Origin of the sequence: Streptomyces adustus (assembly GCF_009377175.1) — a bacterium.
GTDB lineage: Bacteria > Actinomycetota > Actinomycetes > Streptomycetales > Streptomycetaceae > Streptomyces > Streptomyces adustus.
In genome coordinates this window covers 1-53,103 of sequence record NZ_VJZD01000035.1, presented here as the reverse complement: position 1 = coordinate 53,103, position 53,103 = coordinate 1, and the positions used below count along the sequence as shown (strand labels likewise).

The following is a 53,103-nucleotide window of genomic DNA, read 5'->3' as shown; positions in this document are numbered from 1 at the left end:
GCCCGCCACTCTCGATCGGAGCTCCACAGGCTCGGCACCTCGCTGTCATGCCTCACCCGCCAGAGCCGGCGGGACCGAGGACGGGAACCCTGCCGAGTGTCCCGGGGGCCGTCAGCCGGCCGACATGGTCATGGCACGGATCTCGCTGTACGGCGAGTAGTTGCCGGCCGCGTCATAGCTACGGGCCCGGTACTCGTACGTGTGTCCGTCGGTCGGCAGCGGGTCGCAGACGGTGGCCGTGGCGACGCCGAGTCGCGGGTTGTATCCCTGGTGCAGGACGACCGACCAGGTGTCCGTCCCCGCCTCGCCGCGCTCGATCTCGAAGCCGGTGAAGTCGCGGATCGGAGCAGGCGTGCTGTCGCTGACAGTCGCCTGGATGCCGCTCGCGCAGGAGCCCAGAGTCAGGTCGGGGGCGTAGGCGGGGGCGATGCCGTCGGGGATTTCGAGCCAGAGCTCATTGAGCGCGGCGGGCTGGAGCCAGGCGGGGTTGTAGGTGGTGGTGCCGCCGTCGTTGGTGACGAGGACGCGGTAGTGGCGGGTCTCACCGTCCGCGGTGACGGGGCCGGTGGTCCAGGTGTTGCCCTTGGTGGTGCCGAGCGGGACCCAGACGTAGGAGCCGTTCACCAGGTCGTTGCTCAGGACCGTGTAGTGGTCGAACTGCGGCTCGGTGTTGAGTGGCCACTTCAGGGTGACCTTGCCGGTCGCCTTGTCGTAGGTGCCGGTCAGGGAGGTGACGACGGGCAGGGGACGGACGATGGTGTCCGTGCTTCCCGACGAGGTGTTGCCCGCCTTGTCCTTGGCCCGGACCTCGTAGTAGTAGGGCGTGCGGTCGTCGGGGTTCACCAGGGGGTCGGTGTGGCTGCGGGCGGTGGTCGTCGTGACCGCCGTCCAGGTGCCGGAGTCGACGGGCCGCCGGTAGAGGGAGTAACTCGCCAGGTCCATCTCCTTGTTGGCGGACCAGGAGATGGTCGTCCTGCGGGTCGTGGTGTTGTAGGAGGTCCTCACACCGGTGGGAGCGAGTGGCTTCGTCCTGTCGTACGCGGCCGAGGTCCGGGGCGTGTACGTGTACTTGACCTTGGCGGCGCCGGTCCAGTTCACGTAGTCGACGCGGAGGGTGTGCTTACCGGAGGGGACGGTGAGGTTGACGCTCTTGGCGCGGGCGGTGTTCCCGGTGTTCTTCCACAGGTCGATCTTGCGGGCGCCGTCCAGGTAGACGCGGACGCCGTCGGTGGCGGAGGCGGCGAACGTGAAGGGGCCGCCGGAGCCGAAGTCGCGGGTCACCGACCAGCGGACGGCGAAGTTGTCGGACGGCACGCCGGAAGCCGGGCGGCCCGACCAGCTTTCGCTGATGGCGCTGTCGCAGTCGGTCCTCACCGGGGAACCGGAGAACGAGGTGTTCTTGTAGAACGTCCGCTTGTAGACGTTGGCCGAGCAGGTGACGTCGGCGGCTGCCGCCTGCGGAGCAGCGGCCAGCAGGCTGCCGAGGACGACGGCGGACATCGCACCACCGGTTCGGGCTGCGAGGAGACTCTTCTGGCGCACAGGAACCTTTCGCGCTGTGAATGCAAGACGTACAGCGGAGAGACTCGTGCGGTAGGACGAAGGTTGTACTGATCACGACGGACAGCAAAAAGGCCCGGGTCGATGACCTGGGCCTTCTCTATGGAGCGGGTGACGAGAATCGAACTCGCGCTCTCAGCTTGGGAAGCTCAGGGCGTCCAGGGCTTGATACGGTCCTGACCTGCGGCGGCGCAGCGCAGACGCGTGGTAGACGGTCGATTGGTTCCCCGTTGTTCCCCGTGGTTCTCCGCACGATCTGGCACGCGTCTGGCACGAGTCATTCGTCGTCGCACCGCTCCAAGACCAGGCCTACGGAGCCATCTTCGAGCCCGTTGTTCTCCTCCAGATGGAGATGAGCGCCGTCCGGTACGTCGTCCTGGGCGAGCGTGAAGAGGTGGCCAGCCAGGGTCTTCAACCCAGCAGCGTTTGCCTCGATGACGATCTCGCTGCCCAGGTTGCGGACCTCGATGCGTGCGCCTTCCTCCCACGTGAAAACTCTGGTGGTTCCGTCGGTCACTGCACTCAGGTGAGTGGTCAACGAAGGAGCAGCGCTGGGTTCAGGAGCCATACCCCAAGCATCGCGTACCCCGGGCCGGCCGCGACGACGAGAACGGTACAGCGAGACATGCGTGATGACCTCTTCGTCCCGAAGCAAGTTGTACGGGGGCGCCGCCCTGGGGTGGTGTGCTCCTCACCTGCGCCGATGGTCCGCAGGCGTCCGTGCTCGTCCGCCGGTGTCCGCCGGCGTTGTCACGCAGTCAGACACGCACTGCTCAACGGTCAATCACGTACAAGACCGTTATTAGTGCGCTGCGCTTGTGGTGGCGCTGCGGTGCGTGGGCGTAGGGTGCCGGCTACCCGTAATGATCAAGCTGCGCTTTGGAGTTCTTCGTGCGAATACGGCCATTGGCGGCCTTCACTGTCATTGCCCTGGCCGGTGGGACGGCCGTGTGCGTGCAGCCCGCCGTCGCGGCCCCGGACACCCTTTACGTGAACAACGCAACTCGGGCCAACTGCTCAGACGCCGGGTCTGGCACCCAGGATCAGCCCTACTGCACTCTGCAGACCGCCGCGGCGGCCGTACAGCCGGGACAGACCGTCGAGGTCACGGGCGGTACGTACAAGGGCGAGGTGGACATCACACGGTCGGGTACCCCGGATGCGCCGATCACCTTTACTGCGGCCAAGAGGGGGGCGGCGTTCGTCTATGGCGACCCTCACGCGTTTACGGTCTCAGGAGCACACGACGTTGTCATCCACGGCTTCTCCATCTCCAGCAGTGCCGAGAACGTAGTCGTCACCGATTCGAGCCGCATCACGATCGACCAGAACCGGGTCCCCAGTGTCAACATCCTGGGCACCGGGAGTCGAATCCCCGGCATCAGGATCACCGGTCAGAGCAGTGACGTGACGGTCAGCCGCAACCAGATGTACGGCTCCGCGGCGGAGGAGGTCCTTGTCGCGCCCGGCGTCACCGGTACGGTGATCACGACCAACTGGCTCAGCGGCTACGGGGGCAGCGCCGTACTTGCGATGGACGCGCCGGGCACTGTGGTGACCAGCAACAGCATCTCCGGCGACTGCACTCCCCAGATCGCACTGGTTGGCGCCTCGACAGGTTCCACCCTCGAGAACAACATCCTGGCGGATGGCATCGGCGACGACAAACAGTGTGCGTCGGCCCCCGCAGCACACGCGAAGATCTCGATTTCGTCGGACTCGGCTCCGCGGACCATCGGTGACTACAACCTGATCCAGCCGCCGGGGTCCGGCGCCGCACCGTACGACTGGGCCGGAGCCTCGTACGCCGACCCTGAATCGCTGCTGGCGGCGACCGGCCAAGGCGGCCACGACCTCGTGGCGCAGCCAGACTTGTCGTCGGACAGTAGTCCGGCCCGTGACTCGGCTGATGCCGACGCTCCCGGCGAGTTGCCCACCGACCTGTACGGATACACCTCTGTCGACGACCCGCTCCTGGCGGACACGGGGGCGGGAAGCGTCACTTTCCGGGATCGCGGCGCCGGCGAGTTCCAGGACCCGTACAACATCAGCTCGGTCACGGTCACCCCGGATCAGGGGCCGTACCCGCTGCCGGTCACGGTGACCGCCGTGGAGCTGAACCCGTGGTCCACGCCGGTGGAGTCCTACACCTTTGACTTCGGTGACGGCAGCGCACCGGTGGTCACCACTACGCCGAGCGCACAGCACACCTACACCGCGCGGCCTGCCAACGGCAGCTACTACACGGTGAGCGTGATTGCCACGACCGCCGCCCGGACGCTAGTGCCCCGGATCGGTTACGTCTTGGTCAACGAGCCCGCCCCGTTGGTACCGGCGCTGAAGCTGACCACACCTCCTTCTGCCATCGGCTGGCTGACCGTTACGGCGGACACCTCCGCCTCGACCGATGCGTGGGCCATCACCAACCGCAAGATCGACTTCGGTGACGGCAGCGCGCCCGTCGACGAGGGCACCGCCACCACGGACACCCACACCTATGCCAAGCCCGGCACCTACACGGTCAGGCTCACCGAGACGGACTGGGCCGGCAACACCGCGTCCACGACCACCTCGATGACCGTTCCGACGATCCGCTTCAGCACGGCCCTGTCGCTGACCACCAAGGCCTCCTCGTATGCGTACGGCGCGACGGCGACGGTCACTGCGCACCTCGGCCCGACGTACAGCAACCGCACCGTCTCGATCTACGCTCAGCCGTACGGCGGTACGAAGACGCTGGTCAAGACGGGCACGGTGGACAGCCACGGCAACCTGGTGGCCTCGTACAAGGTCACCCGGAACACCGTCTTCACCACCGCCTTCTCCGGCGACCTCGAGTACACCCCAGCGACGGCGTCCAGGACCGCCTACGGCTATGCGGGGGTGGCGGAGTCGCAGTCGGGCTACTACACCAGCACCTACTACGGCAGCACCCGCTACCGCGTCTACCACCACACCGCGAAGGCCCAGTTCAACGCCGCGGTCACGCCCAACAAGGCCGGCCAGTGCCTGATCTTCCGGCTGCAGAAGTACTACAGCGGCGCCTGGCACACCCAGTCCACCTCCTCCTGCCACACCCTGAGCTCCACAAGCACCGGATACCTGAAGCTGACCCTCACCAGCGGCGCGATCAACGGCAAATACCGGATGGCCGCCGAATACGCCCACAGCACCAAGGACAACACCAACCTCAACACCTGGAGCTCCTGGCAGTACTTCACCGTCAGGAAGTAAGCGAGGCAATCCCGGCTCTGCCGGCACCGGAACGACGTGAAGTCTGACTGGGCTGCCCGAACGAGAACGCAGGGTGGGGGCCGGACGGGAGACCGTCCGGCCCCCACCTTCATGTCAGGCTCAGAGCGAGCTGCACTCCACGCTTTCGAGGGTCTGCGATCGCTTCCTCCCAGAGACTGCCGCGATGCTAGCGACAGGTACGGACACCGGCTGGGTCGCCCACGCGGTCGGTGTAGCGACTTTGACCTGGAGTCAAGCGCCGCTGCCTGGGGCTTGGAGCACTAGTTTGGAAGCCTGGATCACCGAGTTAGGAGCGAGGTTTCTGGCACGGTCGTGGCACGTGCCGTGAGCTTGATCATGCGGCCGGTTGAGCCTTAGCCCTCTCGATGCGAACTATTGGGTGAGACGGTCCCTGGGGCCTGCTGGGTCTGGTTGCTGGACCTTGCTGCGCTACGGCGGGCGAGCGTGAGGTACAACTACGCCATGACGACTCGACCGACGCAGGCGATGTGGTGGGCTGAAATGGCGACCTTCCTTGCCGTAGCCGCCGCGACCTTCACTGCGCTCGTGGCCTTTCTCGGGGCCACGGTAGCCCGGGGTCGCCACGTCACGGTGGAGGGTGGCGCCTCCATCGTGCTGATTGCGCTGTCCGTCAGCGTCGGCATCTTCGTGAGTGGCCGGTTCAGGGCGTGGGGACTGCGCCGGCAAGCCGTGTCCGGCGCACGGTCTTGAAAACCGTCGTGGCGCGAGTCACCGTGGGTTCAAATCCCCCACCCACCGCCAGCAGAAACGGACCCTGACCAGGTAAATCGGTCAGGGTCCGTTCTCGTGGCCAGTGTCCACTAGTGCCCGTAACTCCCCGCTGTTTCCCGACCGAACGGGTACGAGAGGGGCACGTCGACTGGCGCCCTCTAGGCGTAGGCGGCCAGCAGCGCGACAAGTAGCCCAGCCCCCATAGCTGTGAAGACCCGCGGCTTCCTCCAGCCCGGTCCCGAAGCCTGGCGGTTCAGCTCCCACATGAGCACCAGACCGGCGCCAAGGCCCAGCGCGTCGCGCAGCAGGAAAATGGTGGTGTGCACGGGGAGCCTCCAGGGGCCTTCGAACGGCAGACGCTCATGTCAGTCAACGGAGATTGTGCAGTCTTTGGAAGGGATGCCAGCGAGTTCACATGCGGCCGCGTCTTCCTGACTCTCGGATGGGTGTTGCTGGAGATACGCCGCTGTCGCGCGCGTCCCGGCGTCGAAGCAGGTCGGATTCTGTCGCACGATCGTGCTGAGGATTTTCAGCCGTGCCGTGGCGATCTCGTACTGCCTGATGGTGTCTCCCCCCTTCGCGATCTGCTGCTGCTTCCGGAACTGGCCGGCCCGCGCCTCGAATTCCTGGTTCGCCTGCACGACCTGGCCGAAGCGGCTGGACAGGGCGGCTGGAAAGCCTGGGCCTACCCGATCTCGGTTGACCTGCTTCTGGTCGCCGCATGGCGCCGGATGCGTGAGCAGCAACGCACCGGGCTCCCGGCGGGTGGATCGCGGCTGTGGTTTCTCGTCGCGCTTGCCGCGTCCCTCGGAGCGAACATCGCCACCGCCGGACTCCTCGACCTGGACGACGTTCCCGCGCTGCTCCGCGTGATCGTGGCGGGCTGGCCGGCCGTCGCGTTCTTCGGGGGCACCTTGCTCGCGCACACCCCCCGAAATCCGGAATCCCCAGCCCGTCCGGCACCGGTGCACGACGACTCAGACGCCCCGGCGGCGTCCCTTGCACCGAACTCGGCACCTCGTCGCGGGAGGTGCCGCCGCCGTCCTGGTCGTCGGGGCCGTCCTGGTCTCGATGCTCCTTGCCGTCGCCGCCATCACGGCCGTGTCCGTCGCCGTCTGCGCCGTCGTCGTCCGCTCGCTTCTCAAGAGAAGGGCTGCCTGATGGCCAACGACAAGGGCAGGCGCCGCCGGTTCGGAGCGATCAGGCGGCTCCCCTCGGGCCGGTATCAGGCGTGCTATCTGGGGCCGGACGGTGTGATGCGTCCGGCGCCCTTCACCTTCGCCACGATCGCGGACGCCGACGACTGGCTTGCCGAGAAGCAGACCGAGATTCGTCGGGGGGAGTGGCGGGACCCCGATGCCGGGGCGGTTGGCTTCCGGGCCTACGCCGACAAGTGGGTGGAGGAACGGGAGCTGGCGCCGCTGACGCGGGACCTCTACCGCTACCTCCTCGACAAGCACCTGACCGCCTTCGCGGACCTGGACCTGGACGAGATCACCGCGCCCCGCGTGCGCGAATGGCGTGCCGAACGGCTGCGGGTGACCGGGGCCAAGACGATCACCGCCAAGGCGTACCGTCTGCTCAAGGGCATCATGGAGACGGCCGTCGACGACGAGTTGATCCAGCGCAATCCCTGCCGGATCAAGGGCGGCGGCAAGGAGAAGGCCGCCGAGCGGCGTATCGCCACCGTCGCCCAGGTCGACGCCCTTGCCGCAGCGGTGGGGATGCGGTGGCGGCTCATGGTCTATCTCGGCGCTTACGGGCCCTTGAGGCCGGAGGAGCTGGCCGGCCTGCGTCGCCGGGATGTCGACCTCGACCCCCTCCGTGTCCGTGTTCGTCTCGCGGAGCCGGAGCGGATGAACGGACGACGGGTCCAGGGCGACACCAAGTCGGAGGCGGGAACGCGGACTGTGATTCTTCCCGCGTTCCTTCACCGGGAGCTCCGTTGGCATCTGGAGAGCTACGCCGAACTGGGTCCGGACGGGCTCCTGTTCGTCGGTGAGAAGGGAGCTCCCTTCCGGCGCAGCACCTTCGGGCGGAGGTGGCGCAGGGCCCGAGAGGTCGTCGGGATGCCCGAGGGCTTCCGCTTCTACGATCTCCGCCACACCGTTCACACGTTGTCCACCCGTTCCGGCGCGACTCTCAAGGACACGATGGTGCGGGCCGGGCAGTCCTCCGAGAAGGCGGCGCTGATCTATCAGCACTCCGACGACGAGCGACAGGAAGAGGTCGCCGCCGGCCTCGACGCGACCGTCCGCAAGGCTCGCCAGAAGGCTGCCGCCGTGCCAGTGGAAGACACCGGTGATCCAGACGATCAGCGTTCTGGCACGGATCTGGCACGCGACAACTGATCACAACGCAAAGCAAAAAGGCCCGGGTCGGTGACCTGGGCCTTCTCCGTGGAGCGGGTGACGAGAATCGAACTCGCGCTCTCAGCTTGGGAAGCTGATGTTCTACCATTAAACTACACCCGCGTAAGACGCCGGTTGATCCGGTGCCCGAATGCTCGCTCACTGTACCTCATGCCAGGCCCCCGGCGCTGAAGCCGTGGGGCCTGTGTGCGTCTTCGGGGAGTGGCGGGACTGTGGGCAACGGGAGTTGGGGCGTACCGTGGAGGGACGGGAGAGGGCCCCGGCGGGTGCGGAGTGCCGCCTGGAGTGCCATCCCTTTCGTCCCGTAATGTGGCTTTCGCCGTCAGGCAGCCCAGCCAGTCACGGCTCTTTGTGGAAGGACTCCAGGACTTGATGGAGCGCACCGTCGTCCGTTGTGCCGATGGGCACGTGTTCAACACCACTTCGTTCCCGATGCAGCAGACCGGGCGACTCGGTCCCGGGCGGCTCGTCCGGTGTCCGCGCTGCGCGCGGCTGCGCAGTTCGGTGCTCGTCAGCCTCGGGCAGCAGCGGCAGTAGCGGACCGTGGTGGCAGGCGCGCGGGGACGCCACGATGGTGGTGGGTCCGCGCGCCTTGCGTATCCTCGGGACGTGCTTCTCTCAGACAAGGACATCCGGGCCGAGATCGACGCCGGGCGGGTGCGGATCGATCCCTACGACGAATCCATGGTGCAGCCGTCCAGCATCGACGTACGCCTCGACCGGTTCTTCCGGGTTTTCGAGAACCATCGGTACCCCCACATCGACCCCTCCGTCGAGCAGGCCGACCTGACCCGGCTGGTGGAGCCCGAGGGCGACGAGCCGTTCATCCTCCACCCCGGGGAGTTCGTGCTCGCCAGCACGTACGAGGTCATCACGCTGCCCGATGATCTCGCCTCCCGGCTCGAGGGGAAGAGCTCGCTGGGGCGGCTCGGGCTCGTCACCCACTCCACCGCGGGGTTCATCGACCCCGGGTTCTCCGGGCACGTGACGCTGGAGCTGTCGAACCTCGCGACCCTTCCCATCAAGCTGTGGCCGGGCATGAAGATCGGGCAGCTGTGCATGTTCCGGCTCAGCTCGCCCGCCGAGTCCCCGTACGGCAGTGAGCGGTACGGCTCGCGGTACCAGGGGCAGCGCGGTCCGACCGCCTCCCGCTCCTTCATCGACTTCCACCGGACGCAGGTGTGAGCGCCGCGGACGAGCGGGAGAACCTGACCTACGAGCAGTTCGGCGTCGCCGTCCGCGAGCTCGCGCAGACGATCGCCGACGACGGGTTCGAGCCGGACATCGTGCTCTCCATCGCCCGCGGGGGCGTCTTCGTGGCCGGCGGGCTCGCCTACGCCCTCGACTGCAAGAACCTCCACCTCGTGAACGTGGAGTTCTACACGGGTGTGGGCGAGACGCTGGAGATGCCGGTCATGCTGGCGCCCGTCCCGAACGCGATCGACTTCACCGACAAGAAGGTGCTGATCGCCGACGACGTCGCCGACACCGGCAAGACCCTCAAGCTCGTGCACGACTTCTGCGTCGAGCACGTCGCCGAGGTGCGCTCCGCGGTGATCTACGAGAAGCCGCACTCCCTCGTCAGGTGCGAGTACGTGTGGAAGCGCACGGACGCGTGGATCAACTTCCCGTGGAGCGTCCTGCCGCCCGTCCACAAGTCGGGAGAGGCCGCCCGGCCCAACCGGGAAGCACTCTGACCCGAGCCGCCGGCGCGGGACGACCGAAACGGAAGAAGGGGCTCGTCGTCCGTGTGGACGGTGAGCCCCTTCTTGCCGGTGCCGGTGGGGCCGATCGCTAGAACGTGCCCAGCTTCACGATCGACAGCAGCGCGATCAGCTGGATCGCCGACGCGCCCAGCGCCTTGGGCCAGGGCAGGTCGTGGGAGCGGCGGACCATCATGGTCAGCAGCACCCCGGCGGCCACCCAGGTCGCCCAGCCCACGGCCTGGACGAAGGTCGCGTTGCCGCCGAAGAACATGGCGAGCAGCAGTCGCGGCGCGTCCGTGAGGGACATGATCAGCATCGACAGGCCCACGGTGGGCTGCCAGGCGCCGTCGCCGCCGAGCTGGCGGGCCAGGGTGTGGGTGACCACGCCGAGGACGAAGGCGCTGAGCACCATCGCGACCGACGTCATCAGGACGATCGGGACGGCGTTGGAGAGGGTGGCGTTGATGGCGTCCGCGCGGGCGCCGTCGAAGCCGAAGACCGCGAGCAGGCCGTAGAGGAACGTCACGATCAGGGCCGGGGCCCACATCGTGTAGTCGCGCATCCGCAGGAAGGTCTGGTCGGGGGCGGCCACGATGCCCCGCAGCAGCGCCTTCCAGTGCAGCGGCGGGCCGACCGGGGCCGACGGGGGCGTGGCGCCCGCGTGGTAGGTGCCGCCCTGGGTGTAGGAGGCGTGCTCGTCGATCGAGAACGCCTGGGTGTGCCCCGCCTGGTTCGCCGCGTACGGGTCGTGCGGGGCGCCGCCCGGCTGGCCGTACGGGTCGGCCGCGCCGAAGTACTCCGGCTCGTCGCCGCCCTGGCCGCCGTAGCCGCCCGCGTTGCCCCGCGGCCACTGGGCCCCGCCCGAGCCGCCGTGCGGCGGCTGCTGGCCGCCCCGGTACTGCGGTTGCTGCGGGTACGGCTGCGGAGCCGACGGGTAGCCGTAGGACGGCGGCCCCTGGGGCGCCTGCTGCCCGTACGGAGGGTTGTGCGGTCGCGCTTGCGGGGCGCGGTCGTCCCGGCCGCCGCGTCCGATCCTGAATCCAGCCACGCCTTCGAACGTACCTGGTCCTGGAGGGTGAGGGGCCGGGACGGGGGTTCCGGGCCGGGCTTTGCTGCCGAGCTGTGACATCCCCTAAGGGGGGTAACTGGGGCTTTCCCGGGGGTCGGAGGGTTTCGCGCACGGCGGGTGGGAACGGCGGTTACTTCACCGGCTCCGGCTCCGACTCGGTCTCCGACTGCGACTCGCCCGCCGGGGGCTCGTCCGCGACCGGCGTCCTGACGGAGTCCAGGAGCAGCTGGGCGACGTCCACGACCTGGACGGACTCCTTGGCCTTGCCCTCGTTCTTCTTGCCGTTGACCGAGTCGGTCAGCATGACGAGGCAGAACGGGCAGGCGGTGGAGACGATGTCCGGGTTCAGCGACAGGGCCTCGTCGACGCGCTCGTTGTTGATGCGCTTGCCGATCCGCTCCTCCATCCACATCCGCGCGCCGCCGGCGCCGCAGCAGAAGCCGCGCTCCTTGTGGCGGTGCATCTCCTGCTGGCGCAGGCCCGGGACGGCGGTCATGATCTCGCGCGGCGGCGTGTAGATCTTGTTGTGGCGGCCCAGGTAGCAGGGGTCGTGGTACGTGATCAGACCCTCGACCGGGGTCACCGGGAGCAGCTTGCCCTCGTCGATGAGGTGCTGGAGCAGCTGGGTGTGGTGGATGACCTCGTAGTCGCCGCCGAGCTGCGGGTACTCGTTGCCGATCGTGTTGAGGCAGTGCGGGCAGGTCGCGACGATCTTCTTGGCCGACTTGGGCTTCTTCGTCGACTCGTCCTCGTCGTCCTCGCCGAACGCCATGTTCAGCGCGGCGACGTTCTCCATGCCGAGCTCCTGGAAGAGGGGCTCGTTGCCGAGGCGGCGGGCGGAGTCACCGGTGCACTTCTCGTCGCCGCCCATGATCGCGAACTTGACGCCCGCGATGTTGAGGAGTTCGGCGAACGCCTTCGTGGTCTTCTTGGCCCGGTCCTCCAGCGCACCCGCGCAGCCGACCCAGTACAGGTACTCGACCTCGGTGAGGTCCTCGATGTCGCGGCCGACGACCGGCACCTCGAAGTCGAGTTCCTTCGTCCACTCCAGGCGCTGCTTCTTGGCCAGGCCCCAGGGGTTGCCCTTCTTCTCCAGGTTCTTGAGCATCGTGCCCGCCTCGGAGGGGAAGCTGGACTCGATCATGACCTGGTAGCGGCGCATGTCGACGATGTGGTCGACGTGCTCGATGTCCACCGGGCACTGCTCGACGCAGGCGCCGCAGGTGGTGCAGGACCACAGGACGTCCGGGTCGATGACGCCGTTCTCCTCGGCGGTGCCGATGAGCGGGCGCTCGGCCTCGGCGAGGGCCGCGGCGGGCACGCCCGCCAGCTGCTCCTCGGACGCCTTCTCCTCGCCCTCCATCGTCTTGCCGCCGCCGGCCAGCAGGTAGGGGGCCTTGGCGTGCGCGTGGTCGCGCAGCGACATGATCAGCAGCTTCGGGGAGAGCGGCTTGCCGGTGTTCCAGGCGGGGCACTGCGACTGGCAGCGGCCGCACTCGGTGCAGGTGGAGAAGTCGAGCAGGCCCTTCCAGGAGAACTGCTCGACCTGGGAGACGCCGAAGACGTCGTCGTCACCGGGGTCGGTGAAGTCGATCGGCTTGCCGCCGGAGGTCATCGGCTGGAGGGCGCCGAGGGCCGTGCCGCCGGTCGCGTTGCGCTTGAACCAGATGTTCGGGAAGCCCAGGAAGCGGTGCCAGGCGACGCCCATGTTGGTGTTCAGCGACACCACGATCATCCAGATGAAGGAGACGCTGATCTTGATCATGGCGACCAGGTAGACCAGGTTCTGGAGGGTGGCGACGCTCAGGCCCTTGAAGGCCAGCACCAGCGGGTACGAGGCGAAGTAGCCGGCCTCGTAGCCGTCGACGTGGTGGATGGCGCCCTCGAGGCCGCGCAGGGTGTAGATGGCCAGGCCGATGGTGAGGATGACGTACTCGACGAAGTACGCCTGGCCGGACTTGGAGCCCGCGAAGCGGGACTTGCGGCCCGGTCGCGAGGGCAGGTTCAGCAGCCGGATCGCCATCAGGACGACGATGCCGAGGATGGTCATCACACCGATGAACTCGGTGTACATCTCGAACGGCAGGAAGTCGCCGATGATCGGCAGCGTCCAGTCGGCCTGGAAGAGCTGCCCGAAGGCCTGCGCCAGGGTCGGCGGCAGCGTCAGGAAGCCGACGGCCACGAACCAGTGGGCGAAGCCCACGATGCCCCACCGGTTCATCCGGGTGTGGCCGAGGAACTCCCGGACCAGCGTCACGCTGCGCTGGTAGGGGTTGTCCGTCCGGCTCCCGGCGGGCACGGGCTGTCCCAGCTTGAAGTACCGGACGAACTGGCCGACGGCGCGTGCGAGCAGCGCCACGCCGACCACGGTCAGGACCAGCGACACGATGATCGCGGCGAGTTGCATTTCGGGGCTCCTCGGGCCTGCGAGGGATTCTCGATCGAGATTACTAAGCGGTAACTTATGCAGTCCGTCTGAGACTACCCGCATCCTCCGCCGCACTGTAGTCAGCCGCTCGGTGATCTGTGTCGCTGAGGCTTGCCTCATGATCCGGGTCGCGAGGCTGGTCCGGGGTGGTCCGGGGTGGTCCGGGGTGGTCCGGGCCGGTCGGGAGCGGTCGGGAGCGGTCGGGATCTGATCGTGTTATTCGTACCAAATCAGTACATTTACCTCTAACTTATATCCGTGCTCTACGGGATCACCGCCGCCACCGCCGCCCTCCTTCTCGCCGCCGTCCTCGCGGCGCTGCTCCGGTCGCCCGCCCGCCGGCTCGGGGTGGTCGACCGGCGGCGGCAGCGGCCGCTGCCGCTGTTCGGGGGGGTGGCCGTGACGGTGGCCACCTGCGCCGTCGCGGCGGTGGGCGACTGGACGGGGGTCGCGCCGCTCGGCACCGGGATCGGGCAGCTGCTCGGCGCGGGCGCCGCGCTCGCCGCGCTCGGGCTGGCCGCCGACGTGTGGCGGCTGAAGACCCGGTTCCTCGTCGTCGGCACGGCCGTGGCGGCGGCCTGCGTCGTGCCGTACACGGAGACGGGTGTGGCCGCCGGGCTGCCGGCCGTGGGCTGGATCGTGTGCGTGACGGTCGCCTTCAAGGGGCTCGACCACGCCGACGGGCTCGTGGGCACCGTCGGGGTCGTCACCGCCTTCGGGGCGGGCGCCTGCGCCGCCGCCGAGGTCATGGACGGGCTCGCGGTGCTGCTCAGCGTGCTGGCCGCCGCGCTGACCGGCTTCCTCATGCACAACTGGCATCCCGCGCGGGTCGGCCTCGGCGCCTGCGGGTCGCTGTTCACCGGTTTCGTGCTCGCCTCGTCCGCCGTGCAGGTCCGCGCCGGGTACGGGTTCGGTTCCAGCGTGGGCGTGCTGTTCGCGCTCACCGCGGTCGCCGGCGCCGACGCCGTCCTCGTGGTCGTGGCGCGGCGGATCGCCGGGCGCCCGCTGCTGCGCCGCGGGCCCGACCACCTCGGACACCGGCTGCGCCGGCTCGGGCTCACCCCGCAGGGGGCGACCGTGGTGCTCGGCGCCGCGGCGTTCCCGGCGGTGCTCGTCGCGGTGCTGATGCATACCGGGTGGCTCGGCGCGCAGGCCGCGTTCTGGGTGGCGCTGGTGGTGCTGATCGCCCTGTGGGGGGTACTTCGATTTCCGGTGAACGGTTCGCGACGGCCCGCATCCACGCAGGTCAGGGCTCAGTTGCGTGTAAGGAACGGATAAGAGTTGAGTCGCTGTGGCTCAGCTCTGTTGACCGCGGGGTGGCGGTCGTGCACACTTGAGTCCGTTCCACTCAAGTCAGCTGGAGGAAATCACCATGGCACGTGCGGTCGGCATCGACCTGGGCACGACTAACTCCGTCGTCAGCGTTCTGGAGGGCGGCGAGCCCACCGTCATCACCAACGCCGAGGGTGCCAGGACCACGCCGTCCGTCGTCGCCTTCGCGAAGAACGGTGAGGTGCTGGTCGGCGAGGTCGCCAAGCGCCAGGCGGTCACGAACGTGGACCGGACCATCCGCTCGGTGAAGCGCCACATGGGCACCGACTGGAAGATCGAGCTCGACGGGAAGCACTTCAACCCGCAGCAGATGAGCGCGTTCATCCTGCAGAAGCTGAAGCGCGACGCCGAGGCGTACCTGGGCGAGAAGGTGGCCGACGCGGTCATCACCGTCCCGGCGTACTTCAACGACTCCGAGCGCCAGGCGACGAAGGAAGCCGGTGAGATCGCCGGTCTCAACGTCCTTCGTATCGTCAACGAGCCCACCGCGGCCGCGCTCGCCTACGGCCTCGACAAGGACGACCAGACGATCCTCGTCTTCGACCTCGGTGGCGGCACCTTCGACGTGTCCCTCCTGGAGATCGGCGACGGCGTCGTCGAGGTGAAGGCCACCAACGGTGACAACCACCTCGGTGGTGACGACTGGGACCAGCGCGTCGTCGACTACCTGGTGCAGCAGTTCCGCTCCGGTCACGGTGTGGACCTCGCCAAGGACAAGATGGCCCTCCAGCGTCTGCGTGAGGCTGCCGAGAAGGCCAAGATCGAGCTGTCCTCGTCCACCGAGACCTCGATCAACCTGCCCTACATCACGGCCTCCGCCGAGGGCCCGCTGCACCTGGACGAGAAGCTCACGCGCGCCCAGTTCCAGCAGCTGACGGCCGACCTGCTGGAGCGCTGCAAGACGCCGTTCCACAACGTCATCAAGGACGCCGGCATCCAGCTGTCCGAGATCGACCACGTCGTCCTCGTCGGCGGCTCGACCCGTATGCCCGCCGTCGCCGAGCTCGTCAAGGAGCTGACCGGCGGCAACGAGGCCAACAAGGGTGTGAACCCGGACGAGGTCGTCGCCATCGGCGCCGCGCTCCAGGCCGGTGTCCTCAAGGGTGAGGTCAAGGACGTCCTGCTCCTCGACGTGACCCCGCTGTCCCTCGGCATCGAGACCAAGGGCGGCATCATGACCAAGCTCATCGAGCGGAACACGACGATCCCGACCAAGCGGTCCGAGATCTTCACCACCGCCGAGGACAACCAGCCCTCCGTGCAGATCCAGGTCTACCAGGGCGAGCGCGAGATCGCGGCGTACAACAAGAAGCTCGGCATGTTCGAGCTGACCGGTCTGCCGCCGGCCCCGCGCAGCGTGCCGCAGATCGAGGTCGCCTTCGACATCGACGCCAACGGCATCATGCACGTCACGGCCAAGGACCTCGGCACCGGCAAGGAGCAGAAGATGACCGTCACCGGCGGCTCCTCGCTGCCGAAGGACGAGGTCGACCGCATGCGCCAGGAGGCCGAGAAGTACGCGGAGGAGGACCACGCCCGCCGTGAGGCGGCCGAGGCCCGCAACCAGGGCGAGCAGCTCGTCTACCAGACCGAGAAGTTCCTCAAGGACAACGAGGACAAGGTCCCGGGCGAGATCAAGACCGAGGTCGAGGCCTCCGTCGAGGAGCTGAAGGCCGCGCTCAAGGGCGAGGACTCCGCCCAGATCCGCACCGCCACGGAGAAGGTCGCCGCCGTCTCGCAGAAGCTGGGCCAGGCCATGTACGCCGACGCCCAGGCAGCGCAGGCCGCCGGTGGCGCGTCCGCCGGTGCCGGTGAGGCCCGCGCCGACGACGACGTCGTGGACGCCGAGATCGTCGACGACGAGCGCCGGGACGGTGTCGCGTGACGGAGGAGACCCCGGGCTTTGACGAGAAGCCCGACGTCCCCTCCGGCGCCACCTCTGACGACGCCGAGCCGACGGCCGCCGCCTCCTCCGCGGAGGAGGCGGCGGCCCCGGCCGGGGACGCGCACCAGACCGCGGCCCTGGTGGCCCAGCTGGACCAGGTGCGTACCGCGCTCGGTGAGCGCACCGCGGACCTCCAGCGGCTCCAGGCCGAGTACCAGAACTACCGTCGCCGGGTCGAGCGGGACCGGATCGCGGTCCGGGAGATCGCCATCGCGAACCTCCTGACCGAGCTCCTGCCCGTGCTCGACGACATCGGGCGCGCACGCGATCACGGCGAGCTGGTCGGCGGGTTCAAGTCCGTCGCGGAGTCGCTGGAGACCGTCGCGGCGAAGATGGGCCTCCAGCAGTTCGGCAAGGAGGGCGAGCCCTTCGACCCGACGATCCACGAGGCGCTGATGCACAGCTACGCGCCGGACGTCACCGAGACGACCTGCGTGGCGATTCTGCAGCCCGGGTATCGGTTCGGCGAGCGCACCATCCGCCCCGCGCGGGTGGCGGTGGCCGAGCCCCAGCCGGGGGCGCAGACGGTCAAGGCCGAGGACTCGGCCGAGACGGGTGACGACAAGGAGAGCGGTGGCCCGGACGAGGGCTGACGCTCAGACACGGAAGCGGAAGGAGGGGCGTCGGGGATGAGCACCAAGGACTTCATCGAGAAGGACTACTACAAGGTCCTCGGCGTCCCCAAGGACGCGACCGAGGCCGAGATCAAGAAGGCGTACCGGAAGCTCGCCCGCGAGTTCCACCCGGACGCCAACAAGGGCAACGACAAGGCCGAGGAGCGGTTCAAGGAGATCTCCGAGGCGAACGACGTCCTCGGCGACCCCAAGAAGCGCAAGGAGTACGACGAGGCCCGCGCCCTCTTCGGTGCCGGCGGGTTCCGCCCGGGACCGGGCGCGGGCGGCGGCAACTTCAACTTCGACCTGGGCGACCTCTTCGGCGGCGGCCCCCAGGGCGGCGGCGGTGGCGCCGGCGGCTTCGGCGGCGGCATCGGTGACGTCTTCGGGGGCCTGTTCAACCGGGGCGGCGCGGGCACCGGCACGCGCACCCAGCCCCGGCGCGGCCAGGACATCGACACCGAGGTCACCCTCAGCTTCACCGAGGCGATCGAGGGCGCGACGGTCCCGTTGCGGATGACCTCGCAGCAGGCGTGCAAGGCCTGTTCCGGCACCGGCGACAAGAACGGCACCCCGCGGGTGTGCCCGACCTGCGTCGGCACCGGACAGGTGGCGCGGGGCTCCGGCGGCGGCTTCTCGCTGACGGACCCCTGCCCGGACTGCAAGGGCCGCGGCCTGATCGCCGAGCACCCCTGCATGGAGTGCAAGGGCAGCGGCCGTGCCAAGTCCTCGCGCACCATGCAGGTCCGCATCCCGGCGGGTGTCACCGACGGGCAGCGGATCCGGCTGCGCGGCAAGGGCGCGCCCGGCGAGCGGGGCGGACCGGCGGGCGACCTCTATGTCGTCGTGCACGTCGACGCGCACCCGGTGTTCGGCCGCAAGGACGACAACCTCACCGTCACCGTCCCGGTGACGTTCACGGAGGCGGCACTCGGCGGCGAGGTGCGGGTCCCGACCCTCGGCGGTCCGCCGGTGACGCTGAAGCTCCCCCCGGGCACCCCCAACGGCCGCACCATGCGCGCCCGTGGCAGGGGCGCGGTCCGCAAGGACGGCACCCGCGGCGACCTGCTGGTCACCGTCGAGGTGAGTGTTCCGAAGGATCTGTCGGGGAATGCTCGTGACGCACTGGAGGCGTATCGCGAGGCGACCGCGGGGGAGGACCCGCGGGCGGAGCTGTTCGAGGCCGCGAAGGGAGCTTGAGCGTGATGGACGGCCGTCGGCGCAACCCGTACGAACTGAACGAGGAGACCCCGGTCTACGTCATCTCGGTGGCGGCCCAGCTCTCCGGTCTGCATCCGCAGACGCTGCGTCAGTACGACCGCCTGGGTCTGGTCTCCCCCGACCGCACCGCCGGACGGGGTCGGCGCTACTCGGCCCGCGACATCGAACTGCTGCGCACCGTCCAGCAGTTGTCGCAGGACGAGGGCATCAACCTGGCCGGCATCAAGCGGATCATCGAACTGGAGAACCAGGTCGCCGCGCTCCAGTCCCGCGTCGCGGAGATGGAGGCGGCGCTGGAGGGCGCGGCGGCCACGATGCGACAGCGCGAGGCCGCGGTGCACGCCTCCTACCGGCGGGACCTGGTCCCGTACCAGGAGGTCCAGCAGACCAGCGCGCTGGTGGTGTGGCGGCCGAAGCGGCCGGGGTCCTCGGACTGAGGGCCGCGACGCGGCGGTACGACGCGACGGCATGTGTGCGAAGGGGCCCGGGAGATCTCCCGGGCCCCTTTCGCGTGCGCTCGGCGGCGGGCCTCGCCGGGCGTCGGCACCCTTCGTGATCATGGATCGTCGAGCCGTAATCGACTGTGTGAAACTTTACTTTCCTATGAACTTCCGTTGAGTGAAGGGACCGTAAAAGGGCGTTTGGCGAAGAATCTCCTGGGCCTTCACGACCGACTGTGAGCGAAGCGGAGCATGATGTTGCTATCTCGTTAAGTGGTTCGGCTTGACGCCGACCGTTGTTGACGCGTTGGCTTTTCAGACACCTGGGTCACCATGCCGTACCCATGTCCGGATCGCACTTGAAGTGAGCCCCCGAATGCGTCGTATCGCCATATCCGTGGCCGCGTCCACCATGACCCTCTCGTTGGCAGGCTGCGGCATGCTCGGCGCGTCGGGGAACGCTGCCGAAGCGACCCCGACGAAGGGCAACGACGTCACCGTGGGCATCCTGATGCCGGAGAAGACGAACACGCGCTACGCGGACTTCGACTACCCCATCATCAAGGCGAAGGTCGCCTCCCTGACCAACAACCAGGGCCGGACCGCCTACGCCAACGCCGGTTCCGACGCGGACGTGCAGGCGACCCAGATGCAGAAGATGATCGACGACAAGGTCGACATCATCCTGCTGGACGCCGTCGACTCGCACGCCATCGCGGGCATGGTGAAGAAGGCCAAGGACGCGGGCATCCCGGTCATCGCCTACGACCGCCTGTCCGAGGGTCCGATCGACGCCTACATCTCCTTCGACAACGAGCTCGTCGGCGAGGTGCAGGGCCGCACCCTGGCCGAGCAGGTGGACAACAGCTCCGGCAAGATCGTCATGGTCAACGGCTCGCCCACCGACCCGAACGCCAAGCAGTTCAAGGCGGGCGCGCTCTCCGAGCTCGACGGCAAGGTCGTCATCGCCGACAAGTGGGACACCAAGGACTGGAACCCCGACGTGGCCCAGGCCAAGATGACCAAGGCGATCGAGCGGATCGGCAAGAACAACATCGCCGGCGTCTACGCGGCCAACGACGGTATGGCCGGCGGTGTCATCAAGGCCTTCCAGGCCGCGGGTGTCACCAACATGCCGCCGATCACCGGTCAGGACGCGGAGCTGGCGGGTGTTCAGCGGATCGTCGCCGGCCAGCAGTACATGAGCGTCTACAAGTCGTACCCGGAGGAGGCCGAGGCCGCCGCGCAGATGGCCGTCGCCAAGATCCAGGGCCACGACATCCAGTTCGACGCCCTGACCCGCGACAAGGTCGACAGCCCCACGAACAAGAACATCCCCTCGCTGCTGGTGAGCGTGGTCGCGCTGACCAAGGACAACATCAAGGACACCGTCATCGCGGACGGCATCTACAAGGCGTCCGACATCTGCACGGCCGACTACAAGGCGGCCTGCTCCGCGCTCGGCCTCAAGTAGGGCCGAGCGCCGCACGGGCCGACCGACGGCCCTCGGGCCGACCGTCTCGGCGGCCCACGGACGCCTCACCAGCCCACGAGTGGCTTCATCGGGATGAGCACGCCCTCCGGGGCGTGCTCCACCGGACTGCTGTCCATGAAACCGGCCCGGTCCCGGTCGCCCGAGACGCGCACGCCCGTCACCTTCGCGTCGCGCGGCACGTCGTACCAGATCTCGACCTCGACGAGATCGTGTCCGCCGATCTCCACCTGGTCGTGCTGACGCCGTACCGCCATGGCGAAGGTGTCCGCCCGGCCGCGCCGGCCGGCGACGCCCTCCAGCCGCTGCCGCGCGACGACGTACGTGTGGAACTCGGGGTCCTTGTTCTCCACCCGCAGCCGGACCGCGCAGAACTGACCGTCCGGCTGAGCCTCACTATGCGATCCCGAGACAGCCGTGAGGCCACAACGCAGGGACAGCAAGGTGAACGTGAGGTGTCCATCCTTGTAGGCCCTGGAGGGCCGCTGTACGGCCGCGGAGGGCGACGGGGCGGCCGGACCCCCACCGCCCGCGTCGCAGCCCGCGACGGGCAGCGTCAGCGCGGCCAGCGTCGTCCACATCAGTGCCCTCGGCAGGCGCCCTTTCGGCATACGGGAAGTGTCGGGCCGTCGGGGCCGAAAAGGGAGAGGGCGGACACGACGGGAACGCGTGGGCGGCCGTCACCCGGGGGAATGGATTCCGCTCTGTGCCGGCCGGGTACGGAACACCACCGTCAGCTTGTGGCGATGCGATGGGCGGCGGTAGGCGGAAAGCGGGGCGAACCAGCTGTTTCCCACGGTCGGACCGGGGGAAGCCGTGTTGCGGAGCAGGTAGGGTCCGCGCATAGTGGCGCCTGCGGAAGAGGCTGGAACCGGGGGTGGGACGGGCGATGGCCGGGCACGGGACGGAGCAGCATCCACACGGTGCCGACCGACTGTGCGAGACCGGGGATCGGGTGTATTCCCGGGCCGTACGGCGCGGGCGGGTGCGCCGTCGTGACGCCGACCCGGTGCCCTGCCTCCTGGAACTGGCCCTGCTGCACCCGGACCCCGACGACATGGACTGGCTGGTGCCGACCGCACCGCAGGAGGTCATGACCCGGCTGCTGCGCGCGGTGCACGACGAGGTCAGCGCGAGCCGGCACCGGGTGGGCGCGGCGGTCGCGGCCGTCGAGTGGTACGCGGGCCTGGGCGGCCGGTTGCCGTCCTCCGGCACCGAGGGCAGCTCGATCAGGGTCCTGGAGGGCCTCTCCCGGATCCAGACGGCGATGGACGAGGCGACCGAGGCCTGCACGACGGAGGTCCTGACGGTCCAGCCGGGCGGCATCCGCCGCGAGGCCGAGCTGTCCGAGGGGCTGCACCGGGCGCTGACGCTGCGCGGGCGCGGGGTGCGGATGCGGGACCTGTACAACCATGTGGCCCGGCACGGCCAGGGCCTGCTCAACTACCTGGAGCTGATGGGCGACACGGTCGAGGCGCGCACCCTCGACGAGGTCGTCGACCGGCTCATCCTGTTCGACCGCACGGTCGCCTTCATCCCCGCCAACGCCGATCACACGATGGCCCTGGAGCTCAGACATCCGGCCCTGGTCGGCTACTTCGCCACGGTCTTCGAACGCTTCTGGCGCCTGGCGATCCCGCTCACCGCCCCGCTGCCCGACACCGGCATCGAGGGCATCTCGCACCGCGAGCAGTCCATCGCGGCGCTGCTCGCGGAGGGCCACCAGGACGCGGTGATCGCGGAGCGGCTCGGCATCAGCGTCCGCACCTGCCGGGCGCACATCGCGCGGCTGTCGGAGACGCTGGGCGCGGCGAGCCGTACCCAACTGGGCGTCAGGATCGCCCAGGTCGGCCTGGACAGCGCCGCGCCCACCCCCGGTGCGCCGCAGGTCGCCCTGCCCGATCAGGGGTCCCCGACCGCCCTGTGAGGGGGCCGGGCGAGGGCGCCCCGGGTCACGCCCCGCCGTCGTCCGCCGCGCCGGGGTGGTCCTGGTTGAGGATCCCCGACTGCGCTATCAGATAGCCGAGTTGGGCACGGCTGCCGCTGCCCAGGGCGGTGGCCAGTTTGGCTATGTGAGCTCGGCAGGTGCGCACGTTCATGCCCAGCCGGCGCGCGATGGCCTCGTCCACGTGGCCCTCCACGAGGAGCTTGGCGATGGAGTGCTGGATGTCGGTGATGCCGTCCGGGGCGGTTTCGTAGGGGGCTCCGGCGCTCAGCGGCACCGCGCGGTTCCACATGAACTCGAACACCTTGACCAGATAGCTGACCAGGCCGGGGTGGCGCAGTTCCAGGGCGACCTGGCGGTCCTCGCGGACCGGGATGAAGGCCACGGTCTCGTCGCAGATGATCAGCCGTTCGACGAGTTCGTCGATGGTGCGGTACTCCGCCTTGCCGTCGGCGAACTGGTCGACGTAGGCGAGTCGTTCGGGGCTGTAGCGCGCGGTGTGCTGGTACAGGGTGCGGATGCGCACCCCGCGTTCGATCAGCGGCCGGTCGCGCTCCAGCCCCTCGATGAGTCTGCGTTCCGGGTGACGGGCGCTCGGCTGGACCGTGAGCACCTCGTGCTGGCACTGGGCGGTGGCCAGGTCGAGCGCCGCGTTGATCCGGTCGAGTCCCTCCAGCACCCGGACGGAGTCCGTGGCCGCCGTCACCTGGGCGCTCAGCGCCATGAACGGCTCGAAGGCCCCGGCCAGGTCGGTGGACAGCCGTCGCCGCTCACTGATCTCGCGCTCTATGGCGTTGAGGCGCTGGGCCAGGACGACCGAGGGGGGTACCGGGAGCAGCCAGTCCGTCTCGTCCGGGTCGGGGTGCAGCAGGGCGAACTCCATCAGACACGGAGCGGCCTCCACCTCGGCGCGGGCGATACGCCCCGTGCGCAGGGCATTCGCGTAGAGCCGTTCGCCGTCCTCGCACCATTCCGTCAAGGCGTGGGGATGCGTCTCGTTAGTCCGATTCGTTGCCAAATCTCCACCCCCCAGGGTCCTGAACATGCAGGAACATGATGCATTGATTGTGTGGCCATGACGTGCCCGAATGAGCCATCGTCTTACTCGACGGGGGAAGAGGGGACCTTCAAGTGAGGACGAAGCCGACTATGCGTAAGAGAATGCTTCGCTCGGTGCTTGTCGCCGCCTTCTCCGCCGTTGTGGCCTTCGGAACGCTGAGTGGCCTCTCTGGTGCGAAGGGTGACGCACGGGCGGACACCGTCTGGTCAGTGCCGGGCGCCAACGCCGCGGCCGGCGACGGCGACACCGTCGTCACACCGAATGACACCGTGTGGAGTTGACGTGACCACCCCACCCGACGACCGCTCCTTCCGACGCGAGATGGCCACCGCCTACCGCTCCGGCTGGCACTTCATCGACCTGGTCACCGCCATCCCCCACAGCGGCGACTCGCTGATGGTGACCGTCTTCGGTGAGCCGGTCGTCGTCACACGGGACGAGGACGAGGACGTACGGGCGTACCGGTGCCTGCGACGGCCTCGCGGTGCGCCGCAGCCCGTGCGGTGCGCCATCCGGTACGGAATGATCTTTGTGAACCTGGATCGGCGGGACCACCGGCTTGCGGAGCCGGACGTTCCTGACATCAGGACCATCTCGGCCACCCCCCGCAGTGCCTGACGCGATTCCCCCGTCGTAAAAGATCGCGCAGGTACTTCCCCCCGCAGCGGCGTCACCGTGACCTGAACACGGTGACGCCGCTGCAGTTTTACGGGACATTTCCGGGAATGGGGGCGTTCCACGGGTGACCGAAAAGGATCGTCCGCCGGTGTTCCCCCGAGGTCCGCCCGCATCCTCAGCCCCGCCCCATCGCCCGGGTCAGCTCGATCTCGATCACGACGCGGGACGGGTTGGGCGCGGGCACCCGCTCGTAGCGCTCGGCGTAGCGCCGTTCCGCCTCCGCGATCCGCTCCGGGTCGGTGCGCACGAAGGCCCGGCCCTCCAGCGTGGCCCAGCGGCGGCCGTCGACCTGGCACACCGCGACGGGCGCGCCCGCCGCCCCCGCGGCGCCCACGTGCGCCACCTTCGCGCTCGCCTTGTTCGTGATCACCCGAGCCAATCGCGCCTCGGGGTCGTATGTCACTCCGACGGGTACGACGTGCGGGGTGCCGTCCTGGCGGATCGTCGTCAGCGTGCACAGGTGCCGTTCCCGCCAGAAGGCGAGATACGGCTGGTCCGGGCTGCCCGGGTGCTGCGGATATGCGGCCATGCCCGGGAATTTAGTCCCCCGCCGGACTCCCGGCCTCTTCTTGAGCGGAATAGACTCAACTTTGTGTACGTTGGTTGAGTCAGGACCGGGAGACGTGGGCAGTACGCCGACGCTGGGAGGAGAAAGCGAACGTGGACGCCGAGCTGACCAACAGGAGCCGGGACGCGATCAACGCGGCCGGCAGCCGGGCCGTGTCCGAGGGCCATCCGGACCTCACCCCCGCCCATCTGCTGCTCGCGCTGCTCGCGGGGCAGGACAACGAGAACATCATCGACCTGCTGGCCGCCGTCGGCGCGGACCAGGCCACCGTGCGCGCCGACGCCGAACGGGCGCTGGCCCAGCTGCCCAGCGTGACCGGGTCCACCGTCGCGCCCCCGCAGCCCAACCGCGAACTGCTCGCCGTCCTCGCCGACGCCCAGCGGCGCGCCAAGGACCTCGGCGACGACTACGTCTCCACCGAGCACCTGCTGATCGGCACCGCCGCGAAGGGCGGCGCGGCCGGCGAGGTGCTCTCCCGGCGCGGTGCCGGGGCGGAGCAGCTCCAGGAGGCCTTCCGCAAGTCGAGGGGCGGGCGCCGGGTGACCACCGCGGACCCCGAGGGGCAGTACAAGGCGCTGGAGAAGTTCGGCACCGACTTCACCGCCGCCGCGCGGGAGGGCAGGCTCGACCCCGTCATCGGACGCGACCACGAGATCCGGCGGGTCGTGCAGGTGCTGTCCCGCCGCACCAAGAACAACCCGGTGCTCATCGGCGAGCCCGGCGTGGGCAAGACCGCCGTCGTGGAGGGGCTCGCGCAGCGGATCGTGAAGGGGGACGTGCCCGAGTCCCTGAGGAACAAGCGGCTGGTCGCGCTGGACCTCGGCGCCATGGTGGCCGGAGCGAAGTACCGGGGCGAGTTCGAGGAGCGGCTGAAGACCGTCCTCGCCGAGATCAAGAACTCCGACGGGCAGGTCATCACCTTCATCGACGAGCTGCACACCGTCGTGGGCGCGGGCGCCGGCGGCGACTCGGCGATGGACGCGGGCAACATGCTCAAGCCCATGCTCGCGCGCGGTGAACTGCGCATGGTGGGCGCCACCACGCTGGACGAGTACCGGGAGCGGATCGAGAAGGACCCGGCCCTGGAGCGGCGGTTCCAGCAGGTGCTGGTGGCCGAGCCGACCGTCGAGGACACCATCGCCATCCTGCGCGGGCTCAAGGGGCGCTACGAGGCCCACCACAAGGTCCAGATCGCCGACAGCGCGCTGGTCGCGGCGGCCACCCTGTCCGACCGGTACATCACCTCCCGCTTCCTGCCCGACAAGGCCATCGACCTGGTCGACGAGGCGGCCTCCCGGCTGCGCATGGAGATCGACTCCTCGCCGGTCGAGATCGACGAGCTCCAGCGGGTCGTGGACCGGCTGAAGATGGAGGAGCTGGCGATCGGCAAGGAGACCGACGCCGCCAGCCGGGAACGGCTGGAGAAGCTGCGCCGCGACCTCGCCGACAAGGAGGAGGAGCTGCGTGGTCTCACCGCCCGCTGGGAGAAGGAGAAGCAGTCCCTCAACCGGGTCGGCGAGCTGAAGGAGCGCCTCGACGGCCTGCGCGGCCAGGCCGAACGGGCCCAGCGCGACGGCGACTTCGACACCGCCTCCAAGCTGCTGTACGGCGAGATCCCGACCCTGGAGCGCGACCTGGAGGCCGCGTCCGAGGCCGAGGAGGAGGCCTCCCGGGACACCATGGTGAAGGAGGAGGTCGGCTCCGACGACATCGCTGACGTGGTCGCCGCCTGGACCGGGATCCCGGCGGGCCGCCTGCTGGAGGGCGAGACGCAGAAGCTGCTGCGCATGGAGGACGAGCTCGGCAAGCGGCTCATCGGCCAGTCCGAGGCCGTACGGGCCGTCTCCGACGCGGTGCGGCGCAGCCGCGCGGGCATCTCCGACCCGGACCGGCCCACCGGCTCCTTCCTCTTCCTCGGTCCGACCGGTGTCGGCAAGACCGAGCTGGCCAAGGCGCTCGCGGACTTCCTCTTCGACGACGAGCGGGCGATGATCCGCATCGACATGTCGGAGTACGGCGAGAAGCACAGCGTGGCCCGGCTGGTCGGTGCCCCGCCCGGCTACGTCGGCTACGAGGAGGGCGGCCAGCTCACCGAGGCGGTCCGCCGCCGCCCGTACAGCGTCGTGCTGCTGGACGAGGTGGAGAAGGCGCACCCCGAGGTCTTCGACGTCCTGCTCCAGGTGCTGGACGACGGCCGGCTGACCGACGGCCAGGGCCGGACGGTCGACTTCCGCAACGTCATCCTGGTGCTCACCTCCAACCTGGGCAGCCAGTTCCTGGTCGACCCGACCGTGGGCGAGGCGGAGAAGAAGCAGCAGGTGCTGGAGGTGGTCCGGGCGTCCTTCAAGCCGGAGTTCCTCAACCGGCTCGACGACCTGGTCGTCTTCTCGGCCCTGTCCAAGGAGGAGCTGGGCCGGATCGCCCGCCTCCAGATCGACCGGCTCGCCCGGCGGCTGGCCGAGCGGCGGCTCACCCTGGAGATCACCGACGAGGCCCTGGCCTGGCTCGCCGACGAGGGCAACGACCCCGCCTACGGCGCCCGGCCGCTGCGCCGGCTGGTCCAGACGGCCATCGGCGACCGGCTGGCCAGGGAGATCCTGTCCGGCGAGGTCAAGGACGGCGACACGGTCCGGGTCGACGCGTTCGGCGACGGCCTGATCGTGGGTCCGGCGACCGGCAAGACGCTGTGACGCACGGGCGGCACCGCGCCCGACGCGGTGCCGCCCGGTACGGCGGCGGACGGACCGCCGCGACAGGCCCGCCCGGGGTTGCCACTCCCCGTGCCGGATGGGAGAGGATGGCAGCATCCGTACGAAGGGAAATTCACGGTGACCATCGACCCGTCCTCGATTCCGAACTTCGGGGGCCAGCCCGAGCCACAGCCGCAGGGACCGGCGGGCCCCGTTATCCCGGATCAGGACCTCGTGAAGCAGCTCCTCGACCAGATGGAGCTGAAGTACGTCGTGGACGAGGAGGGCGACCTCGCGGCGCCCTGGGAGCAGTTCCGCACGTACTTCATGTTCCGTGGCGAGGCCGACCAGCAGGTGTTCTCGGTGCGGACCTTCTACGACCGTCCGCACAAGATCGACGAGAAGCCGCAGCTGCTGGAGTCCATCGACGACTGGAACCGTCGCACGCTGTGGCCCAAGGTCTACACGCACACGCACGACGACGGCACCGTCCGCCTCATCGGCGAGGCGCAGATGCTGATCGGCACCGGCGTCGCCCTTGAGCACTTCGTGTCGTCGACGGTCAGCTGGGTGCGGGCCGCCATCGAGTTCGACAAGTGGCTCGTGGAGCAGCTCGGCCTGGAGCAGGACGTCAACGACTCGGAGGAGCCCGAGGAGGGCGAAGGCGAGAAGTAGTCCGCCTCCGGGTCCCAGGGCGGGGCAGCCCGTCCCCGGGTCCTACAACGGCGCGTGCGCGATCGCTACCAGGTACGCGCCGTAGACGAACGAGAGCCCGGCCAGGGCGCCGACCACCACGGTCGCGTGCCAGGGCCGGGCTCTCGCCGTGCGCACCAGCGCCCGCGCGGGCGGCAGCAGCAGCGGGAAGGCGGGCAGCAGGAAGCGCGGCTTGCACTCGAAGAAGCCGGCGCCGCCGAGGGCGACCAGCATCAGGACGCTGGTGTAGACGACCAGCGGGAGCGGCGGGCGGTCCAGGAGCAGCAGGACGTACAGGAGCACCGCCGCCGCGACGATCACCAGCGACATCGGGAAGACGAACCGGGCCTTGTACAGCAGGAGGATCCGGGTGAACCGGAGCGCGTCGTGGCCGAGGTCGAAGCGGGAGCCCCAGCCCGCCTGCACCCTGAAGTAGCCGCCGAACAGGTCCCCGGTCCGCCGGCCCACCCACAGCAGGTACGCGCTCCAGCCGAGCGGGGCGAGCACCGCGCCCGCCCACAGCCCCGGGGGGACCCGGCCGAGCTGCCTGCGCTGGTGCCAGGCCTCGCAGGCGGCCGCCGCGACGACGGCCGCCGCCACCGCGAAGCCGTTGGGGCGGGACAGTCCCGCGAGCGCGGCCAGCGCGCCGGCCCACAGCCAGTGGCGGGTGAGGACCGCGTACAGCGACCAGGCGGCGAACGCCGTGAGCAGCGGCTCGGTGTACGCCATCGACAGCACGACCGAGTGCGGGAGCAGCCCCCACAGCAGCACCAGCGCGCAGGCGACGGCCCGGCCGTGCAGCAGGGTGCCGCACCGGTAGATCCCGCAGGCCGCGGCCACGGCCGCCAGCCACGACACCAGCAGGCCCGCCCCGCCCCCGCCGAGCGGGCTGAGCGCCGTCACCCCGCGTACGAGTGCCGGGTAGAGCGGGAAGAACGCCAGGTCGCTCTGGACGACGCCCGGGCCCGGATGCTGGACGCGGCCGTAGCCGTGCGCGGCGATGCCCAGGTACCACAGGGAGTCCCAGGACCGTCCGAGCAGGGCGAGCGGCTGCTTGTCGACGGTCCAGGCGGTCGTGGCGAGCACGGCGGCACCGGCCAGCCGCGCGGCCACGAACAGGCCCACGGCGGTGCCCACCCCCGGCGGCGGGAGCGTCCGCGGGTCGGGCAGCCGGGGGCGCGGCCGCCGCGGACGGGCCCGGCCCCGTCGTTCGGGCTCCGGCACCGCGAGGCGGAGCGTGGTGGCGCTGGTGAGGGTCACACCCGCACCTTGCAAGAGCGCCGCGGGGGTGCGCGAGCAGGGCGGGGCCGGACGGGTGCGCTCGCCCGCCGCCCGGCGCGGCGGCGTGACCCCGGGGTCCACCCGTGCTGCCGCCCGGCCCGCCGACGCCTCGTCGGGCGGACCGGCGACCTCCGGCAGGCGCGCGGGGCGTCAGACCGGCAGGGACTTCAGGCGCCGCACCGCCTCCTCCAGCACCTCGGTCCGCTTGCAGAACGCGAAGCGGACGAAGGGGGCGCCGGCCTCGCGGTGGTCGTAGAAGACCGCGTTCGGGATGGCGACCACGCCGGCCCGCTCCGGCAGGGCGCGGCAGAAGGCGAAGCCGTCGCTCTCGCCGAGCGGGCGGATGTCGGTGGTGACGAAGTAGGTGCCGGCCGGCCGGAAGACCTCGAAGCCCGCCTCGGCGAGACCGGACGCCAGCAGGTCGCGCTTGGCCAGCAGGTCCGCGCGCAGGGCGTCGAAGTAGGAGTCGGGCAGCGACAGCGCCTCGGCGACCGCGTACTGGAACGGTCCGGCCGACACGTACGTCAGGAACTGCTTCGCCGAGCGCACCGCCGTGACCAGGCCGGGCGGCGCGGTGATCCAGCCGACCTTCCAGCCGGTGAAGGAGAAGGTCTTGCCGGCCGAGCCGATCGTGACCGTGCGCTCGCGCATCCCGGGGAAGCCGGCGAGCGGCAGGTGCTCGGCCGCGTCGAAGACGAGGTGCTCGTACACCTCGTCGGTGACCACCAGCAGATCGCGCTCCACGGCCAGCTCCGCGATCGCCGTCAGCTCCTCGCGGGTGAGGACCGTGCCGGTCGGGTTGTGCGGGGTGTTGACCAGCAGCAGACGGGTGCGGTCGGTGACCGCGGCGCGCAGCTCGTCGAGGTCCAGGCGGAACGCGCCGTCGTGCGGGCGCAGGGTGACCGGCACCCGGGTGCCGCCCGCCATCGCGATGCAGGCCGCGTAGGAGTCGTAGTAGGGCTCCAGGGCGATCACCTCGTCGCCCGGCTCCAGCAGGGCGAGCAGGGCCGCCGCGATGGCCTCCGTGGCGCCGGCCGTGACCAGGACCTCGGTGTCGGGGTCGTAGGACAGGCCGTAGCGGCGCTGCTGGTGCGCGGCGACGGCGGTGCGCAGCTCGGGGATGCCGGGGCCCGGCGGGTACTGGTTGCCGAGGCCGTCGCGCAGCGCGCGCACCGCGGCCTCCCTGATCTCCTCGGGTCCGTCCGTGTCGGGGAAGCCCTGGCCCAGGTTGATCGCCCCGGTCCGGACGGCCAGCGCCGACATCTCGGCGAAGATCGTCGTCCCGAACTCGGCGAGCCGGCGGTTGAGGAAGGGGCGTGCGCTGGAGGTCATGCCGGCCATCCTGCGCCGAAGCTCCGGAGTTGTTCAACCCACCTTGGCCGAAGGTCTCCTGTGTCGGCGGACGGCCTGCTGTCACGTGCCTGTGACACAAGCCCGACGGGTCCGGCACGAGTGATCTTTAGTGTTGTTCTCGCCGGTCGGAGAGGTCGGCACGGCCGAAGCAACCTCGCCAGGAGCAGCCATGCGCACCGCACTCCGCACCACCCTCGCCGCCCTCGCCCTCGTCGGGACGGCCACCGCCTCCGTCGTCTCGGCCGGTGCGGCCGCCAGTGCCGCCACCCCGGTCGCGCCGTCGGCGGGCAGCGCCTGCGTCGCGGCGAAGACCATCCCCTCCGTCTTTGCCGGGATGAAGGTCAAGCTGGTCAACAGCGCGCACAGCGGCGCGTCCGCCAAGCTCCTGAACGACAGGGGCGTCGTCGTCGCGACCGTCGACCAGAGCAAGCCCACCGACCTGGCCGACGGCTTGCGGATCACCGGAGTGCTCAGTGCCAAGCCCGTCTTCGGGCAGCGCAGCGAGGGCGGGCCGACCCCCTGGCGCAGCACCGCCTTCCCGGCGCTGTCCGCCGACTGCACCCTGAGCGGCAAGCTCGTGCGCACCCTGCGCCTCGACTCCCGTACGACCGCGCAGGTCTTCAAGGTCTCCGCCGGCCACTACCAGGCCCGCGTCTTCCGGGACGGCAGGCTGGTGCGTTTCCTCGACGCCCACGGCCGCTCCGGCGCCGCCCTGTACGGCAGCCGCACGCTGGTGCTGAACCCGGACGGCACGACCGTCACCTGGACCGGGTCCGAGACCGCGCCCGCGCCCCGGCTCGGCCGCTACAAGCTGGTCAACGGCGCGACCGTGAAGCTCGTCGAGCGCGACGGCGTGTACGGGGCGCGGCTGACCACCGGCCACGGCACGTTCCCCGTCTCGTGGGCCAAGGGCCGCCCGGTCGTCCTCCAGGACGACGTCACCCTGGTCGTCCTGGGCCCCGACGGCACCCTCAGCAGCCACATCTACGGCCGGTCCGTCCAGAAGGCTCCCGCCTACCTGGGCGCCTGACGGCCCCTGAGGTAAGAACGGCCCCCGATCTGCGCTTCGGTGCAGGTCAGGGGCCTTTTTCTCGGTCGGACCCTCAGAAGTTGCTCAACTCTGCTTTGGCTGTGGAGGCGACCGGGCATCCCCAGTCCACGCAAGGAACGAGGCGCCCACGGGGGGCCGCTTCGGGGGAATCGGAAGGAGGGTGACGCCATGACCTTCGGCATCATCCTGGTCGTCGCCGCGGTCCTGTTCGCGGGCGCCGTCGCGTCCTCGGCGCGCAGGAACGGCAAGGCGCGGATGTACGGCGTCAGCCGTCGGCGCGGCGGCAGCGACAGCAGCTGGTGGGCCGGCGGGGGAGACAGCACCGGCTCGTCCTCGGGCGGCCACTCCGGTGGTCATTCGGGCGGGCATTCGGGTGGTCACTCGTGCGGCGGTGGTCACTCGTGCGGGGGCGGGTCGTCCTGCGGAGGAGGGTCGTCCTGCGGCGGCGGGGGCGGATGTGGCGGAGGCAGCTGACACGGGGCAGCCGAGCTCCGGCAGGGGGAGCCGTATCCGAGGGACGGACGGGGTCCGGACATTCGTTCGGGCCCCGTCACGCGCGGGTGTGCGCCGTGGGGCTCCGGCGCACGCCGTGGTTGAACAGTTGAGCTGTCGGGCCCTCTGAGGGATGGAAACCCCACGAAGTTGGGTAAAAACGCTGTGGCAGCACCACAGTTCATGATTCCCTCTAAACCACCGTCGCAGCCCCTCGGACGTCTTGCACGGACACCCCTCCCGACTGGGCTGACCGGGCCGAATCCCCGCCGTCGACCGGAGTCGACCGGAGTCGACCGGGGTGCGCCGGACCAACACCCCCTTTTTCTTTGCGTGCTTGCGGAGCCGATCCATGCTCACGACCCTGAACACCTCCTACACCGACACGCGCGCGGCAGACCTCGCCTGGGCCCTGGGGCGCGAGCCGCTCCCCGCCCTGGCCACACTCGACCTCGAACTGGACGGCGCCAACCTCCAGTTGAGACTGCTCGGCGCGTCCCACCAGGTCCTGGTGGAGCAGGAGCAGGGCCGTTGCTCGGAGACGGTGGCCTGCATCCCCGGCAGCAGCACACCCCTCCCGCTCGGCGTCGCCAAACGGGTGGACGACTGGGAGTACGAGTTCGCCGCGCGCGTCGAGGTCCTCTCGCCGGGCTCGTTCGAGGGCCGCGCGCAGGAACTGCTGGCCCTCGTCTGCGACCACCCGAACGGCCTCGCGGGCGTCTTCCCCGGCAGCCCGCACGCCTTCACGGCCATGCTCGCCCAGCGCCACGACGGCCATGTGCACTGGCGCACCTGGCACGCCTACCCGCAGGACGGCCAGTTGGTGGCGACCCGGACCCGGGTCGGGACGCGGGTTCCCGCGGGCCGGTGCGGCCGGCTCAGCCGGTCCGGGGTCTGACGCCGGTAAACCCAAGGCACCCGAACAGCGCGGATTTCCACACGTGTGGGTGACGAAGCGTACCGGGTTCGTCACGTAACGTCGCAGTCGTGATCGAGTCGCCCGCCCCCGCCCCGCCCGGCACCTCGCCGTCCTGGGGCGGCCCCGCGCGGCCGCCGGTCCGGCCGGGCATCGGACGGTTCCTGGTCCTCGCGGGCGTCTTCGTCTGCGCCGCCTGCGGGCTGGTGTACGAGCTCGAACTCGTCGCCCTGGCCTCGTACTTGATCGGCGACTCGGTCACCCAGGCCTCGGTCGTGCTGTCGGTCATGGTCTTCGCGATGGGCATCGGCTCCCTCGCCGCGAAACGGCTGCGCGGGCACGCGGCCGCCGGTTTCTGCGCGGTCGAGGCGGTGCTCGCCCTCGTCGGCGGCAGCAGCGCCATGGCCCTGTACGCGGTGTTCGCCTGGACCGGCGACTGGGGCGGCCTGTGGGTCGACGGCCCGCGCTGTCTGCTGGTCGTGTTCTCCCTCGTCATCGGCCTGCTGATCGGCGCCGAGGTGCCGCTGCTGATGGAGCTGATCCAGCGCATCCACCGGCAGGACGCGGGCGGCGCCGTGGCCGACCTGTTCGCGGCCGACTACGTCGGCGCCCTCGTCGGCGGCCTCGCCTTTCCCTTCCTGCTGCTGCCCGTCCTGGGCCAGCTGACCGGCGTCCTGTGCACCGGCACGGTGAACGTGCTGGCCGGCGGCGCCCTCGTGCTCGGGCTGTTCCGCCGGGACCTGACCCGCCGCGCCCGCTGGGTGCTGCTGGTCGCCAACCTCGTCGTGCTCGGCGTCCTCGGCACGGCCGCCGTACTCGTCGGCGACTTCGAACAGGCGGCACGGCGCGCGGTGTACGGCGACGACGTGCGGGTGGCGGTGCGGACCGAGGGGCAGGAGGTGGTGCTCACCGGCGGGGTCCACGGCCGTCCCGTCAGCCTCTTCCTCGACGGCCGGCTGCGGGTCGGCGGCCGTGGCGAGCGGCGCTACCACGAAGCCCTGGTCCACCCCGCGATGAACGGCCCGCACGCGCGCGTGCTCATTCTCGGCGGCGGCGACGGACTCGCCGCCCGCGAGGTGCTGCGCCACCCCGGGGTGCGCCGGGTCGACATCGTCGAACTCGACGCGGACGTCGTGCGGTTGGCGCGCTCCGACCCGGCGCTGTCCGCGCTGAACGGCCATGTGTACGGCGACCCGCGCGTGCACGTGACGACGACCGACCCCTTCCGCTGGCTGCGCCGGGCCCCGCGCGGGGCGTACGACGTCGTCGTCTCGGATCTGCCGGACCCGGCCGTCACCGCCGACACGAAGCTGTACTCGCTGGAGTTCTACGGGCTGACCCGGCGCGTCCTGGCGGGCGGCGGCCGGCTGGTGGTGCACGCCGGGCAGGTCTCGTGCCGTCGGCGCGCCTTCTGGACGGTGGACGCCACCGTGCGGGCCGCGGGTCTGCGCACCGCCCCCTACCGCGTGGCCGATCGCGACGACGGCTCCGGGGCGGACCCCGGCCGGTCCGCCTCCGCCACCCGCGCGCCACGCGACTGGGGCTTCGTCCTGGCACGGACCGACGCCCGTCCGGTCCTGGGTCTGGACCGGGACGAGCGCCCGCCCCGCACCCTGACGGCGGCGGGCCTCGCGGCGGACGCGCTGGCCGCGGACCGGACCCGGATCCGGGGGCTGCCGGCCTCGACACTGGTCCATCCGCGCTACTGAACCGCCCCGGTACACGCGAGCGACTCCGGCCGAGCGGGAGGTATTCGGGGCGGCCCCTGGGTAGGCTCCGACGACATGGAGCATGAGGTTTTCGTTCCGGTTCCCGCCGAGCGGCTCAGGGCGACGCTGGCCGACCCCGCGCGGGTCGCCCGCGCGGTCCCGGGGCTCCAACAGGACGTCGGCGGCGAGCCCGGCAGCGGACGGCTGAAGGTCCGCATCGCAAGCCACAGCATCACCTACCGGGGTTCCGTCCGGGTCTCGGCGCGCGAGGACGGTTCGTACGCCGTCGAGGGCGAGGCGACCGAGGCGCGCGGCTCGGGGGTGGTGACGTTCGCCCTGGTCCTGCGCGTGGCCGACACGGAGGGCGGCGCCACCCTGGCCTTCGCCGGCACGGCCACGGCGGACGGCCGGGTCGCCGAACTGCCCAGGACGGCGGTCGACGCGGCCGTGACCCGACTGCTGAACCGTTTCGCTGAGGGCCTGGGAGCGGACGGGGCAGCCGAGGCGGAGCCCGACGCCGTGGCACCACAGAAGCCGACCCCCGAGCCGGTCGAACCGACTGCCGAGCCGGTGGAGCCGACGCACCCCGTGGAGTCCGCGGAACCCTTGGGGACCCCGGAAACCAAGAAGCCCGCGGAGTCCGACGAGGCCGTGGGGAGCCCGGAACCCGAGGAGCTCACGGAGCCCGACGAGGTCGCGGAGCCCGCGGAGCCCGAAGAGGCCGTGGCGCCCCTGGAGCCCGTGACGCCCATGGACTCCCTGGAGCCGCCCGCCGAGGCCGCGCACGCCCGGCGGACGATGATCGGGCGGAGTGCGGAGGAGGTGGACCACGCGCCGCCGCGCGGGCGGTACGCGCCCGTGCCCGCGCCGCAGACCATCGCGCCGAACTCCACCCTGCGCTGGGCCGCGCCCGCCGCGGCCCTGGTGGTGGCCTCCGCCATCGTGGTCGGCCGGGCCCTGCGCAAGCGACGCTGAGCACCGGGCGGGCGGGTGCCCGAGGGCCCCGCACCCCGGCGGCCCCCTTGATCCGCCCAGTAGGGTCGTTCCGTGAGTAACGAAGACATCACGTTGACCGCGGGAGACGCGGAAGTCGTAGTACAGCCGGGCAACGGCGGCCGGATCGGCGGGCTGCGGATCGGCGGCGTCGAGCTGCTCCGGCAGGGCGAGCGGTTCGGCTGCTTCCCGATGGTCCCCTGGTGCGGGCGGATCCGCGGCGGAGCGTTCCGGGACGGAGGCACCCTCCACCAGATGCCGCTCAACTCCCCGCCGCACGCCATCCACGGCACCGCCCGCGACGGCGCCTGGCGGGTGGCGCGCAAGGCGGCGGACGAGGCCGTCATCACGTACGACCTGGTCGAGCCCTGGCCCTTCACCGGCCGGGTCACCCAGGCGGTCGCCCTCACCCCGGACGCCCTCACGCTCACCATGTCGGTGGAGACGTACGCGTCCTCCTTCCCGGCGCAGATCGGCTGGCACCCCTGGTTCCACCGCAACCTCGGCGGCCAGGACGTCCGGATCGCCTTCGAACCGGCCTGGCAGGAGGAGCGCGGCGAGGACCATCTGCCGACCGGGAACCGCGTCGAGCCCCGGCCGGGCCCCTGGGACGACTGCTTCGGCATGCCCGGCGGGGTCGACGTCACCCTCACCTGGCCGGAGCGGCTGGAGCTGAAGGTGACCAGCCCCGAGGCGTGGGTGGTTGTCTACGACGAGCAGGAGGCCGCGGTGTGCGTCGAGCCGCAGACCGGTCCGCCGAACGGGCTCAACACCCTCCCGCGCCTGGTCACCCCGCTGGAGCCGCTGGAGGCCACCACCACCTGGAGCTGGCGCCGCATCTAAGCTGGCTGGCATGACGGATGTACGTGGCGAGCTGCTGCAGCAGATCAAGGACAAGGCCGTGGTGCACGGCAAGGTGACCCTCTCCTCGGGTCTGGAGGCCGACTACTACGTCGACCTGCGCCGCATCACCCTCGACGGAGCGGCCGCCCCGCTGGTCGGCCAGGTGCTGCTGGACCTGACGGCGGACCTCGACTTCGACGCCGTCGGCGGCCTGACCATGGGCGCCGATCCCGTGGCCGCGGCCATGCTGCACGCGGCCGCCGCGCGCGGACGCAAGCTGGACGCCTTCGTCGTCCGCAAGGCCGCGAAGGCGCACGGTCTGCAACGGCAGGTCGAGGGTCCGGAGATCGCCGGGCGGCGCGTGCTGGTCGTCGAGGACACCTCCACCACCGGCGGCTCCCCGCTCACCGCGGTCGAGGCCGTGCGCGCGGCCGGTGCCGAGGTGGTCGCCGTGGCGACCATCGTCGACCGGGCGACCGGCGCCGCCGAGAAGATCGAGGCGGGCGCGGGCGTGCCCTACCGTTTCGCGTTCTCCAAGGACGAGTTGGGCCTGGACTGAGCCTTGGCCTTCCGTTCGACCGTCGTACGGGGTTGCCCGGGGTGTTCGGCGGTCGGACGGAAGTTGTCCACAGGGCGGGACGCGCTGCACCCAGCATCGGCCGAGGTCTGGAAAGATGTCGCCGACGACGACGTCACACTCAAGGTCTAGGTCAGGGCCGTAAACGCAGAACCCCACCCGCACATACAAGGAGCGGACAGATGCCCATCGCAACCCCCGAGGTCTACAACGAGATGCTCGACCGGGCGAAGGCAGGCAAGTTCGCCTACCCGGCCATCAACGTCACCTCGAGCCAGACCCTGAACGCGGCTCTGCGCGGCTTCGCCGAGGCGGAGAGCGACGGCATCATCCAGATCTCGACCGGCGGTGCCGAGTTCCTCGGCGGCCAGTACAGCAAGGACATGGTCACCGGCGCGGTGGCCCTGGCCGAATACGCGCACATCCTCGCCGAGAAGTACCCGGTCACGGTCGCGCTGCACACCGACCACTGCCCGAAGGACAAGCTCGACGGGTACGTGCGTCCGCTGATCGACGTCTCCGCGGAGCGCGTCAAGGCCGGCCGCAACCCGCTGTTCCAGTCCCACATGTGGGACGGTTCGGCGGAGACCCTCGCCGACAACCTGGCCATCGCCCAGGAGCTGCTGGAGAAGGCCCGCGCCGCGAACATCATCCTCGAGGTCGAGATCACCCCAACCGGCGGCGAGGAGGACGGCGTCTCCCACGAGATCAACGACTCCCTCTACACCACCGTCGAGGACGCGATCCGCACGGTCGAGGCGCTGGGCCTGGGCGAGAAGGGCCGCTACCTGCTGGCCGCGTCCTTCGGCAACGTCCACGGTGTGTACAAGCCGGGCAACGTCGTCCTGCGCCCGGAGCTCCTCAAGGAGCTGAACGACGGCGTGGCCGCCAAGTTCGGCAAGGCGTCCCCGTTCGACTTCGTCTTCCACGGCGGTTCCGGCTCCTCCGAGGAGGAGATCGCCACCGCGCTGGAGAACGGCGTCGTGAAGATGAACATCGACACGGACACGCAGTACGCGTTCACCCGCCCCGTGGTCGACCACATGTTCCGCAACTACGACGGTGTGCTGAAGGTCGACGGCGAGGTCGGCTCCAAGTCCACCTACGACCCGCGCACCTGGGGCAAGCTGGCCGAGGCGTCGATGGCCAAGCGAGTCGTCGAGGCCACGCAGAACCTGCGCTCCGCGGGCACCCGGATCAAGTAGCCGGCGTTCCCGGCGGACCCGCGGGTCCGCCGGGGGCTGGCCCGGGGACAGCCGTGGAGGGATGATCTCTCCATGGCTGTCCCCGCACAGCACGTCCCCGCCGTCAGGATCTCCAGCCCCACCGGCCGCTGGATCCTGCTCACCACGGTCCTCGGATCCAGCATGGCCATGCTGGACTCGACCGTCGTCAACGTCGCGCTGCCCACCATCGGCCGCGACCTGAACGCCGACCTCGCCGCCCTCCAGTGGACCGTCAACGCGTACATGGTGACGCTGGCCGGGCTGATCCTGCTCGGCGGCTCCCTCGGCGACCACTACGGCCGGCGCAAGGTCTTCGTCCTCGGCGTGATCTGGTTCGCCGCCGCGTCGCTCCTGTGCGGCCTCGCCCCGAACAGCGGCGTCCTCATCACCGCCCGCGCCCTCCAGGGGATCGGCGGCGCCCTGCTCACCCCGGGCTCGCTCGCCCTGATCCAGGCGTCCTTCCACCCCGACGACCGGGGCCGGGCGGTCGGTCTGTGGTCCGGCTTCGGCGGCATCGGCGCGGCCGTCGGCCCGTTCCTGGGCGGCTGGCTGGTGGACGGGCCGGGCTGGCGCTGGGTGTTCCTCCTCAACGTCCCCCTGGCACTGATCTGCGCCCCCGTCGCCGTGCGCCATGTCCCCGAGTCCTCCGACGGGCGCGCGCACGGCCGCTTCGACGTGCCCGGCGCGGTGCTCGGCGCCCTCGCGCTCGCCCTGGTGACGTACGCCCTGGTCGAGGCGAGCAGCGGCTCCCTCGTCGTGGTGCTCAGCGCGGTCCTGGGCGTGCTCGCCGCGGTCGCCTTCGTGTACGTCGAGAAGCGCAGCCCCGACCCGATGCTGCCGCCGGACATCTTCGCGTCCCGCCAGTTCACGGCCGTCAACGTGGTCACGCTGTGCGTGTACGCGGCCTTCGGCGGCTTCTTCTTCCTCACCGCGCTCCAGCTCCAGGTCGTGGTCGGCTACTCGGCCCTCGGCGCCGGTACGGCGCTGCTGCCGACCACCGCCCTGATGCTGCTGCTGTCCGCCCGCTCGGGCGAGCTGGGCGAGCGGATCGGCCCGCGCATCCCGCTCACCGTCGGCCCGCTGCTGTGCGCGGCGGGAATGCTGCTGATGCTGCGCGTCGGACCGGGCGCCTCGTACGTCCCGGACGTGCTGCCCGCGCTGCTCGTCCTCGGCCTCGGCATGGTCGCGCTGGTCGCGCCGCTGACCGCCACCGTGCTCGCCTCCGTGGAGACCTCGCGGGCGGGCCTGGCCAGCGGGGTCAACAACGCGGCGGCCCGCGCGGCCGGGCTCGTCGCGGTGGCCGCGCTGCCGCTGCTGGCCGGGATGGGGCCGGAGGCCTACCGCTCGGCGGCCGCCTTCGACGCTGCGTTCCGGCGGGCGATGCCGCTGTGCGCGGCGGTGCTGGTGGTCGGGGCGGCGATCGCGTTCACGACCGTGCGCCGCCCGGCCCCGGACTGCCGCCGCCCCGAGTGCCGTACACACGGCTGTGTGACCTCGCCACCGGTGGAACCCGGCCGCGCCCGGACGGGCACGGCCGGGCCGGGCAGGCCCTAGGACTTCCCGCGCTGGTCCCGCCGGACGTCGACATCGCCCTGGTCCCCGGTCCGGGCGGGGGCGGCCGAGCCGGTCGAGCCGACCGGGCCCGGACCGCCGGAGGCACCTGTTCGGCAGGGCCGGGCGCAACCGTTACCGATCAAGGACGATGCAGCAGACTGGGGTCCATGACGATGCACGAGAACCTCCTCGGTGGTCCGCCCCCGACCCACCTCCCCGACGAGCCCGAGCCGCGCGAGCTGCTCGCCGCCGGCACCGCACCCGCCGACGTCGCCGCCAAGTACCCCACGTCCTCGTTGGCCTGGGCCCAGCTGGCGGACGACGCGTTCGAGCGCGACGCCGTCGTGGAGTCGTACGCCTACGCCCGTACGGGCTACCACCGCGGTCTGGACGCGCTGCGCCGCAACGGCTGGAAGGGACACGGGCCGGTCCCCTGGGAGCACGAGCCGAACCGCGGCTTCCTGCGCGCCCTGCACGCCCTCGCCCGCGCCGCCCAGGCGATCGGGGAGCAGGCGGAGTACGAGCGCTGCTCGCAGTTCCTGAAGGACTCCTCGCCGGCGGCGGCCCAGACGCTGGGCTAGGACTTCCGGCGCTCATGGTGCAAGGCCCGCCTGTGACCAGGCGGGCCTTGCTCTTTCGAGGGACGATCGCGGAGGATGCCCGTTGGGGACCGGGGCCCCCGTGTCGACAATGGCAGGGGCGGACCGCTACCCGGAGTACACAACAGGAGACAGCGATGTCCCACGAGGCTCGCCAGGCTCAAGAGCCGGAGACCCCGCATCTCGACTTCGCAGGCACGACGCCGTACGAGGACTACGTCAAGGCGGACGTGCTCACCCACCTCCAGCACACCCTCTCGGACGATCCCGGAGAGATGGTCTTCCTGGTCACGACCCAGGTCATGGAGCTGTGGTTCACCGTCGTCGTCCACGAGTGGGAGACCGCCGCGCAGGCCCTGCGCGAGGACCGGGTGCCGGTGGCGATCGACGCGCTGAAGCGGTCCGTACGCGAGCTGGAGGCGCTGAACGCCTCCTGGAAGCCGCTCGGACAGCTCACCCCGGCCCAGTTCAACTCCTACCGCGCGGCCCTCGGCGAGGGCTCCGGCTTCCAGTCGGCGATGTACCGGCGGATGGAGTTCCTGCTCGGCGAGAAGTCCGCGTCGATGCTGGTCCCGCACCGCGGCGCGCCGCGTGTCCACGCCGAGCTGGAGAAGGCGCTCCAGGAGCCGAGCCTGTACGACGAGGTGCTGCGCCTCCTGGTCCGGCGCGGGCACGCCGTCCCGGCCGCTGTCCTGGAGCGGGACGTCACCCTGCGCTACGAGCCGTCCCCGGAGGTCGAGGCGGTCTGGACGGCCGTCTACTCCGGTGACGCCGGCGACGAGGTCGCCCGACTGGGCGAGGCGCTCACGGACGTCGCCGAACTGGTGTGGCGCTGGCGCAACGACCACCTCGTCGCCACCCGGCGCGCGATGGGCGCCAAGGCCGGCACCGGCGGCTCGGCCGGCGTGGCCTGGCTGGAGAAGCGTGCCCGCAAGAACGTTTTCCCCGAGCTGTGGACGGCGAGGTCCCATGTCTGAGACGACCGGTCCCACCGAGTACGAGGCGCGTGCGAAGAAGCTGGACGCCGTCGACGAACTGGCCGCCAAGCGCGCAGAGTTCGTCCTCGACGAGACCGTCTACCTGGACGGCAACTCGCTGGGCGCGCTGTCCGTGGCCGTCCCCGGCCGGATGGCGGACGTCGTCGGCCGCCAGTGGGGCGAGCTGCGCATCCGCTCCTGGACCGAGGGCGGCTGGTGGACCGCGCCCGAACGGATCGGTGACCTGATCGCTCCGCTCGTGGGCGCGGCGCCCGGGCAGATCGTGGTCGGCGACTCCACCAGCGTCAACGTCTTCAAGGCCCTGGTGGCGGCGGTGCGGATGGCGGAGGAGGGGCGGGACGAGATCGTCGTGGACGCCGGCACCTTCCCGTCGGACGGCTACATCGCCGAGTCGGCGGCCCGGATGACCGGCTGCACCCTGCGCCCGGTGGAACCGGCCGAGGTGCCGGGCGCGCTGTCCGGCCGTACCGCCGCGGTGCTCCTCAACCACGTCGACTACCGCACGGGCCGGCTGCACGACCTGCCCGGCCTCACCGCCGCGGCGCACGCGGCGGGTGCGCTCGCCGTCTGGGACCTGTGCCACAGCGCGGGCGCGCTGCCGGTCGGCCTGGACGAGCACGGGGTGGACCTCGCGGTCGGCTGCACCTACAAGTACCTCAACGGCGGCCCGGGATCACCGGCGTACCTCTATGTGCGCCACGACCTCCAGGACCGTTTCGACTCCCCGCTGCCCGGCTGGAACTCGCACGCCGAGCCCTTCGGCATGCGCAGCGCCTACGAGCCCGCCTCGGGTGCGGTACGGGGCCGGGTGGGCACCCCGGACATCCTGTCGATGCTCGCGCTGGAGGCGGCCCTGGAGGTCTGGGACGGTGTCACCGTCGAGGCGGTGCGCGCCAAGTCCCTGGCCCTGACCGACTTCTTCCTGGAGTGCGTCGACGCGTACGTGCCCGAGGGGCGCGTTCGGTCGGTGACCCCGGAGGCGCACGAGGAGCGGGGCAGCCAGGTGGCGCTGCGCTGCGACGGTGCCGGTGAGGTCATGAAGCGGCTGATCGAACGCGGGGTCGTCGGCGACTTCCGGCACCCCGACGTCCTGCGGTTCGGCTTCACGCCCCTGTACGTCGGCTTCGCGGACGCGGAGCGGGCGGCACGAGTGCTGGCCGAGGTGCTGGACGAGGTGCACGCGCGGAGCTAGTGCCTCAACAGGCAACAGGCAACAGGCAACAGGCAATTGACGGCCGTACGGTGTCTCGCCCGGGGGCTTCCTCCGGGTGCGGCGCCGGACCGGCCCCAGGTGCGGCCGAAGGGCGGGCCCGAGCCCTCACCGAGCGTGACATCTGCGTGTCCGCCCATGTCACCGGCCTGATACCGTCCCCGCCAACGGCCGAATTCCCTCGGTGTACCCAGCCCCGGCCGGCAAAGTCCGTTTCGTCGCTGAGAGGTTGGAGCATGCCGGACGACGCAGCAGCCCCTGACGCCGCGGCAGCGGCCCGTGCCGCCGCGGAGGAGGAGTCGGCCTTCTCGCACCCCGCCGTCGACCCCGACGGCACCGCCGCGTACGGCGACCATCCCGACCAGGTGATCGACTTCTACGCCCCGCGCACGGGGACCGACGCCGACGCCTCGGCCCCCCTGGTCGTCCTGCTGCACGGCGGTGCCTGGCGCGCCCCGTACGACCGGCGGCACATCACCCCGTTCGCGGACTTCCTCGCCCGCCGGGGCTTCGCCGTGGCCAACGTCGAGTACCGGCGCGGTGCCACGACCCCCGCGCCGGACGGCGCCGCCCCGGTCGCCGGGCGCTGGCCGGACACCTTCGACGACGTGGCCGCCGCGCTGGACGCCCTTCCCGCGCTCGTCCCGGAGGCCCTCCCGCAGGCGGACCCGCGCCGTACGGTCGTCGTCGGCCACTCGGCGGGCGGTCAGCTGGCCCTGTGGGCGGCGGCCCGGCACGTCCTGCCGGGCGACGCCCCCTGGCGGCTCGACGGCCCCGCCGCGCTGCGCGGGGTGGTCGCCCTGGCCCCGATCGCCGACTTCGCGGTCTCCGAGAAGCTGACGGTGTGCGGTGGCGCGGCAGGACAACTCCTGGGCGGCGAGGAGTATTTCGGCATACGGCAGCCGTACGCCGATCCGGCGCTGCTGCTTCCCACCGGCATCGCGACCACCCTCGTCCAGGGCCGTGACGACCTGGACGTCCCGCCGGCGGTCGCCGAGGCGTTCGCGGACGCGGCGGCCAAGGCCGGCGAGATGGTGGGGCTGACGCTGCTGGCGGAGGTCGGCCACTTCCCGCTGATCGACCCGGCGGCGGACGCGTGCGCGGTGGTGGCGGAGGAGATAGCCCAACTGGCCTGGTGAGCCACGGACGTGACAGGTCGCCGGGGTGCCGGCGCGAGCGGTCGGCGGGGTGCCGGCGCGCTCCCGGCGCCCGCCCCGAGCGGTCCCCCGTAGTACCCGTAGTACCTGAGAGCGATGCCGCGGAAGCGTTCCCCGGCGGGACGCGGACGACGCGCGCGGATCCGTAACTTCCCCTCCATACCAGCCCGAAGGCCGGACGGCCGGACCACAGGGCGGACCGGGAGGGGGCGGCGATGCGCCGTGACACGGACGCGGCGGACACCGGGAGAGAGCCGGCCGAGGGGCCGACGACCGTGCGGGCGGCCGTCCCGCGGCCCCCGGGCCGATGGCGTCGCGGTCTGCTCGCGACCCTCGTCGCCGCGGCCGTGGTGGTCCCGCTCTCCGCCGCCGCCCGGCCGGAGATCCCCGCCCCGCCCCCGGCCGTCCTCGGCCGGGTGACGGCGGCCTCGCTGGACGAGGCGTACGCCGCCAACCGGGCCGACGCCGCCGAGGCGGCCCGGATGGCCGCCGCCCACGGCGACCGTCATCGGGCCGCCGCCGACCGTGACCTGGCCGGACCCGACCGGCACCTCCTCGCCTTCGACGGGCGCGGCAGCGGCCTGGCGACCGAGGTCGTCGGCGACCTGGCGCGGGCGGACCGGGTGGCGGTCCTGGTCCCGGGCTCCGACACCTCCCTCGACACCTACGCACGCTTCCGCGCGGGCGCCGTGGCGCTGCGCGAGCAGCTCGCCCGGCAGGCCCCGGCGGGCACCCGGACCGCGGTCGTGGCCTGGCTCGGCTACCGCACACCGGGCACGATCAGCGCCGCGGTCACCACCACGGGCCGCGCCGAGCAGGCGGCCCCGCGGCTGCGGGAGTTCGCACGGCGGCTGCACACCCTCGCCGGTCCCGGGGCGCACCTCTCCCTGCTCTGCCACTCCTACGGCTCGGTCGTCTGCGGCCGGGCCGCGGCCGGTCTGGACGTCGACGACATCGTCCTGGTCGGCAGCCCCGGTACCGGCGCCGACTCCGTACGCGGACTGCGCACCCGGGCCCGGGTGTGGGCGGCCCGCGGCGCCGACGACTGGGTGGCCGAGGTCCCGCACATCAGCACCGACCTGTTCGGCACGACCGTCGGCTTCGGCACCGATCCGGTGTCCCCGGCCTTCGGCGCCCGCGTCTTCGCGGCGGGTCCCGGCGGCCACAGCGCCTACTTCACCCCGGGCTCGGTCTCCCTCGCCAACCTGACCCGGATCGTCCTGGGCGAGACCTCGGAGGTCACCCGTGAATGACTTCGCCCGTGGGCACGCGCCCTTACGACGAGTGCCCGGCCTGCGTGGCACGCCGGCCGGCATACGGCGGGGCGCCGACCGGATCGACCGCGCGACCCCGGCGTCGCGCGACCGGGCCGTCGACGCCCTGCGTGCCTTCGCCATCCTCGGTGTCGTCCTCGGCCACTGGCTGGTGACGGCGCTCGTCGCGGACGGCGGGACGCTGCACACGGCGAGCCCGCTCCAGCACATGCCATGGCTGGCCCCCGTCTCCTGGGCCTTCCAGACGCTCGCGGTGTTCTTCCTGGTCGGCGGGCACGTGGCGACCAGGAGTCACGCCCGCGCCCGCGCCGACGGCGTGACCTACGGGCGGTGGCTGCGCGCCCGGCTGTCCCGGCTGCTGGGCCCGGTGGCCGCCGTACTGATCCTGTGGACGGTGGTCACGCTCGCCCTCCTCCTGGCCGGGGTGGACACCGGCACGGTCCGCACCCTGGTCAAGCTGGCGCTCTCCCCCCTCTGGTTCCTCGTGGTCTTCGCCTGCCTGACCGCGCTCACCCCGCTGGTCGCCCGGCTCAACCCGCTGTGGCCCCTGGCCGTCGTCCTGCACGTGGACCTGCTCCGCTTCGGCCTCGGCGGGCCGTCCTGGCTCGGCTGGGCGAACGTGGCCGCGGGCTGGCTGGTTCCCTTCAGCCTGGGCGCCGCCTGGACCCGGGGCGAGCTGGAGCGGCCCCGCGCGGGCTGGGTCCTGCTCACCGGCGGAGCGGTGGCGACGGCGCTGCTCGTGGTCCTCGCGGGCTACCCGGCGTCGATGGTCGGCGTGCCGGGGGCGGAGGTCTCCAACCTCGATCCGCCGACCCTGGCCGCGGTCGCCTTCGGCCTGGCCCAGTGCGGTCTGGCGCTGCTGCTGCGCGACCGGCTGCGGCACGCGATGGAACGGCCCCTGGCCTGGGCCGCGGTGGCGCTGGTCAACCTCTCCGCGATGACCGTCTTCCTCTGGCACCAGACGGCCCTGATGGCGACCACGGCCACGGCGCTGACCGTGGGACGGCTGCCCGGTCTGCACACCCTGCCCGACAGCCCGGTCTGGGTGGCGGCCCGGCTGGCCTGGCTGCCGGTCCTCGCCCTCGCCCTGGCCGTGTGCTGGGCCGCGTTCCGCCGCCACGAACAGGGAACCCGTCGCCCGCCCTCGCGAGTCGGACCCGGCGCGTCCCGCGGGCGACCGGCCTCCGCCCCTGCCCGTGGAGCCCGATCTCCGCGGAGCCCGATCTCCGTGGAGCCCGATACCCGTGGTGCCGATACCCGTAGTACCTGAGACGGACCGCAAGGACCCCACTCACTGGGGACGACCGCGCCGGCCCCCTGCGCCTACCGTTCTGAACGTGACCGACACGACCCAGACGCAGCCGACGCCCCCGGAGGGCGCGGACGAGACCTTCAGCGCGATCAAGCCGCGCAGCCCGGAGTTCCGGCTGGCCGCCGACGCCGTGCGCGGGATGCGGCAGGACCTCTTCCACGACGCCTTCGCCTACCGCTCGCTGCCCCGGCTGGGCACCGACCGCAAGCTGATCCGGCGGCTGTCCGGACGGGCGCGCGAGTACGCGGCCTGGGCCCCGCACGCGACGGTGGCGCTCGGCGGCCTGCTCGCGATGACGGCCGCCACGGCCTCGTTCGGCGGGAGCACCGTGACCGGCCTGCTGTGCGGCCTCCTCGCCGTGGCCCCGGTCGCGCTCACGCTGGTCCGGCCGGTCGGCGCCTTCTGGCTGTCGCTGGCGTCGACCCTGGTGGTGAGCGTGCTGAGCTGGCCGTGGGGCGACCGGCCGTGGGCGCAGTGCAGCGTCATCTCCCATCTGGTGGTCCTCACGGTCGTGGCCGTCCGGACCCGGCCGCGCACGGCGGCCTGGATGTGGCTGTTCACGGCGGGCTACGGCGCCTTCGCGGAGGCGCTCTTCGGCGTCGGGCCCTTCGGCAGCAGCGACACCGCTCCCATGCTGGTCCTCTCCGCGTTGATCCTGCTCGTGGTCACGGTCTGGCACATCCGCCGGGACGCCGAGGAGGTGGTGAGCGCCCAGCAGACGGTGACCGCGCACGAGCGGTCCCGGCGCACCCTGCTGGAGGAGCGCACCACGATCGCCCGCGAGCTGCACGACGTGGTCGCCCACCACATGTCGGTGGTCGCCATCCAGGCGGAGGCCGCGCCCTACCGGGTGGAGAACCCGCCGCCCGAGCTGGAGCGCGCCTTCGCCGTCATCCGGGAGAACGCGGTGGCCGCGCTGACCGAGCTGCGCCGGGTGCTGGGCGTCGTGCGCGCCGAGGACTACGAGGCGCCGGAGGCCCCGCAGCCCACGCTCGCCGACCTGGACACGTTGCTGGCCAACGTGCGGGAGGCGGGGCCGGACGTGACGAAGGTGGTGACCGGCGCGGTCCGCGAACTCCCGCAGGGCGTCGAGCTGTCGGCGTACCGCATCGTCCAGGAGGCGCTGAGCAACGCCCTGCGGCACGCGCCGGGGGCCGACGCCCGGGTCGAGATCGGCTACGTCCTCGGCGGGCTGGGGCTGCGCATAGTCAACGGGCCGGTGCCCGACCCCTCGTCGGTGAAGCCCTCGCCCGGCGCCGGGCACGGCGTCACCGGGATGCGCGAGCGCGTCGCCATGCTCAACGGCGAGATGACGGCCGGCCCGACGGACGGGGGCGGCTACGAGGTGACGGTGTTCCTGCCGGTGCCCGCGGCCGACGCGGGGATCGAGAGCGACTCATGACCATCCGGGTAGTGGTCGCGGACGACCAGATGATGGTGCGCGAGGGTTTCTCCGTCCTGCTGAACGCGATGCCGGACATCGAGGTCGTCGGGGAGGCCGTCAACGGGCGGGAGGCGGTCGAGCGGGTGCGGGAACTGGCCCCGGACGTCGTGCTGATGGACATCCGGATGCCGGAGACGAACGGCATCGAGGCGACCCGGGAGATCGTCGCGTCGGACGGCACGGCGAAGGTGCTGGTGCTGACGACGTTCGACCTCGACGAGTACGTGTACCAGGCGCTGCGGGCGGGCGCCTCGGGCTTTCTGCTGAAGGACGCTTCGGCGCGCCAGCTCGCGGACGGCGTCCGGGTGGTGGCGTCCGGTGAGGCGCTGCTGGCGCCCTCGGTGACCAGACGGCTGATCACCGAGTTCTCGAAACTGTCCGGCGGGCCGCGGCCGACGCCCGCGGCGCAGGCGGCCTACGGGGACCTGACCGACCGGGAGACGGAGGTGCTGGTGCTGATCGCCCAGGGGCTGTCGAACGCGGAGATCGCCGGCCGGCTGGTGGTCGCCGAGTCCACGGTCAAGACGCATGTCAGCCGCATCCTGGTGAAACTGGGCCTGCGGGACCGTACCCAGGCGGCGGTGTTCGCCTACGAGGCCCGGCTGGTCACCCCGGGCTGAGTCGGGCCGGTCGTCCCGGGCCGGGCCGGTCACCCCGGGTCAGGCCGGTCACCCCGGGTCAGGCCGGTCACCCCGGGCCGGGGAAAGCACCCCTGGTCGGACAGGGGGTCATGGGGCTAGCGTCCGTGCATGGCAGCTGCTTCCGACCTCGCTTTCGATCCCTGGGACGCCGCGTTCGTCGCCGACCCGTACCCGGCCTACGCCGAGCTGCGCGCCCTCGGCCGCGTGATCCACTACGAGCCCACCGACCAGTGGCTGGTCCCGCACCACGCGGACGTCTCGGCGCTGCTGCGCGACCGTCGGCTGGGCCGGACGTACCAGCACCGTTTCACCCACGAGGAGTTCGGCCGGAGCGCGCCGGCGCCGGAGCACGAGCCGTTCCACACCCTCAACGACCACGGCATGCTCGACCTGGAGCCGCCGGACCACACCCGCATCCGGCGCCTGGTGTCGAAGGCGTTCACCCCGCGCACGGTGGAGCGGCTGAAGCCGTACGTGGAGCGGCTGGCGGGCGAGCTGGTGTCCGCCCTGGTGGAGGCGGGCGGCGGCGATCTGCTGACGGACGTCGCCGAGCCGCTGCCGGTCGCGGTGATCGCGGAGATGCTGGGCATCCCCGAGTCGGACAGGGCCCAGTTGAGGCCTTGGTCGGCGGACATCTGCGGGATGTACGAGCTGAGCCCGTCGCAGGACACGGCGGCGCGGGCGGTACGGGCGTCGGTCGAGTTCTCCGGCTATCTGCGGGAGCTGATCGCGGCCCGGCGCAAGGAGCCCGGCGAGGACCTGATCTCCGGCCTGATCGCGGCGCACGACGAGGGCGACCGGCTGACCGAGCAGGAGATGATCTCGACGGCGGTCCTGCTGTTGAACGCGGGCCACGAGGCCACGGTGAACGCCACGGTCAACGGCTGGTGGGCGCTGTTCCGCAACCCCGGCGCGCTCGCCGCCCTGCGGGCCGACCACACCCTGATCCCGTCCGCCGTCGAGGAGCTGATGCGGTACGACACCCCGCTCCAGCTGTTCGAGCGCTGGGTGCTGGACGAGATCGAGATCGACGGGCAGGTCATCCCCCGGGGTGCGGAGATCGCCATGCTCTTCGGCTCCGCCAACCACGACCCGGCGGTCTTCGCCGCACCGGACCGGCTGGACCTGACCCGCGCGGACAACCCGCACATCTCCTTCAGCGCGGGCATCCACTACTGCATCGGCGCCCCGCTGGCCCGGATCGAGCTGGCGGCCTCCATGGCGGCGCTGCTGGAGCGGGCCCCGACGCTGAGCCCGGCGGCGGAACCGAAGCAGAAACCGAACTTCGTGATCCGGGGACTCGACGGCTTGAACGTCACGGTCTGACCCGCCGGGCCGGGCCGGACCGTGCGGGGCCGGGCCGCGGGCTCGGGCGCTCACCGAAGCGCCGGAGCCCGCCCCGGGCTCTGCGTCAGGTCGTCATGTCCCGCCGGCGGAGGCCCACGAGCCCGCCGGCCACCAGGGCCGCCGCCAGGCCGGTCAGGGTCAGTACCGGTCCCCAGGCCATCTCCCCGCCCGGCAGCTTCGGCAGGTGGCCGAAGGGCGAGAGGTCGAGCACGAGTTGCGGGACGTCGAGCGCCGGGCCCACCCAGCCGATCAGCAGCACCGCGCCGGCCACGCCCCAGGCGGCCGTCGCCGCGCGCGGCGCCAGCCCGTAGAGCAGGACCGCGAGGCCGCCGACGACCCACACCGCGGGGAGCTGGGCCAGGCACGCGCCCAGGATCGGGCCGGCCTTCGCGCCGTAGCCGACGATGAAGCCCAGGCCCGCGAGGAGCATGAGCAGGACGGAACCGCCGAAGGCGATCGCCAGATGGCCGCCGGCCCAGCGCAGCCGGGCCACCGGGTTCGCCAGCACCGGTTCCGCCCGCCCCGAGGTCTCCTCGCCGTGCAGCCGCAGCACCGAGGCGACCACGTACAGCGCCGCGACCAGGCCGAGCATGCCGATCATCGAGGCGAGGAAGGTGTCGGCCAGCGCGCTGTGGCCGCCCATCCGCTCGAAGATCTCGCGGGCCTTCTCGTTCCCCTTGACCAGGTCGGCCGCGCCGTCCGTCAGGCCGCCGTAGACGACACCGGCGAGGAAGAAGCCGATGCTCCAGCCGAGCACGCTGCCGCGTTGCAGCCGCCAGGCCAGCGCGCCCGCGCCGGTCAGCCGGCCGGCCGCCGGTCCCGGCCGGGTCGGCAGGAAGCTCATGCCGACGTCGCGGCGTCCGGCCAGCAGGTAGGCCGCCGCGCCCTGGAGCAGGATCGCCGCCGCGAACAGTGCCAGCACCCACCACCGCTCACCGGCGAAGGCGCGCAGGTTCTCCAGCCAGCCGAGCGGGGACAGCCAGGTCAGCACCGACGAGCCACCCCCGGCGCCCGCGTTCGTCGCGGAGTCGCCCGCCGCGCGCAGCACGAAGGCGGCCCCGAGCACTCCCGCGGTCAGCCCGCGGGCCAGGCGTGCGCTCTCCGTCAGCTGGGCGACGATCGCCGCCATGGTGGCGAAGACCATCCCGACGGCCCCCAGGCCGAGCCCGAAGGCCAGTGCCCCCGCCGTCCCCTGCCCGGCCAGCCCGGCCGTGACCAGCAGGGCGAGCGCGGCGTTGGCGACCGCCGCGGCGAGCAGGGCCGCCGTCAGCGAGGCCCGTCGGCCCACCATGCCCGAGGCGACCATCTCCTGACGGCCGCTCTCCTCCTCGTCCCGGGTGTGCCGTACGACGACGAGCAGGCTGGTCACGGCGGCCAGGGCGCCCGCGTAGACGCCCACGCGCCAGGCCGTCAGGGCGCCGACGGAGTCGTCGAAGACCGGTCCGACCAGGGCGCGCAGGGAGGAGTTGGCGGCCATCTGGTGCATGAGGTCGGCGCGCTGGGCCGCGGTGCCGTACAGGCTCTTGAGCGTGTTCGGCATGGAGAGGACCATCAGCGAGTTGACCGCCACCCAGACCGGGATCAGCACCCGGTCGCGGCGCAGCGCGAAGCGCAGCAGGGTCGCCGTGCCCGCCAGTTGGCGATGGCCGCCGGGGCGGGTCGGACGGGCCGCGGGCCGGGGTGCGGCCGTGGCCGTGTCCGCGACCCCGCTCATCGGGCTGCCCCGCTCTGCTCGCTCGCCCCGCTCGCCCCGCCTGGGTCGTCCGGCGCGTCCGGCTCGTCCGGCGCGTCCGGCTCGTCCTGGTAGTGGCGCAGGAACAGCTCCTCCAGGGTCGGCGGGGTCGAGGTCAGCGAGCGCACTCCCACCTCGCTCAGCGACCGCAGGACCGCGTCCAGCTTGTCGGTGTCGACCTGGAGCCGGACGCGGTGGCCCTGGATGTCGAGGTCGTGGACGCCGGGCAGTCCGGCCAGGCCGTTGGGCGGCCCCGCGAGTTCGGCGCTGACGCTGGTCCGGGTCAGATGGCGCAGGTCGCCGAGCGAGCCGCTCTCGACGGTGCGGCCGTTGCGGATGATGCTCACCCGGTCGCAGAGCTGCTCGACCTCGCTGAGCAGGTGCGAGGAGAGCAGCACCGTACGGCCGCGGTCGCGCTCCTCCTCCACGCAGCGCCGGAAGACCTCTTCCATCAGCGGGTCGAGGCCCGAGGTCGGCTCGTCCAGGATCAGCAGGTCGACGTCCGAGGCGAAGGCGGCGATCAGGGCGACCTTCTGCCGGTTGCCCTTCGAGTACGTGCGCCCCTTCTTGGTGGGGTCGAACTCGAACCGCTCGACCAGTTCCGTCCGGCGCCGCGGGTCGAGGCCGCCGCGCAGCCTGCCGTAGAGGTCGATGACCTCGCCGCCGGAGAGGTTGCGCCACAGGGTCACGTCGCCGGGGACGTACGCGATCCGGCGGTGTGCCTCGACCGCGTCCGCCCAGGGGTCGCGGCCGAGGATCCGCGCGACGCCCGAGTCGGCGCGCAGCAGGCCGAGCAGGACGCGGATGGTGGTGGACTTGCCGGATCCGTTGGGGCCGAGGAACCCGTGGACCTCACCCGTCTCGACGTGGAGGTCGAGCCCGTCGAGCGCGTGCGTCTTCCCGAACGACTTGTGGAGGCCGGACACCTCGATCGCGGGGTTTGCCGTCGTCATGCTTTGGAACGTACGCTACTTTCAGAAATTTGTGAAGTTAAGGAAGCGTGTAAATGATCGAATAGGATGTGGGCATGACGGAACCAACCGGGGCCCAACGGGACATGGAAGCCGTGTCGAAGTTCGTCGAATCCTTCGCGGCGCAGCTCGTCGAGGCGGGGATGCAGCGCATGCCCGCTCGTGTCTTCGCCGCGCTCCTGTCGTCCGACGAGGGCGCGATGACCTCCACCGAGCTGGGGGAACAGCTGCGGATCAGCCCCGCGGCGGTCTCCGGGGCGGTGCGCTACCTGGCGCAGCAGCACATGGTGTCCCGGGAGCGCGAGCCCGGCTCGCGGCGGGAGCGGTACCGGGTGCACAGCAATCAGTGGTACGAGGCGCTCACCAGCCGCGAGGCCGTCCTGAAGCGGTGGGAGGGGGCGTTGCGGGAGGGCGTCGCCAGCCTCGGTGAGGGGACCCCGGCCGGACGCAGGATGGCCGAGACCCTCGCCTTCTTCGAATTCGTCGACGGCGAGATCGCGGCCATGATGGAACGGTGGCGGGCCCACCGCGAGCGGATCTTCGGGACCTCGGAGGCATAGGGGCAGGGGGCGTGCGGGGGCGCGGCGCCGTGCGGCCGCCCCACCCCACCGGCAGCGTCAGGC

General features: G+C 71.3%; 46 protein-coding genes, 1 tRNA gene and 2 pseudogenes. 36 read left to right on the top strand and 13 right to left on the bottom strand.

Going from position 1 to position 53,103, the window contains the following annotated elements; translation table 11 throughout:
• Window positions 1–111: 111 nt before the first annotated feature.
• Complete coding sequence (locus tag FNH09_RS48415) at window positions 112–1,500, bottom strand: PA14 domain-containing protein (protein ID WP_238426619.1); 1,389 nt, start codon at window positions 1,498–1,500, stop codon at window positions 112–114.
• Window positions 1,501–1,837: 337 nt separating this feature from the next.
• Window positions 1,838–2,077, bottom strand: a complete 240-nt coding sequence (locus FNH09_RS11800) for an Imm32 family immunity protein (RefSeq protein ID WP_162468435.1) — start codon at window positions 2,075–2,077, stop codon at window positions 1,838–1,840.
• 473 nt (window positions 2,078–2,550) lie between these two features.
• Between FNH09_RS11800 and FNH09_RS11795 the strand changes: the two genes are divergently transcribed.
• A complete protein-coding gene (locus FNH09_RS11795) occupies window positions 2,551–4,794 on the top strand; it encodes a PKD domain-containing protein (protein WP_162468434.1) in 2,244 nt (747 codons plus the stop codon).
• Between the two features lie 483 nt (window positions 4,795–5,277).
• On the top strand, window positions 5,278–5,526 hold the full coding sequence (locus tag FNH09_RS11790) for a hypothetical protein (RefSeq protein WP_152886890.1): 249 nt from the start codon (window positions 5,278–5,280) through the stop codon (window positions 5,524–5,526).
• A 179-nt stretch (window positions 5,527–5,705) separates the two neighbouring features.
• Here FNH09_RS11790 and FNH09_RS46670 read toward each other — a convergent pair whose 3' ends face one another.
• Window positions 5,706–5,873, bottom strand: coding sequence for a hypothetical protein (locus FNH09_RS46670; RefSeq protein WP_156110813.1), 168 nt, complete (start codon window positions 5,871–5,873; stop codon window positions 5,706–5,708).
• 258 nt (window positions 5,874–6,131) lie between these two features.
• On the opposite strand from FNH09_RS46670, the pseudogene FNH09_RS47610 reads away from it, so the two are divergent.
• From FNH09_RS47610 to FNH09_RS11775, 3 genes and pseudogenes are all read left to right on the top strand, one after another.
• Window positions 6,132–6,537 (top strand): annotated as a pseudogene (locus FNH09_RS47610) (DUF2637 domain-containing protein); the annotation flags it as partial.
• A 27-nt stretch (window positions 6,538–6,564) separates the two neighbouring features.
• A pseudogene (locus FNH09_RS50125) lies at window positions 6,565–6,708 on the top strand (SpdD-like protein); the annotation flags it as partial.
• Window positions 6,708–7,898 (top strand): tyrosine-type recombinase/integrase, encoded by a 1,191-nt coding sequence (locus FNH09_RS11775; RefSeq protein WP_152886888.1) that lies wholly within the window; start codon window positions 6,708–6,710, stop codon window positions 7,896–7,898. The pseudogene FNH09_RS50125 and the gene FNH09_RS11775, both read left to right, overlap by 1 nt.
• A gap of 49 nt (window positions 7,899–7,947) precedes the next feature.
• Here FNH09_RS11775 and FNH09_RS11770 read toward each other — a convergent pair.
• Window positions 7,948–8,021 (bottom strand) — tRNA-Gly (locus FNH09_RS11770).
• 507 nt (window positions 8,022–8,528) lie between these two features.
• Between FNH09_RS11770 and dcd the strand changes: the two genes are divergently transcribed.
• Both dcd and FNH09_RS11760 read left to right on the top strand, forming a co-directional pair.
• The gene (dcd, locus tag FNH09_RS11765) at window positions 8,529–9,104 is read left to right on the top strand and encodes a dCTP deaminase (RefSeq protein WP_162468433.1); all 576 of its coding nucleotides are present in this window, start codon (window positions 8,529–8,531) and stop codon (window positions 9,102–9,104) included.
• Window positions 9,101–9,616, top strand: a complete 516-nt coding sequence (locus tag FNH09_RS11760) for a phosphoribosyltransferase family protein (protein ID WP_162468432.1) — start codon at window positions 9,101–9,103, stop codon at window positions 9,614–9,616. The genes dcd and FNH09_RS11760 overlap by 4 nt, the downstream gene beginning before the upstream one ends.
• Before the next feature lie 97 nt (window positions 9,617–9,713).
• Here FNH09_RS11760 and FNH09_RS11755 read toward each other — a convergent pair whose 3' ends face one another.
• Both FNH09_RS11755 and FNH09_RS11750 read right to left on the bottom strand, forming a co-directional pair.
• On the bottom strand, window positions 9,714–10,754 hold the full coding sequence (locus tag FNH09_RS11755; protein WP_152886886.1) for a Yip1 family protein: 1,041 nt from the start codon (window positions 10,752–10,754) through the stop codon (window positions 9,714–9,716).
• A gap of 70 nt (window positions 10,755–10,824) precedes the next feature.
• Window positions 10,825–13,101 (bottom strand): (Fe-S)-binding protein, encoded by a 2,277-nt coding sequence (locus FNH09_RS11750; RefSeq protein WP_152886884.1) that lies wholly within the window; start codon window positions 13,099–13,101, stop codon window positions 10,825–10,827.
• Window positions 13,102–13,380: 279 nt separating this feature from the next.
• On the opposite strand from FNH09_RS11750, the gene FNH09_RS11745 reads away from it, so the two are divergent.
• The 6 genes from FNH09_RS11745 to FNH09_RS11720 all read left to right on the top strand — a co-directional run bounded on the left by FNH09_RS11745 (window position 13,381) and on the right by FNH09_RS11720 (window position 20,148).
• Window positions 13,381–14,400 carry an MraY family glycosyltransferase gene (locus tag FNH09_RS11745; protein WP_162468431.1) on the top strand — a complete coding sequence of 340 codons (1,020 nt, stop codon included), beginning with the start codon at window positions 13,381–13,383 and terminating at the stop codon, window positions 14,398–14,400.
• Between the two features lie 94 nt (window positions 14,401–14,494).
• The gene (gene dnaK / locus FNH09_RS11740; RefSeq protein ID WP_152886882.1) at window positions 14,495–16,339 is read left to right on the top strand and encodes a molecular chaperone DnaK; all 1,845 of its coding nucleotides are present in this window, start codon (window positions 14,495–14,497) and stop codon (window positions 16,337–16,339) included.
• The gene (grpE, locus tag FNH09_RS11735; RefSeq protein WP_162468430.1) at window positions 16,336–16,992 is read left to right on the top strand and encodes a nucleotide exchange factor GrpE; all 657 of its coding nucleotides are present in this window, start codon (window positions 16,336–16,338) and stop codon (window positions 16,990–16,992) included. Before dnaK ends, grpE begins: the two co-directional genes overlap by 4 nt.
• 36 nt (window positions 16,993–17,028) lie before the next feature.
• On the top strand, window positions 17,029–18,213 hold the full coding sequence (dnaJ, locus tag FNH09_RS11730; RefSeq protein ID WP_152886879.1) for a molecular chaperone DnaJ: 1,185 nt from the start codon (window positions 17,029–17,031) through the stop codon (window positions 18,211–18,213).
• Between the two features lie 5 nt (window positions 18,214–18,218).
• Window positions 18,219–18,671, top strand: coding sequence for a heat shock protein transcriptional repressor HspR (locus tag FNH09_RS11725; protein WP_152886914.1), 453 nt, complete (start codon window positions 18,219–18,221; stop codon window positions 18,669–18,671).
• Between the two features lie 379 nt (window positions 18,672–19,050).
• Window positions 19,051–20,148, top strand: a complete 1,098-nt coding sequence (locus tag FNH09_RS11720) for a sugar ABC transporter substrate-binding protein (protein WP_152886877.1) — start codon at window positions 19,051–19,053, stop codon at window positions 20,146–20,148.
• 65 nt (window positions 20,149–20,213) lie between these two features.
• Here FNH09_RS11720 and FNH09_RS11715 read toward each other — a convergent pair whose 3' ends face one another.
• Window positions 20,214–20,777, bottom strand: a complete 564-nt coding sequence (locus FNH09_RS11715; RefSeq protein WP_152886875.1) for a DUF4352 domain-containing protein — start codon at window positions 20,775–20,777, stop codon at window positions 20,214–20,216.
• Window positions 20,778–21,055: 278 nt separating this feature from the next.
• On the opposite strand from FNH09_RS11715, the gene FNH09_RS11710 reads away from it, so the two are divergent.
• Entirely contained in the window at window positions 21,056–22,093 is a 1,038-nt protein-coding gene (locus FNH09_RS11710) for a helix-turn-helix transcriptional regulator (RefSeq protein ID WP_152886873.1), read from the top strand.
• 25 nt (window positions 22,094–22,118) lie between these two features.
• On the opposite strand, the gene FNH09_RS11705 is transcribed toward FNH09_RS11710, so the two are convergent.
• Window positions 22,119–23,156, bottom strand: a complete 1,038-nt coding sequence (locus FNH09_RS11705) for a helix-turn-helix transcriptional regulator (RefSeq protein WP_202919646.1) — start codon at window positions 23,154–23,156, stop codon at window positions 22,119–22,121.
• A 297-nt stretch (window positions 23,157–23,453) separates the two neighbouring features.
• Between FNH09_RS11705 and FNH09_RS11695 the strand changes: the two genes are divergently transcribed.
• Window positions 23,454–23,789, top strand: coding sequence for a hypothetical protein (locus tag FNH09_RS11695; RefSeq protein ID WP_338017542.1), 336 nt, complete (start codon window positions 23,454–23,456; stop codon window positions 23,787–23,789).
• Window positions 23,790–23,964: 175 nt separating this feature from the next.
• On the opposite strand, the gene FNH09_RS11690 is transcribed toward FNH09_RS11695, so the two are convergent.
• Window positions 23,965–24,378, bottom strand: a complete 414-nt coding sequence (locus FNH09_RS11690; protein ID WP_152886869.1) for a pyridoxamine 5'-phosphate oxidase family protein — start codon at window positions 24,376–24,378, stop codon at window positions 23,965–23,967.
• A gap of 131 nt (window positions 24,379–24,509) precedes the next feature.
• Here FNH09_RS11690 and clpB point away from each other — a divergent pair, with 131 nt between their 5' ends.
• Both clpB and FNH09_RS11680 read left to right on the top strand, forming a co-directional pair.
• A complete protein-coding gene (gene clpB / locus FNH09_RS11685; RefSeq protein WP_162468429.1) occupies window positions 24,510–27,107 on the top strand; it encodes an ATP-dependent chaperone ClpB in 2,598 nt (865 codons plus the stop codon).
• Between the two features lie 138 nt (window positions 27,108–27,245).
• Window positions 27,246–27,782, top strand: a complete 537-nt coding sequence (locus FNH09_RS11680) for a YbjN domain-containing protein (RefSeq protein ID WP_162468428.1) — start codon at window positions 27,246–27,248, stop codon at window positions 27,780–27,782.
• 42 nt (window positions 27,783–27,824) lie between these two features.
• Here the strand turns inward: FNH09_RS11680 and FNH09_RS11675 are convergent, their stop codons facing one another.
• Window positions 27,825–29,024 carry a hypothetical protein gene (locus FNH09_RS11675; protein ID WP_420802749.1) on the bottom strand — a complete coding sequence of 400 codons (1,200 nt, stop codon included), beginning with the start codon at window positions 29,022–29,024 and terminating at the stop codon, window positions 27,825–27,827.
• A gap of 207 nt (window positions 29,025–29,231) precedes the next feature.
• Complete coding sequence (locus tag FNH09_RS11670; RefSeq protein ID WP_152886863.1) at window positions 29,232–30,422, bottom strand: pyridoxal phosphate-dependent aminotransferase; 1,191 nt, start codon at window positions 30,420–30,422, stop codon at window positions 29,232–29,234.
• A gap of 181 nt (window positions 30,423–30,603) precedes the next feature.
• On the opposite strand from FNH09_RS11670, the gene FNH09_RS11665 reads away from it, so the two are divergent.
• The 18 genes from FNH09_RS11665 to FNH09_RS11580 all read left to right on the top strand — a co-directional run bounded on the left by FNH09_RS11665 (window position 30,604) and on the right by FNH09_RS11580 (window position 49,756).
• Complete coding sequence (locus FNH09_RS11665; protein WP_238426618.1) at window positions 30,604–31,464, top strand: hypothetical protein; 861 nt, start codon at window positions 30,604–30,606, stop codon at window positions 31,462–31,464.
• A gap of 189 nt (window positions 31,465–31,653) precedes the next feature.
• Complete coding sequence (locus tag FNH09_RS11660; protein ID WP_152886861.1) at window positions 31,654–31,959, top strand: hypothetical protein; 306 nt, start codon at window positions 31,654–31,656, stop codon at window positions 31,957–31,959.
• A gap of 370 nt (window positions 31,960–32,329) precedes the next feature.
• A complete protein-coding gene (locus FNH09_RS11655; protein WP_152886859.1) occupies window positions 32,330–32,875 on the top strand; it encodes a DUF2617 family protein in 546 nt (181 codons plus the stop codon).
• A gap of 89 nt (window positions 32,876–32,964) precedes the next feature.
• Window positions 32,965–34,602 (top strand): polyamine aminopropyltransferase, encoded by a 1,638-nt coding sequence (locus FNH09_RS11650; RefSeq protein WP_162468427.1) that lies wholly within the window; start codon window positions 32,965–32,967, stop codon window positions 34,600–34,602.
• 75 nt (window positions 34,603–34,677) lie between these two features.
• Window positions 34,678–35,577 (top strand): SRPBCC domain-containing protein, encoded by a 900-nt coding sequence (locus FNH09_RS11645; RefSeq protein WP_152886857.1) that lies wholly within the window; start codon window positions 34,678–34,680, stop codon window positions 35,575–35,577.
• 72 nt (window positions 35,578–35,649) lie between these two features.
• Complete coding sequence (locus FNH09_RS11640; protein WP_162468426.1) at window positions 35,650–36,438, top strand: aldose epimerase family protein; 789 nt, start codon at window positions 35,650–35,652, stop codon at window positions 36,436–36,438.
• Between the two features lie 10 nt (window positions 36,439–36,448).
• Window positions 36,449–36,997, top strand: coding sequence for an orotate phosphoribosyltransferase (pyrE, locus tag FNH09_RS11635; protein ID WP_152886855.1), 549 nt, complete (start codon window positions 36,449–36,451; stop codon window positions 36,995–36,997).
• 200 nt (window positions 36,998–37,197) lie between these two features.
• Window positions 37,198–38,220 carry a class II fructose-bisphosphate aldolase gene (gene fbaA, locus FNH09_RS11630; protein WP_152886853.1) on the top strand — a complete coding sequence of 341 codons (1,023 nt, stop codon included), beginning with the start codon at window positions 37,198–37,200 and terminating at the stop codon, window positions 38,218–38,220.
• Window positions 38,221–38,292: 72 nt separating this feature from the next.
• Complete coding sequence (locus FNH09_RS11625; protein ID WP_152886851.1) at window positions 38,293–39,795, top strand: MFS transporter; 1,503 nt, start codon at window positions 38,293–38,295, stop codon at window positions 39,793–39,795.
• A 167-nt stretch (window positions 39,796–39,962) separates the two neighbouring features.
• A complete protein-coding gene (locus FNH09_RS11620) occupies window positions 39,963–40,376 on the top strand; it encodes a DUF3151 domain-containing protein (RefSeq protein ID WP_152886849.1) in 414 nt (137 codons plus the stop codon).
• A gap of 155 nt (window positions 40,377–40,531) precedes the next feature.
• A complete protein-coding gene (locus tag FNH09_RS11615; RefSeq protein ID WP_152886847.1) occupies window positions 40,532–41,371 on the top strand; it encodes a tryptophan 2,3-dioxygenase family protein in 840 nt (279 codons plus the stop codon).
• Complete coding sequence (kynU, locus tag FNH09_RS11610; RefSeq protein WP_152886845.1) at window positions 41,364–42,584, top strand: kynureninase; 1,221 nt, start codon at window positions 41,364–41,366, stop codon at window positions 42,582–42,584. The genes FNH09_RS11615 and kynU overlap by 8 nt, the downstream gene beginning before the upstream one ends.
• A 254-nt stretch (window positions 42,585–42,838) precedes the next feature.
• Window positions 42,839–43,741 carry an alpha/beta hydrolase gene (locus tag FNH09_RS11605; protein ID WP_152886843.1) on the top strand — a complete coding sequence of 301 codons (903 nt, stop codon included), beginning with the start codon at window positions 42,839–42,841 and terminating at the stop codon, window positions 43,739–43,741.
• Between the two features lie 233 nt (window positions 43,742–43,974).
• The gene (locus FNH09_RS11600) at window positions 43,975–45,012 is read left to right on the top strand and encodes an alpha/beta hydrolase (protein WP_152886841.1); all 1,038 of its coding nucleotides are present in this window, start codon (window positions 43,975–43,977) and stop codon (window positions 45,010–45,012) included.
• A 31-nt stretch (window positions 45,013–45,043) separates the two neighbouring features.
• On the top strand, window positions 45,044–46,303 hold the full coding sequence (locus tag FNH09_RS11595) for an acyltransferase family protein (protein WP_338017541.1): 1,260 nt from the start codon (window positions 45,044–45,046) through the stop codon (window positions 46,301–46,303).
• A gap of 67 nt (window positions 46,304–46,370) precedes the next feature.
• On the top strand, window positions 46,371–47,747 hold the full coding sequence (locus tag FNH09_RS11590) for a histidine kinase (protein ID WP_162468425.1): 1,377 nt from the start codon (window positions 46,371–46,373) through the stop codon (window positions 47,745–47,747).
• Window positions 47,744–48,409 carry a response regulator gene (locus FNH09_RS11585; RefSeq protein WP_152886839.1) on the top strand — a complete coding sequence of 222 codons (666 nt, stop codon included), beginning with the start codon at window positions 47,744–47,746 and terminating at the stop codon, window positions 48,407–48,409. Before FNH09_RS11590 ends, FNH09_RS11585 begins: the two co-directional genes overlap by 4 nt.
• A 129-nt stretch (window positions 48,410–48,538) precedes the next feature.
• Complete coding sequence (locus FNH09_RS11580) at window positions 48,539–49,756, top strand: cytochrome P450 (protein ID WP_152886836.1); 1,218 nt, start codon at window positions 48,539–48,541, stop codon at window positions 49,754–49,756.
• An 85-nt stretch (window positions 49,757–49,841) separates the two neighbouring features.
• Here the strand turns inward: FNH09_RS11580 and FNH09_RS11575 are convergent, their stop codons facing one another.
• Together FNH09_RS11575 and FNH09_RS11570 are read right to left on the bottom strand one after the other, a co-directional pair.
• Window positions 49,842–51,491 carry an ABC transporter permease gene (locus FNH09_RS11575; protein ID WP_152886834.1) on the bottom strand — a complete coding sequence of 550 codons (1,650 nt, stop codon included), beginning with the start codon at window positions 51,489–51,491 and terminating at the stop codon, window positions 49,842–49,844.
• Entirely contained in the window at window positions 51,488–52,462 is a 975-nt protein-coding gene (locus tag FNH09_RS11570; RefSeq protein WP_238426617.1) for an ABC transporter ATP-binding protein, read from the bottom strand. Before FNH09_RS11570 ends, FNH09_RS11575 begins: the two co-directional genes overlap by 4 nt.
• Window positions 52,463–52,536: 74 nt before the next feature.
• Between FNH09_RS11570 and FNH09_RS11565 the strand changes: the two genes are divergently transcribed.
• Window positions 52,537–53,040, top strand: a complete 504-nt coding sequence (locus FNH09_RS11565; protein WP_152886832.1) for a GbsR/MarR family transcriptional regulator — start codon at window positions 52,537–52,539, stop codon at window positions 53,038–53,040.
• The last annotated feature ends 63 nt before the right edge of the window (window positions 53,041–53,103 follow it).

Excerpts from the sequence above, each read along its gene's own strand:
- FNH09_RS11620 (WP_152886849.1), top strand. The coding sequence starts at position 39,963 with ATGACGATGCACGAGAACCTCCTCGGTGGTCCGCCCCCGACCCACCTC.
- FNH09_RS11710 (WP_152886873.1), top strand. The coding sequence starts at position 21,056 with ATGGCCGGGCACGGGACGGAGCAGCATCCACACGGTGCCGACCGACTG.
- kynU (WP_152886845.1), top strand. The coding sequence starts at position 41,364 with ATGTCTGAGACGACCGGTCCCACCGAGTACGAGGCGCGTGCGAAGAAG.
- FNH09_RS48415 (WP_238426619.1), bottom strand. The coding sequence starts at position 1,500 with ATGTCCGCCGTCGTCCTCGGCAGCCTGCTGGCCGCTGCTCCGCAGGCG.
- FNH09_RS11725 (WP_152886914.1), top strand. The coding sequence starts at position 18,219 with ATGGACGGCCGTCGGCGCAACCCGTACGAACTGAACGAGGAGACCCCG.
- FNH09_RS11690 (WP_152886869.1), bottom strand. The coding sequence starts at position 24,378 with ATGGCCGCATATCCGCAGCACCCGGGCAGCCCGGACCAGCCGTATCTC.
- fbaA (WP_152886853.1), top strand. The coding sequence starts at position 37,198 with ATGCCCATCGCAACCCCCGAGGTCTACAACGAGATGCTCGACCGGGCG.
- FNH09_RS11580 (WP_152886836.1), top strand. The coding sequence starts at position 48,539 with ATGGCAGCTGCTTCCGACCTCGCTTTCGATCCCTGGGACGCCGCGTTC.
- FNH09_RS11705 (WP_202919646.1), bottom strand. The coding sequence starts at position 23,156 with ATGTTCAGGACCCTGGGGGGTGGAGATTTGGCAACGAATCGGACTAAC.
- FNH09_RS11585 (WP_152886839.1), top strand. The coding sequence starts at position 47,744 with ATGACCATCCGGGTAGTGGTCGCGGACGACCAGATGATGGTGCGCGAG.
- FNH09_RS11670 (WP_152886863.1), bottom strand. The coding sequence starts at position 30,422 with ATGGCCGGCATGACCTCCAGCGCACGCCCCTTCCTCAACCGCCGGCTC.
- FNH09_RS11570 (WP_238426617.1), bottom strand. The coding sequence starts at position 52,462 with ATGACGACGGCAAACCCCGCGATCGAGGTGTCCGGCCTCCACAAGTCG.
- FNH09_RS11790 (WP_152886890.1), top strand. The coding sequence starts at position 5,278 with ATGACGACTCGACCGACGCAGGCGATGTGGTGGGCTGAAATGGCGACC.
- FNH09_RS11665 (WP_238426618.1), top strand. The coding sequence starts at position 30,604 with ATGCGCACCGCACTCCGCACCACCCTCGCCGCCCTCGCCCTCGTCGGG.
- FNH09_RS11605 (WP_152886843.1), top strand. The coding sequence starts at position 42,839 with ATGCCGGACGACGCAGCAGCCCCTGACGCCGCGGCAGCGGCCCGTGCC.
- FNH09_RS11660 (WP_152886861.1), top strand. The coding sequence starts at position 31,654 with ATGACCTTCGGCATCATCCTGGTCGTCGCCGCGGTCCTGTTCGCGGGC.
- FNH09_RS11615 (WP_152886847.1), top strand. The coding sequence starts at position 40,532 with ATGTCCCACGAGGCTCGCCAGGCTCAAGAGCCGGAGACCCCGCATCTC.
- FNH09_RS11625 (WP_152886851.1), top strand. The coding sequence starts at position 38,293 with ATGGCTGTCCCCGCACAGCACGTCCCCGCCGTCAGGATCTCCAGCCCC.
- FNH09_RS11655 (WP_152886859.1), top strand. The coding sequence starts at position 32,330 with ATGCTCACGACCCTGAACACCTCCTACACCGACACGCGCGCGGCAGAC.
- FNH09_RS11720 (WP_152886877.1), top strand. The coding sequence starts at position 19,051 with ATGCGTCGTATCGCCATATCCGTGGCCGCGTCCACCATGACCCTCTCG.
- FNH09_RS11775 (WP_152886888.1), top strand. The coding sequence starts at position 6,708 with ATGGCCAACGACAAGGGCAGGCGCCGCCGGTTCGGAGCGATCAGGCGG.
- FNH09_RS11575 (WP_152886834.1), bottom strand. The coding sequence starts at position 51,491 with ATGAGCGGGGTCGCGGACACGGCCACGGCCGCACCCCGGCCCGCGGCC.
- FNH09_RS11715 (WP_152886875.1), bottom strand. The coding sequence starts at position 20,777 with ATGCCGAAAGGGCGCCTGCCGAGGGCACTGATGTGGACGACGCTGGCC.
- FNH09_RS11600 (WP_152886841.1), top strand. The coding sequence starts at position 43,975 with ATGCGCCGTGACACGGACGCGGCGGACACCGGGAGAGAGCCGGCCGAG.
- FNH09_RS11645 (WP_152886857.1), top strand. The coding sequence starts at position 34,678 with ATGGAGCATGAGGTTTTCGTTCCGGTTCCCGCCGAGCGGCTCAGGGCG.
- FNH09_RS11565 (WP_152886832.1), top strand. The coding sequence starts at position 52,537 with ATGACGGAACCAACCGGGGCCCAACGGGACATGGAAGCCGTGTCGAAG.
- dnaJ (WP_152886879.1), top strand. The coding sequence starts at position 17,029 with ATGAGCACCAAGGACTTCATCGAGAAGGACTACTACAAGGTCCTCGGC.
- pyrE (WP_152886855.1), top strand. The coding sequence starts at position 36,449 with ATGACGGATGTACGTGGCGAGCTGCTGCAGCAGATCAAGGACAAGGCC.
- FNH09_RS11750 (WP_152886884.1), bottom strand. The coding sequence starts at position 13,101 with ATGCAACTCGCCGCGATCATCGTGTCGCTGGTCCTGACCGTGGTCGGC.
- dnaK (WP_152886882.1), top strand. The coding sequence starts at position 14,495 with ATGGCACGTGCGGTCGGCATCGACCTGGGCACGACTAACTCCGTCGTC.
- FNH09_RS11755 (WP_152886886.1), bottom strand. The coding sequence starts at position 10,754 with ATGTCACAGCTCGGCAGCAAAGCCCGGCCCGGAACCCCCGTCCCGGCC.